Origin of the sequence: Streptosporangium longisporum (genome assembly GCF_039534895.1) — a bacterium.
In the GTDB taxonomy this organism is placed as follows: Bacteria; Actinomycetota; Actinomycetes; order Streptosporangiales; family Streptosporangiaceae; genus Streptosporangium; species Streptosporangium longisporum.
Genome location: NZ_BAAAWD010000014.1, coordinates 517,747 through 574,449, shown reverse-complemented (window position 1 = coordinate 574,449; position 56,703 = coordinate 517,747). Strand labels below are relative to the sequence as shown.

52 protein-coding genes and 1 pseudogene (2 of these 53 cut by a window edge) are annotated in these 56,703 nt (G+C 72.1%); 21 read left to right on the top strand and 32 right to left on the bottom strand.

Features of this window, described 5'->3' with window-relative positions; all coding sequences use genetic code 11:
- Positions 1–20, top strand: the end of a protein-coding gene (locus tag ABD832_RS25900) for an AraC family transcriptional regulator (protein ID WP_344899848.1). 970 nt of this gene lie to the left of the window's left edge; only the last 20 of its 990 coding nucleotides appear in the window; its start codon lies beyond the left edge, outside the window; the stop codon is at positions 18–20.
- Between the two features lie 192 nt (positions 21–212).
- Here the strand turns inward: ABD832_RS25900 and ABD832_RS25895 are convergent, their stop codons facing one another.
- Positions 213–914 (bottom strand): VC0807 family protein, encoded by a 702-nt coding sequence (locus ABD832_RS25895; protein WP_344899846.1) that lies wholly within the window; start codon positions 912–914, stop codon positions 213–215.
- 168 nt (positions 915–1,082) lie between these two features.
- Between ABD832_RS25895 and ABD832_RS25890 the strand changes: the two genes are divergently transcribed.
- The gene (locus ABD832_RS25890) at positions 1,083–1,694 is read left to right on the top strand and encodes a TetR/AcrR family transcriptional regulator (protein ID WP_344899844.1); all 612 of its coding nucleotides are present in this window, start codon (positions 1,083–1,085) and stop codon (positions 1,692–1,694) included.
- A 176-nt stretch (positions 1,695–1,870) separates the two neighbouring features.
- The gene (locus ABD832_RS25885) at positions 1,871–2,536 is read left to right on the top strand and encodes a TetR family transcriptional regulator (protein WP_344899842.1); all 666 of its coding nucleotides are present in this window, start codon (positions 1,871–1,873) and stop codon (positions 2,534–2,536) included.
- 171 nt (positions 2,537–2,707) lie between these two features.
- Here ABD832_RS25885 and ABD832_RS25880 read toward each other — a convergent pair whose 3' ends face one another.
- Positions 2,708–3,643, bottom strand: a complete 936-nt coding sequence (locus ABD832_RS25880; RefSeq protein ID WP_344899840.1) for a hypothetical protein — start codon at positions 3,641–3,643, stop codon at positions 2,708–2,710.
- A gap of 218 nt (positions 3,644–3,861) precedes the next feature.
- Between ABD832_RS25880 and ABD832_RS25875 the strand changes: the two genes are divergently transcribed.
- A complete protein-coding gene (locus tag ABD832_RS25875; RefSeq protein WP_344899838.1) occupies positions 3,862–5,775 on the top strand; it encodes a glycoside hydrolase family 15 protein in 1,914 nt (637 codons plus the stop codon).
- Positions 5,776–6,270: 495 nt separating this feature from the next.
- Here ABD832_RS25875 and ABD832_RS25870 read toward each other — a convergent pair whose 3' ends face one another.
- The 4 genes from ABD832_RS25870 to ABD832_RS25855 form a co-directional block, all read right to left on the bottom strand.
- On the bottom strand, positions 6,271–6,543 hold the full coding sequence (locus tag ABD832_RS25870; RefSeq protein ID WP_344899836.1) for a hypothetical protein: 273 nt from the start codon (positions 6,541–6,543) through the stop codon (positions 6,271–6,273).
- Positions 6,544–6,773: 230 nt separating this feature from the next.
- Positions 6,774–7,439, bottom strand: a complete 666-nt coding sequence (locus ABD832_RS25865; protein ID WP_344899834.1) for a phosphatase PAP2 family protein — start codon at positions 7,437–7,439, stop codon at positions 6,774–6,776.
- Positions 7,440–7,479: 40 nt separating this feature from the next.
- Positions 7,480–8,163: a phosphatase PAP2 family protein gene (locus tag ABD832_RS25860; RefSeq protein WP_344899832.1), complete on the bottom strand. Its 684-nt coding sequence runs from the start codon at positions 8,161–8,163 to the stop codon at positions 7,480–7,482.
- A 98-nt stretch (positions 8,164–8,261) separates the two neighbouring features.
- Entirely contained in the window at positions 8,262–8,756 is a 495-nt protein-coding gene (locus ABD832_RS25855; protein ID WP_344899830.1) for a hypothetical protein, read from the bottom strand.
- A gap of 86 nt (positions 8,757–8,842) precedes the next feature.
- On the opposite strand from ABD832_RS25855, the pseudogene ABD832_RS25850 reads away from it, so the two are divergent.
- A pseudogene (locus tag ABD832_RS25850) lies at positions 8,843–10,042 on the top strand (serine hydrolase domain-containing protein); the annotation flags it as partial.
- Between the two features lie 247 nt (positions 10,043–10,289).
- On the opposite strand, the gene ABD832_RS25845 reads toward ABD832_RS25850, so the two are convergent.
- Positions 10,290–11,555, bottom strand: coding sequence for an RNA polymerase sigma factor (locus ABD832_RS25845; RefSeq protein ID WP_344899828.1), 1,266 nt, complete (start codon positions 11,553–11,555; stop codon positions 10,290–10,292).
- Positions 11,552–11,875 (bottom strand): YciI family protein, encoded by a 324-nt coding sequence (locus ABD832_RS25840; protein ID WP_344899826.1) that lies wholly within the window; start codon positions 11,873–11,875, stop codon positions 11,552–11,554. Before ABD832_RS25840 ends, ABD832_RS25845 begins: the two co-directional genes overlap by 4 nt.
- 845 nt (positions 11,876–12,720) lie before the next feature.
- On the opposite strand from ABD832_RS25840, the gene ABD832_RS25835 reads away from it, so the two are divergent.
- From ABD832_RS25835 to ABD832_RS25820, 4 genes are all read left to right on the top strand, one after another.
- On the top strand, positions 12,721–13,332 hold the full coding sequence (locus tag ABD832_RS25835; protein ID WP_344899824.1) for a GAF and ANTAR domain-containing protein: 612 nt from the start codon (positions 12,721–12,723) through the stop codon (positions 13,330–13,332).
- Positions 13,329–13,700 (top strand): STAS domain-containing protein, encoded by a 372-nt coding sequence (locus ABD832_RS25830; protein ID WP_344899822.1) that lies wholly within the window; start codon positions 13,329–13,331, stop codon positions 13,698–13,700. Before ABD832_RS25835 ends, ABD832_RS25830 begins: the two co-directional genes overlap by 4 nt.
- A gap of 11 nt (positions 13,701–13,711) precedes the next feature.
- The gene (locus ABD832_RS25825; protein ID WP_344899820.1) at positions 13,712–14,809 is read left to right on the top strand and encodes a quinone-dependent dihydroorotate dehydrogenase; all 1,098 of its coding nucleotides are present in this window, start codon (positions 13,712–13,714) and stop codon (positions 14,807–14,809) included.
- A gap of 219 nt (positions 14,810–15,028) precedes the next feature.
- Positions 15,029–15,235 (top strand): heavy-metal-associated domain-containing protein, encoded by a 207-nt coding sequence (locus tag ABD832_RS25820; protein WP_344899818.1) that lies wholly within the window; start codon positions 15,029–15,031, stop codon positions 15,233–15,235.
- A gap of 55 nt (positions 15,236–15,290) precedes the next feature.
- On the opposite strand, the gene ABD832_RS25815 is transcribed toward ABD832_RS25820, so the two are convergent.
- The 4 genes from ABD832_RS25815 to ABD832_RS25800 all read right to left on the bottom strand — a co-directional run bounded on the left by ABD832_RS25815 (position 15,291) and on the right by ABD832_RS25800 (position 19,728).
- The gene (locus ABD832_RS25815; RefSeq protein ID WP_344899816.1) at positions 15,291–17,015 is read right to left on the bottom strand and encodes a beta-N-acetylhexosaminidase; all 1,725 of its coding nucleotides are present in this window, start codon (positions 17,013–17,015) and stop codon (positions 15,291–15,293) included.
- Between the two features lie 208 nt (positions 17,016–17,223).
- Complete coding sequence (locus ABD832_RS25810; RefSeq protein ID WP_344899814.1) at positions 17,224–18,180, bottom strand: N-acetylmuramoyl-L-alanine amidase; 957 nt, start codon at positions 18,178–18,180, stop codon at positions 17,224–17,226.
- Positions 18,181–18,267: 87 nt separating this feature from the next.
- On the bottom strand, positions 18,268–18,516 hold the full coding sequence (locus ABD832_RS25805; protein ID WP_344899812.1) for a hypothetical protein: 249 nt from the start codon (positions 18,514–18,516) through the stop codon (positions 18,268–18,270).
- Positions 18,517–18,639: 123 nt separating this feature from the next.
- Complete coding sequence (locus ABD832_RS25800) at positions 18,640–19,728, bottom strand: LacI family DNA-binding transcriptional regulator (protein WP_399189530.1); 1,089 nt, start codon at positions 19,726–19,728, stop codon at positions 18,640–18,642.
- 135 nt (positions 19,729–19,863) lie between these two features.
- Between ABD832_RS25800 and ABD832_RS25795 the strand changes: the two genes are divergently transcribed.
- Positions 19,864–20,562, top strand: a complete 699-nt coding sequence (locus ABD832_RS25795; RefSeq protein WP_344899808.1) for a TetR/AcrR family transcriptional regulator — start codon at positions 19,864–19,866, stop codon at positions 20,560–20,562.
- Between the two features lie 293 nt (positions 20,563–20,855).
- Here ABD832_RS25795 and bldC read toward each other — a convergent pair whose 3' ends face one another.
- Positions 20,856–21,059 (bottom strand): developmental transcriptional regulator BldC, encoded by a 204-nt coding sequence (gene bldC / locus ABD832_RS25790; RefSeq protein WP_013133571.1) that lies wholly within the window; start codon positions 21,057–21,059, stop codon positions 20,856–20,858.
- Between the two features lie 318 nt (positions 21,060–21,377).
- The gene (locus ABD832_RS25785; protein WP_344899806.1) at positions 21,378–22,244 is read right to left on the bottom strand and encodes a DUF8083 family protein; all 867 of its coding nucleotides are present in this window, start codon (positions 22,242–22,244) and stop codon (positions 21,378–21,380) included.
- A gap of 178 nt (positions 22,245–22,422) precedes the next feature.
- Between ABD832_RS25785 and ABD832_RS25780 the strand changes: the two genes are divergently transcribed.
- The gene (locus ABD832_RS25780) at positions 22,423–23,526 is read left to right on the top strand and encodes a Leu/Phe/Val dehydrogenase (RefSeq protein ID WP_344899805.1); all 1,104 of its coding nucleotides are present in this window, start codon (positions 22,423–22,425) and stop codon (positions 23,524–23,526) included.
- 148 nt (positions 23,527–23,674) lie between these two features.
- Positions 23,675–23,908, top strand: coding sequence for a DUF3073 domain-containing protein (locus ABD832_RS25775; protein WP_344899803.1), 234 nt, complete (start codon positions 23,675–23,677; stop codon positions 23,906–23,908).
- 190 nt (positions 23,909–24,098) lie between these two features.
- Here the strand turns inward: ABD832_RS25775 and purM are convergent, their stop codons facing one another.
- Together purM and purF are read right to left on the bottom strand one after the other, a co-directional pair.
- The gene (gene purM, locus ABD832_RS25770) at positions 24,099–25,124 is read right to left on the bottom strand and encodes a phosphoribosylformylglycinamidine cyclo-ligase (RefSeq protein WP_344899802.1); all 1,026 of its coding nucleotides are present in this window, start codon (positions 25,122–25,124) and stop codon (positions 24,099–24,101) included.
- A 52-nt stretch (positions 25,125–25,176) separates the two neighbouring features.
- A complete protein-coding gene (gene purF / locus ABD832_RS25765; RefSeq protein WP_344899800.1) occupies positions 25,177–26,622 on the bottom strand; it encodes an amidophosphoribosyltransferase in 1,446 nt (481 codons plus the stop codon).
- A 162-nt stretch (positions 26,623–26,784) separates the two neighbouring features.
- Here purF and ABD832_RS25760 point away from each other — a divergent pair, with 162 nt between their 5' ends.
- Entirely contained in the window at positions 26,785–28,143 is a 1,359-nt protein-coding gene (locus ABD832_RS25760) for a hypothetical protein (protein ID WP_344899799.1), read from the top strand.
- A 139-nt stretch (positions 28,144–28,282) separates the two neighbouring features.
- Here ABD832_RS25760 and ABD832_RS25755 read toward each other — a convergent pair whose 3' ends face one another.
- The gene (locus ABD832_RS25755; RefSeq protein ID WP_344899798.1) at positions 28,283–28,729 is read right to left on the bottom strand and encodes a sterol carrier family protein; all 447 of its coding nucleotides are present in this window, start codon (positions 28,727–28,729) and stop codon (positions 28,283–28,285) included.
- Between the two features lie 185 nt (positions 28,730–28,914).
- Here ABD832_RS25755 and ABD832_RS25750 point away from each other — a divergent pair, with 185 nt between their 5' ends.
- Positions 28,915–31,008, top strand: coding sequence for a PhoX family protein (locus ABD832_RS25750; RefSeq protein ID WP_413224783.1), 2,094 nt, complete (start codon positions 28,915–28,917; stop codon positions 31,006–31,008).
- Positions 31,009–31,134: 126 nt separating this feature from the next.
- On the opposite strand, the gene ABD832_RS25745 is transcribed toward ABD832_RS25750, so the two are convergent.
- Positions 31,135–31,764: a hypothetical protein gene (locus ABD832_RS25745; protein ID WP_344899795.1), complete on the bottom strand. Its 630-nt coding sequence runs from the start codon at positions 31,762–31,764 to the stop codon at positions 31,135–31,137.
- 216 nt (positions 31,765–31,980) lie between these two features.
- The gene (locus tag ABD832_RS25740) at positions 31,981–33,417 is read right to left on the bottom strand and encodes an MFS transporter (protein ID WP_344899793.1); all 1,437 of its coding nucleotides are present in this window, start codon (positions 33,415–33,417) and stop codon (positions 31,981–31,983) included.
- Positions 33,418–33,499: 82 nt separating this feature from the next.
- Here ABD832_RS25740 and ABD832_RS25735 point away from each other — a divergent pair, with 82 nt between their 5' ends.
- Positions 33,500–34,165 (top strand): TetR/AcrR family transcriptional regulator, encoded by a 666-nt coding sequence (locus tag ABD832_RS25735; protein WP_344900082.1) that lies wholly within the window; start codon positions 33,500–33,502, stop codon positions 34,163–34,165.
- Between the two features lie 38 nt (positions 34,166–34,203).
- On the opposite strand, the gene ABD832_RS25730 is transcribed toward ABD832_RS25735, so the two are convergent.
- From ABD832_RS25730 to ABD832_RS25720, 3 genes are all read right to left on the bottom strand, one after another.
- Positions 34,204–35,679: an MFS transporter gene (locus tag ABD832_RS25730; RefSeq protein ID WP_344899792.1), complete on the bottom strand. Its 1,476-nt coding sequence runs from the start codon at positions 35,677–35,679 to the stop codon at positions 34,204–34,206.
- A gap of 172 nt (positions 35,680–35,851) precedes the next feature.
- Positions 35,852–36,526 (bottom strand): Crp/Fnr family transcriptional regulator, encoded by a 675-nt coding sequence (locus ABD832_RS25725; protein WP_344899790.1) that lies wholly within the window; start codon positions 36,524–36,526, stop codon positions 35,852–35,854.
- A gap of 57 nt (positions 36,527–36,583) precedes the next feature.
- Positions 36,584–38,656 (bottom strand): adenylate/guanylate cyclase domain-containing protein, encoded by a 2,073-nt coding sequence (locus ABD832_RS25720; RefSeq protein WP_344899789.1) that lies wholly within the window; start codon positions 38,654–38,656, stop codon positions 36,584–36,586.
- Between the two features lie 266 nt (positions 38,657–38,922).
- On the opposite strand from ABD832_RS25720, the gene ABD832_RS25715 reads away from it, so the two are divergent.
- Entirely contained in the window at positions 38,923–39,930 is a 1,008-nt protein-coding gene (locus tag ABD832_RS25715) for a collagen-like domain-containing protein (RefSeq protein ID WP_344899788.1), read from the top strand.
- A 252-nt stretch (positions 39,931–40,182) separates the two neighbouring features.
- Here ABD832_RS25715 and purL read toward each other — a convergent pair whose 3' ends face one another.
- The 4 genes from purL to purS all read right to left on the bottom strand — a co-directional run bounded on the left by purL (position 40,183) and on the right by purS (position 44,255).
- The gene (gene purL / locus ABD832_RS25710) at positions 40,183–42,438 is read right to left on the bottom strand and encodes a phosphoribosylformylglycinamidine synthase subunit PurL (protein ID WP_344899786.1); all 2,256 of its coding nucleotides are present in this window, start codon (positions 42,436–42,438) and stop codon (positions 40,183–40,185) included.
- Entirely contained in the window at positions 42,435–43,118 is a 684-nt protein-coding gene (gene purQ, locus ABD832_RS25705) for a phosphoribosylformylglycinamidine synthase subunit PurQ (RefSeq protein WP_344899785.1), read from the bottom strand. Before purQ ends, purL begins: the two co-directional genes overlap by 4 nt.
- A gap of 280 nt (positions 43,119–43,398) precedes the next feature.
- Positions 43,399–43,821 (bottom strand): ATP-binding protein, encoded by a 423-nt coding sequence (locus tag ABD832_RS25700; RefSeq protein WP_344899783.1) that lies wholly within the window; start codon positions 43,819–43,821, stop codon positions 43,399–43,401.
- A 188-nt stretch (positions 43,822–44,009) separates the two neighbouring features.
- Positions 44,010–44,255 carry a phosphoribosylformylglycinamidine synthase subunit PurS gene (gene purS, locus ABD832_RS25695; RefSeq protein WP_344899782.1) on the bottom strand — a complete coding sequence of 82 codons (246 nt, stop codon included), beginning with the start codon at positions 44,253–44,255 and terminating at the stop codon, positions 44,010–44,012.
- A gap of 473 nt (positions 44,256–44,728) precedes the next feature.
- On the opposite strand from purS, the gene pdhA reads away from it, so the two are divergent.
- The 5 genes from pdhA to ABD832_RS25670 all read left to right on the top strand — a co-directional run bounded on the left by pdhA (position 44,729) and on the right by ABD832_RS25670 (position 51,359).
- Entirely contained in the window at positions 44,729–45,820 is a 1,092-nt protein-coding gene (gene pdhA, locus ABD832_RS25690) for a pyruvate dehydrogenase (acetyl-transferring) E1 component subunit alpha (RefSeq protein WP_344899780.1), read from the top strand.
- The gene (locus ABD832_RS25685) at positions 45,817–46,794 is read left to right on the top strand and encodes an alpha-ketoacid dehydrogenase subunit beta (RefSeq protein ID WP_344899779.1); all 978 of its coding nucleotides are present in this window, start codon (positions 45,817–45,819) and stop codon (positions 46,792–46,794) included. Before pdhA ends, ABD832_RS25685 begins: the two co-directional genes overlap by 4 nt.
- Positions 46,795–46,804: 10 nt before the next feature.
- Positions 46,805–48,385, top strand: a complete 1,581-nt coding sequence (locus ABD832_RS25680; RefSeq protein ID WP_344899777.1) for a dihydrolipoamide acetyltransferase family protein — start codon at positions 46,805–46,807, stop codon at positions 48,383–48,385.
- Positions 48,386–49,260: 875 nt separating this feature from the next.
- Positions 49,261–50,979, top strand: coding sequence for an ABC transporter ATP-binding protein (locus tag ABD832_RS25675; RefSeq protein ID WP_344899775.1), 1,719 nt, complete (start codon positions 49,261–49,263; stop codon positions 50,977–50,979).
- Between the two features lie 86 nt (positions 50,980–51,065).
- A complete protein-coding gene (locus tag ABD832_RS25670; RefSeq protein WP_344899772.1) occupies positions 51,066–51,359 on the top strand; it encodes a Dabb family protein in 294 nt (97 codons plus the stop codon).
- Between the two features lie 50 nt (positions 51,360–51,409).
- On the opposite strand, the gene ABD832_RS25665 is transcribed toward ABD832_RS25670, so the two are convergent.
- The 6 genes from ABD832_RS25665 to ABD832_RS25640 all read right to left on the bottom strand — a co-directional run.
- Positions 51,410–51,634, bottom strand: a complete 225-nt coding sequence (locus ABD832_RS25665) for a DUF6458 family protein (RefSeq protein ID WP_344899770.1) — start codon at positions 51,632–51,634, stop codon at positions 51,410–51,412.
- A 52-nt stretch (positions 51,635–51,686) separates the two neighbouring features.
- Positions 51,687–52,901 carry an adenylosuccinate synthetase gene (locus tag ABD832_RS25660; RefSeq protein WP_344899769.1) on the bottom strand — a complete coding sequence of 405 codons (1,215 nt, stop codon included), beginning with the start codon at positions 52,899–52,901 and terminating at the stop codon, positions 51,687–51,689.
- A gap of 242 nt (positions 52,902–53,143) precedes the next feature.
- Positions 53,144–54,100, bottom strand: a complete 957-nt coding sequence (locus tag ABD832_RS25655) for a hypothetical protein (protein WP_344899768.1) — start codon at positions 54,098–54,100, stop codon at positions 53,144–53,146.
- Positions 54,101–54,211: 111 nt separating this feature from the next.
- The gene (locus ABD832_RS25650; protein ID WP_344899766.1) at positions 54,212–55,168 is read right to left on the bottom strand and encodes a lipopolysaccharide kinase InaA family protein; all 957 of its coding nucleotides are present in this window, start codon (positions 55,166–55,168) and stop codon (positions 54,212–54,214) included.
- Complete coding sequence (locus tag ABD832_RS25645) at positions 55,165–55,899, bottom strand: NUDIX hydrolase (RefSeq protein ID WP_344899764.1); 735 nt, start codon at positions 55,897–55,899, stop codon at positions 55,165–55,167. The genes ABD832_RS25650 and ABD832_RS25645 overlap by 4 nt, the downstream gene beginning before the upstream one ends.
- A gap of 256 nt (positions 55,900–56,155) precedes the next feature.
- A protein-coding gene (locus ABD832_RS25640; protein WP_344899762.1) for an acyl-CoA dehydrogenase crosses the window boundary here: on the bottom strand, positions 56,156–56,703 show its 3' portion. The gene runs 1,303 nt beyond the window's last position; 548 of the gene's 1,851 nt are visible here — the last part of the coding sequence; the start codon falls outside the window, past its right edge — the gene reads right to left on this strand; the stop codon is at positions 56,156–56,158.

Genomic DNA, 56,703 nt, shown 5'->3' with positions numbered 1-56,703 from the left:
GACGGGCCCGGACGGGCTGAGCGAGGGGCCGTCCGCTCTCCCGGGCTTCCCCGGACCCGGCGGATCCCCCGGGCAGCGAGTGCCGCGGGGCCCTGCGCACCGCGGGTCCCTGCGCGCCGCGAGGGCCTTGAACGCGGCAGGTTTCCTGAACGCGTCGGGTGCTCGCGGCGTGCTCAGACGGAGTGCTCGGGCGGAATGCTCAGGCGGAGTGCTCAGACGGCGAGGGAGCGCGCGGCCCCGGCCGCCTGCTCGCCGCGCTTGCCGTACCAGGAGCTCCACAGGCCGAGCAGGGCGATCGTCGCGACCAGGATGACCGACGACAGCCCGGCCATGACGTCGGTCGGCAGCAGGTAGACCAGCGGGATCCGCGCGGCCGACTCGACCAGGAGCGCGACGCCCCAGACCAGCGTCATCACCAGGTAGACCCGGCGGAAGGCCGGCTCGGCCGCGTACAGCACGTCCCAGCGCCGTGCCGTCTCCGCGTTCTCGGCGCCGAAGCGTTTGGCCACCGAGAAGGCCGCCGGACGCCCGGCGGCGCAGGTCGCCAGGAAGACCAGGCCCGCCACCGCGGTGGTGACCGACTTGAGGGCGAGGACGAACCTCTCGTCGCCGGTCATCAGGGAGAGCGCGAACCCGACCCCGAACACCAGGCCCATGAAGGCGGCGAAACCGTCGAAGCGGCGGCGCCGGAGGGCGACGTAGGCCACCCGCAGCACGCCCGCGCCCGTCGCGGCCAGCATGGCCGCGTACTCGCTCACGCCCAGCGCGCGGCACCCGTAGTAGGTGGCGATCACGGGGGCGACGTCCCACAGCACCACCGAGACGATGCCTTCGCGGCCCTCGCGGCCCTCGCGGCCCGTGCCGTCCTCGTGGCCCGTGCCGCTCTCGCCGCTCTCGTTGGCCGAGTCCTTCATCGCCACACTCCCGAAACTCTCGTCCGGCCGGTCGCCGGGGCGGTTCGCCTCCTGCCGGACGTCCGGCAGGAGGCGATCCTTCGATGTCTTAACGCAAAATCTCTTGCTTTAGAGGAGCGTAGGGTCTGGGAGACCTTAAAGCAAGAAATTTTGCATTAGGGTGTGGGAATGGCAGTCCAGCAGCCCGCCCGTCGTCCCGGAGGCCGCACGGCCCGCGTCCGTGCCGCCGTCCATCAGGTCGTGCTCGACCTGCTCGCCGAGGAGGGGTGGAGCGATCTCAGCATCGCGCTGGTCGCCGAGCGGTCGGGCGTCCACCAGACGACGATCTACCGGCGCTGGGGCACGGTGCAGGCGTTGATCGACGACGTGATCACCGAACGGCTGACGCGGCTCTCACCGGTCCCCGACACCGGGACGCTCCGCGGGGACCTGGAGGAGTACGCCGTCCGGCTGGCCGAGGACGTGGCCGGGGCCAGGGGCGCCCTGTTCCTGCGCGCCGCCATGCTCGGCACCCACGCCGGAGCCGCCCCGGACGTCCCCCCGGGCGCCACGTCCGGGGCCGAGGGCCCCGCGCACGTCTACATGCTCGACCGGGGCGTCCAGCTGCAGGCGATGCTCGACCGCGCGGCGGGGCGCGGGGAGAGCCCGCCGACCCTGCTGGAGCTGCTCGAGGTGGTGCAGGCGCCGCTCTACTTCCACGCGGCCTTCTTCAACAGGCCGGTCGGCGCGGACCACGCGCGGGCGCTGGTGGACCGGCTCCTCTCGCTGCCACGAGCGTGATCCACAGGCCCGGCGGATCCACAGGCCCGGCGGATCCACAGGGCCTGTGGATCCGCACGGCCGATGATCCGCGTCGCCGGGTCGGCGCGGTCGTGATCCTCTCGCCGCGAGCGCGCACGGACGGGCTCCGGTGCCCCCTGTAGCATCGCCATCACCGAGAGAAGGGGAGCCGGCCGGTGGCGAGGAGAGCAGCCGGGACGGTCGCGCGTACGGTGCTGACCCGGGCGCGCGTGGTGCGTGCCGCGGTCGAGCTGATCGAGCGCGAGGGCGTGGACGGGTTGTCCATGCGGGCGGTCGCGGCCGAGCTGGGCGTCGCCGTCATGTCCCTGTACAACCACGTGCCGAACAAGACGGCCCTGCTGGAGGGCGTGGCCGAGTACGTGGTGGCCGGGATGGACCTGCCCGACGATCCCGGCGAGGACTGGAAGCTCAGGGCGCGGACGCTCATCCGGGCCTTCCGCAAGACCGCCCGCGACAACCCGCGGTCGATGACGGTGGTGCTGACCCACAAGATCGACACATCCATCGGCCTGCGGCCCGCCGAACGGGCCCTGGCGATCGCCGAGAGCGCGGGGTTCGACGGCGAGACGTCCGTCCGGATCATGCGGGCGATGCTGGCGTACGCGCTGGGCGCGCAGATGCGCGAGGTCGGCACCACGAAGATGCTCGACTACCTGCACCGGAACCCGGCCGACACCTTCGCCGGGCTCGACCCCGAGCAGTTCCCCCGGGTCATCGCGCTGGCCCCGGAGCTGGCCAGGCACGATCCGGAGACCGACTTCGAGTTCGGCCTCGACCTTCTCATCGCCGCGCTGGACGCGCTCCCGCGCACCTCGGCCTGAGCGCGCGGGCCGCACCGGCCGCGACACCCGGCCACGGACGCCCGGCCGGGCCGGAACGGCCGAGCCGGAACGAACAGCCGGGCCGGAACAAGTAGCCGGGCAGGAACAGCCGACCGAGCCGGAACGAGCCGTCGAGGTGAAACGGCCGTCGAGGTGAAACGGCCGGTCGGGTCAGAACAGCCAGTCGAGCAGGCCGCCCCTGCCGGAGTCGTCGTTGCCGCCACCGTCCTGCACCGGAGGCGCCGACGTCGGCTCCTCGCTCGGGGTGGGGCTCTCGGAGGGTAGCGACTCGGTCGGCGAGGCCCCGGGCTCGGAGGTGACCTCCGCCCTCGGGGGCGTGGAGTTCCGGGACTCCTCGTCGCGCTCGGGCCGCCGGGTGGGTTCCGGGTCGGCCTCCCGCGACGGGGTGGTCCGGGTGGGGGAGGGGCGGGAGGACGGCTGGTTCCGGGCGGTCCGGCTCGGAGCGGGCGTCGGCTCGGCGGTCGCGGACGGGTCCTCGCCGCGCTCCTCGGTCTCCTCGGGAGTGGGCTTCGCCGTTTTCGGCGGCTGTTCGGCGACGGAGCAGCGCGCACCGGGCGAGCACGCCTCGTCGGACGAGCCGGGCGTGGAGGTGGAGAACGCCAGGCCGCCGACGATGCCCGCGGCCACCATCCCGCCCACGACCGCCAGCAGGATCCTGGATCTGCCCCGGCCGCGGCGCTCCCGCTCGGAGTCGGTCTCCTCGCGCCACCCCGCGCCCAGGAAACCGCGCGCCCGCGTCGTCTCGTCGTCCTCGTACGGCGGCACGACCGTGCCTGCGACGTCCGTGGTCTCGCGGGGGTCGTCGGGATAGACCCTCTCCCTGGACCCGTCGTTCCGGATGATCTCCCTGGATCCGTCCACGTGAACGATCACCTGCGTGCCGTCGCCCCGCGCGTCCTCCTGCAGGCCGAGCTCGCTCCACCCGTCCGGCAACGCATCCAGCATGTCCGGTACGTCGCTCGCAGGGCGGTCGGACCCCGGCACCGCTCCCATGGGGCCGGTCCGCTCGCGAGGATCGTCCTCGTACGGTTCCTGGATGTCGTCGCGGCCCACGATGCCCCTCTCCGATGTGATCTGGTCGGGCATCCTATGGCAGATCCGACAGACAATTGTCCGAAAAACTCACAAACCACTGAGGATAACGTGACTTATGAGGTTTCAGTGACGATGATCCGGAAAGCCTGGGCTAGGCACGACGCACCCGGCGACCGGCGCGCTCCCGGCCCCGGAACAGGCCCCGCGATCCGGCACGACCTCCCGGACCTCGGACGTGCTCTTGGGCGAAGTCGGGGTAGAAAGGGCGCATGACAGCGGATCCACCGGCGGGGGCGCTCCCCGGTTCCTCCCCCTTCCCACCCATCGCCGACTACGCGTTCCTGTCCGACTGCGAGGTCACGGCCCTGGTCGCGCCGAGCGGGAACGTCGAGTGGCTCTGCCTTCCGCGGATGGACTCCCCGAGTGTCTTCGGTGCCCTCATGGACCGGGGAGCGGGTGGTTTCCGGCTCGGTCCCGCCGACCTGAGGGTCCCGGCCGCGCGCCGCTACCTTCCGGGCACCATGATCCTTGAGACCAGCTGGGGCACGCCCACCGGCTGGATCGTCGTGCGGGACCTGCTCCTCATGGGGCCCTGGCACCACGACAGCGAGCTCTCGCGCACGCACCGCAGGGCGCCGACCGACTACGACGCCTCCCACGTGCTGCTCCGCACGGTCCGCTGCGTCAGCGGGGAGGTGCAGATCACCCTGGACTGCGAGCCGATCTTCGACTACGGCCGCCGTCCCGCCGTCTGGTCGTACGGCGAGCGGGGCTACCACCAGGGCGTCGCGACCGCGGACGGGGAGGACCTGGAGCTGCGGCTCACCACCGACATGCGGCTGGGGTTCGAGGGCGGGAGGGCCACGGCGCGCACCCTGCTCAAGGAGGGGGACTCGCGCTTCTGCGCGCTGTCGTGGACCGCGCACGAACCCCCGTACACCTTCAAGGAGGCCTACGACGGGCTGGTGTGGACCGCCCACCACTGGCAGCACTGGCTGGCCAGGGGCGACTTCCCCGACCACCCCTGGCGCAGCTACCTGGAGCGCAGCGCTCTCACCCTCAAGGGGCTGACGTTCGCCCCGACCGGCGCGCTCATCGCGGCGGCGACCACCTCGCTGCCCGAGACCCCGCACGGCGACCGCAACTGGGACTACCGCTACACCTGGATCAGGGACTCCACCTTCGCCCTGTGGGGCCTGTACACGCTGGGCTTCGACTGGGAGGCCGACGACTTCTTCTGGTTCATCGCCGACGTCGCGGAACGGGACCAGGAACTCCAGGTGATGTACGGCATCGACGGCGAGTCCAAGCTGGACGAGCAGATCCTCGACCACCTCTACGGGTACGAGGGAGCCAAGCCCGTCCGGGTCGGCAACGCCGCCTACCTGCACCGCCAGAACGACGTCTGGGGCGCCGTCCTGGACTCCTTCTACATCCACACCCGTTCGCGAGACCGCCTGGACGAGCGGATCTGGCCCATCCTGAAGCGGCAGGTCGAGTCCGCCATCCGCAACTGGCGGGAGGCCGACCGGGGCATCTGGGAGGTACGCGGCGAACCTCAGCACTTCACCTCGTCGAAGGTCATGTGCTGGGTGGCGGTGGACAGGGGTGCGCGGCTCGCCCGCCTGCGGGAGGACCCGGAGCTGGCCGCCCGCTGGCAGGTGGTGGCCGACGAGATCCACGCCGACGTGTGCGAGTACGGCGTCAGCGAGCGCGGGGTGTTCCGCCAGCACTACGACACCGACGCCCTGGACGCGTCGCTGCTGCTCATCCCGCTGGTGCGCTTCCTGCCGCCCGACGACCCGAGGGTCCGCGCCACCGTCCTGGCCATCGCCGACGAGCTGACCCGCGACGAGCTGGTCCTGCGCTACGAGACCAAGGAGACCGACGACGGCCTGACCGGGGAGGAGGGGACCTTCACCATCTGCTCGTTCTGGCTCGTCTCGGCGCTGACCGAGATCGGCGAGCACGTCCGCGCCCGCAGGCTCTGCGAGAGGGTGCTCTCCTTCGCCAGCGCCCTCGGCCTGTACGCCGAGGAGATCGACCCGGTGACCGGGCGTCATCTGGGCAATTTCCCCCAGGCGTTCACCCACCTGGCGCTCATCAACGCGGTCATCCACATCATCCGCGCCGAGAGCGGACACCCCGCCCCGCCCGCGTGGCCGACGTCGGATACGTCATGACGTGTACGGGCGCCCCGAGCACCCGGGGCGCCTGGCTAGGCTTCCGGGTATGAATCGTCGGTTGATCGCCATCGTGGTGCTCGTCGGCCTGCTGGCCACCAGTGGCCTGTCGGTGGTCCTGGCCTGGGGCCTCAGCGGCTGACACCTGGTCCGCGCCTCAGAGCCTGGTCCGCGCCTCGGCACCTGATCCGGGCCTCGACGTCCGGGTCCGGACCTCGGCATCCGGTTCGAGGCTTGGCATTTGCTCTGTGCCTCGGCATCCGGTTCGAGGCCTTGATTGGCCGATGCCTGACTCGGCCTCACGGCGCCGCGGGCCCGCCGGGCGGACCTGACCTCCGCCGGGCGAACGCGGGGCCTGCCGGACGGCGCGGGTCCGGCGGGCGGCGCCCTACGGCCCGGCGAGCGCGGAGACCGTGTCTCGGTCCGCCGCCGGGTCCTGGGGAGGCCGGGCCGTCGGATGCCCCCGACGCCACGGGCCCTCCCCGAGAGAATCGCCTAGGCGATCACCATCGAGTTCTGCCCCGCGGGCTGCGCGTGCTGCTGCTGCTGGGCGACGGGCCGGTGCTGCTGCTGCCGGTGGGCCGCCTGGTCGGCGGGCTGGGGCTGCTGCTGGCGGTGGGCCTGCTCGGCGGGCGCCTGGGTCTCGGCCGGGCAGGTGCAGTAGCCGTTGGAGACGATCAGACGCCCCCGCTGCGCGGTGTAGGTGCGCGAGTCGGTGGCGAGAAGAACACCCGTGCATTTCTGGCAGACGACGGACTGGCGGTCCATGGGCCGGCTTCCTTCCTTGGGGTAGCCGTCGAACGTCTCTACGGTCCGGCCGGCTGGCTGCTCGTGCCCCGAAGGGGAGAGTTGAATCTCCCTATCGGGGTTTCTATCTTACTTCGTAGCACAGAGCGATCATTGAGCCACACGAAGTCACAGATGTAGGACTTGGTGTCGCTGCTTCACAACGGTCTCATGCGCAACGCCCCGGCGGGTGGGGAACCCCCCGTCCCGCGTCAGGTTCGCAGCAGGCTCCTCTTCCGCTCGGAGACGACCGGCTTGAGGAGCAGGGCGTTGGCGGCCACCGCGATGCAGACCAGGCCGAGCAGGAAGCCCCAGCTCACGTCGCTGAGGTGGTGCATGCCGCGGTACATGCGCGAGTAGGCGATGCCCACCGGGATCCCCAGGCCGACCAGTACCCACACCACGTTCAAAATCTTGAACCGGTGGGTGTGCAGGATCAGCACCAGGGCGATGCCGGCGTAGAAGGCGACCGCGGCGCTGGTGTGCCCGGAGGGAAAGCTGGAGGTGGGCGGCGCCGGGTCCAGATGCTGGACGGCGGGACGCTTGCGCTGGGCGAAGACGGTCGCCAGCAGGAAGATCGCCGACTGGGAGAAGACCGCCAGCGCGAGGAAGATCGACTCGTTCCAGCGCTTGAAGACCAGCCGGAAGACGACGACCAGGACCGCCGTGCCCGCGATGATCACCGGTGTGTCGGACAATCCCGACAGGGTGTCGGTGATCGAACTCCAGTACTCGGTGCGGTCACCGGCCAGCCGCTCGTTGACTCCCCGGTCGTTGGCGATGAGCGTCGTCGTCTGCAGGACCTTGGTGATGAGGAGGCCGACGGCGATCGTCAGGACGGCCATGGCGACCAGCGGCATCAGGATCAGGCGTGTCACGCCTTTGAAGTCCACCGACATTTTCGACATGGCGCGCCAGCTACCCCGAACCGTCCTCTCGGAACGCGTCGGGCTCGACACCTTCCATGTGCGGTTCGACGGGCCTGCGTCCCTCGCCCCGGCGCCAGGCCTCGAACCCGGCCGCCGTCCCCACCACGACCACCACGCCCAGCGCGACCCCGGCGATGACGTCGCTGGTCCAGTGCACGCCGAGCGCCACCCGGGTGTAGGCGACGAACACCATCACCGCCACCGCGGCGCCCCACAGGGCGAGCCGGGCGGCCAGGGTCCGCAGGAACGGCAGCGCGATGAGCACCAGGATGCAGGCGCCCAGTGCCGCGCCCATGGCGTGACCGGACGGGAACGAGGCACCCGGCGCCCAGGCCACCGGCTGGGGCAGGTCGGGACGGGCGCGGTCGACGATCCCCTTGATCGCCAGGTTCAGCAGGCCGCCGAAGGTGATCGTGGCGACCGCCCAGGCCGCCAGCCGGGGTGCCCCCCGGTACCAGAGCCAGCCCGCGGTCAGCACCACCAGCACGCGCCAGGTCCAGGGCCCGAACACCTCGGTCCCGATGGCGAGGAAGGTCGTGTATCCCGGATTCTCCAGGGCATGGGCGTGCAACGCCAGCGCCACGCCCTCATCGAGGTCCTTGAGCGGCGAGGACGAGGTCTGCACGAGCACGAGCAGGACCACGAACGGCACCGCGAGGATCGCCACGGACACCAGGGCCAGTGTCAGCCGTACACCCAGTCGCAGGTCAGCGGAGTGATCGTCTGCCCGGCGGGACGATGAGGGTCCACCTTCGATGAATCTGACCATCGTCAAGGGCTACCCGCTCCCCGGTGAATATTCACCCTGCGGGAGGTACCGGGCGGCTTCCGGCGCCGGGAACCGCGCCGGATCGCCTGATCGGACGCCTCGTGGTGGCGCCACTCGGCCTCGGCGAGCGCCGGGTGACCCGCGTACGCGTCGAGCACGGCCTCCAGGAGCGACGACGGCGCCGCGGTGTCGTCCAGGACCCGTCCGTCCCCGCCGGGACCGACCTTCGCGAGCCCTGTGAGCCCGGTGAGCCCGGTGAGCCCGGTGAGCCCAGCGCATTCGGCGAACTCGGCGAGCACGTCGAGCCGCGCGGCCCGGGCCGTCCACCACCGGCGGCTCAGCTCTGCCAGCAGGCCGCCCGTCCCGCCGAACTCCCGCTCGATCTCCTCGTCCCACCGGGCGGGGAGGGTGACGTCACCGGTACGGGCGAGGTCGCGCAGGACCAGGCGCGCCAGCTCCCGCCGCCGGACCAGGACTGAACGTGACAGAGTGCTCATACCGCTCACCCTGTCGGTCCCGGTTTGCCGAACGCTCAACGATGTGTTGACGGGGAGATCGGGCGGGCGGCGCCACGACGCTCCCGATGACGGGCGACCGGGAACGCGTCGATCACCTGGACCGTGCGGCCGGTGGCGTGCGGTGGGTGAAGCCCGCCTTACCGCCGGGTGAGCCCGCCTTACCGCGTGCCTACGGCAGTCGCGCCGCGGAGCAAGCCGGTCCCCCGAGCGGACGACGCAGGCTGGGCGCCATGACCATTCGTCGATTCGGTACGTTCGCCTCGCGGCTGGGAGCCGCGACCCTGGCCGCCGCGCTGCTCGCGGCGAGCCCCGAGGCCGCCGTCGCGGACGGCGACCTCGACCGGCAGCGGCTGCGCCGGACGCTGGACGCCGTGCACGAGGCCGGCATGTACGGCATCTACTCCAACGTCGTGGACGGCCGGCGGAGCTGGAAGGGCGCCGCAGGCGTCGCCGACATCGAGACCCGCCGCCCGATGCGTCCCCAGATGGCGCACCGGACCGGGAGCGTCACCAAGTCGTTCGTCGCGGTGGCCGTGTTGCAGCAGGTCGGCAGGGGCACGATCGAGCTCGACGCCCCCGTCGGCCGCTATCTGCCGGATCTGATCCCGGGTGAGCGCGGGCAGCGGATCACCGTGCGCATGCTGCTCGACCACACCAGCCACATCGCCAACCACACCGGGGTGATCTTCCCGACGGTCGAGAGCCTGGACGCCAACCGCTTCCGTACCTTCGCGCCGGAGGAGCTGGCGCGGGCGGGGCTCGGCGCCCCCGCGACCGGGCAGCCGGGCGTGACGCCCGGGATGTACTCGAACACGAACTTCGTCATCGCCGGCCTGCTGCTGGAGAAGGTGACGGGCACCAGTGCCGAGCGGTACATCACCGACCACGTCTTCCGGAAGGCCGGGCTGCGGCACACGTTCTTCCCGCGCACGCCCTACCTGCCCGGGCCGAGCTCCAAGGCGTACGAGGCGCTCTTCGGGTTCTTCGACCCGCCCAGGGACTACAGCGTCTACGACATGTCCTGGGGCTGGACCTCGGCCGCGGTCGTCTCGACGATGGAGGACCTCGGCCGCTTCTTCCGGCTGCTGCTGCGCGGCGAACTGCTCGACGCGGCCCTGCTCGCCGAGATGCGGAAGACCGTGCCCATCCGGTCGTTCTCGGGCGCCGTGTTCGACTACGGTCTCGGGATCTTCCCCCTGGACCTGCCGTGCGGCAGGTTCTGGGGACACGACGGGAGTATCCCCGGCATGCAGACCTTCGCGTTCTCCGATGCCGGCGGCGGCCGTCAGTTCGCCTTCGGCATCAACCTGAGGAATTACCAGCGGCTCGACGAGAACGGCGTTCCGGTCACGCACGCCATCGACTTCGCGATCGGGGACCACCTGCTGGAGGCGGCGTGCGGGCCCGGCGCGGGGGCGGCGGCCAAGACGGCGCGGCCGCTCTTCCCGATCGGCGTGGACGGGGGGCACGGCCGTACCGTGACGGCCCGGCGACCGGTTCGTCCGTGGCCGGTCATCGGCCGCCGCCGGACGGGGGCCGCCCCAGCTGGTCGCGGCGGCGCGTCAGGTAGGCGATCTCGGCGGTGTTGCCCGCCAGCTCGACGGCCCTGTCGTAGGCCGCGCGCGACCGCAGGCCGTGGCCCAGCCGGCGCAGCAGGTCGGCGCGCGTCACGTGGTAGGCGTGGTAGCCCGCCAGCCTGTCCCCGAGACGGTCGACGGCCGCCAGCGCCACCTGCGGGCCGTCGAGCTCGGCGACCGCGATGGCCCGGTTGAGCGCCACGATCGGCGAGGGGTCCAGGCGGACGAGCCGGTCGTAGAGGGCGACGATCTGCGACCAGTCGGTGTCGCGTACGTCACGGGCGGAGGTGTGCACGGCGTTGATCGCCGCGAGGATCTGGTACCGGCCCGGGACCGCCCCGGTGGCGGCGGCGGCCAGGCGCTCGCGTACCAGCCGGTGGCCCTCGGTGATCAGCGCCGCGTCCCAGGCCCCGCGGTCCTGCTCGGAGAGGGCGACCAGCTCGCCGCCGCCCGAGACCCGGGCCTCCCGGCGGGCCTCGGTGAGCAGCATCAGCGCCAGCAGCCCGGCCACCTCACCGTCGGCCGGCATGAGGGCACGGATCATGCGGGTGAGCCGGATCGCCTCGGTGGTCAGGTCGTGGCGCACCGGGTCGGTGCCGGGGCCGGTCGCCAGGTAGCCCTCGTTGAAGACCAGGTAGAGGACGGCCAGCACCCCGGACACGCGCGCGGGGAGGTCCTGCCCGGACGGCACCCGATAGGGGATGCGGGCCACCTTGATCTTGGTCTTGGCGCGGGTGATCCGCCGGCCCATGGCACTCTCCTGCACCAGGAAGGCGCGGGCGATCTCGGCCACGGTCAGACCGGCGACCATGCGCAGCGTCAGCGCCACCCGGGCCTCCGTCGCCAGCGCCGGGTGACAGCAGGTGAAGATCAGCCGGAGCCGCTCGTCGTCGATGACGCCGAGCGGCTCGGGCGGGGCGTCGTCGTACAGCATCCGGGCCTCCTCGTGCTTGCCGCCGCGCCTGCTCTCGCGCCGGACCCGGTCGATGGCCTTGCGGTTGGCGGTCATGGTCAGCCAGGCGCCGGGGTTGGGAGGAACGCCGTCGGCCGGCCACCGCTCGACGGCGGCCGAGAACGCCTCGGCCGCCGCCTCCTCGGCGATGTCGAGGTCACCGAAACGTCTGGTCAGGGCGGCGACCACCCGGGCCCACTCCTCGCGGTGGGCCCGGGTGATCGCGTCCCGGACGTCGGTCCCGCTCACAGGAACGGCCGCACCTCGATCTTCCGGTTGCAGGCCCTCGACCCCTCGGACGCCAGCCTGAGCGCCACGTCGAGGTCGGGGGCCTCGATGATCCAGAAGCCGACGAGGAACTCCTTCGACTCCACGAAGGGCCCGTCGCTGAACAACGCCTCCTCGCCGCGGTTGTCGATCACCGTGGCCGTGTCGGGCCCGCCGAGGCCACCGGCGAAGACCCAGTGGCCCTCGGCCCGGAGCCGGTCGTTGAACACGTCGATCGCGGCGTCCTCCTCCGGGGTGGCGAGGTCGGTCGAGTCGTTGATCACGGAAATCAGGTACTGCATCTCGCATCGTCTCCTGTACGTCGGGAACGCCCCCGGCGGGCGACCGCTCACCCGTACTACGAGCACCCCCGCCCCGATCGGACACCGCCGCCCGGACCTCTTCCCCGCTTTCCCCGCTTTCCCGATTCCCGGATCTCCCGATCTCCCGATCCTTCCGGTACGCGGGACGGTACGCCGGACGGCGGGCGGCCCGTCCCGGCGAGGCCGTCACCCGGCACCCGCGCGGGGTCCTTCGCCGACGGCGGTCACCCAAGGTGGGGAACGGCTTGGCCGGAATCATCGGGCAGCACTAGGCTCTGGTCGCAGATCATTCCGCCCTGCGTCCGCGGAGCTCCCTCGGCATGCAGGAAGCCCGCCCATGACTCAGGTCTCCGACCTCTTCGAGCCCGCCCGGCGCGCGTCGAGCGCCCTCGCGGGCCTTCGCGCCACGCCCTCGGCGACGTGCCGTGCCCTCGGTGTCGGTGTCGGTGTTCCGGATGTCCCCGGCGTCTCCGGGGGCTCCGGCGTCCTCGGTGTCCTCGGCGTCCTCGGTGTCTCCGGTGTGCCGAGGGGCGGGGGAGCGGCCGATCGGCGCTCCGGATATCCCTGATCGGATCGGCCGTGAGCGGCCTGTGGCGCCGGCGCGGATCGGCGGGCGACCCGACGGGCCCGACAGGGACCTTCCGGTCGCGATCCATGAAAGTCCCATTTTCGGGAAGTCGTAGTGTGCATGTCAAGTAACCGGCTCGACGCTGAAAGGCGCCCCGCAGATGACTCATATTGATCCGGAAGCGCTGGTCGCGAGCTTGAGGAGCCTTCAGGCGACCGCACCCGCCACAGGCATAGTCCATCAGCTGGAGCGGGCCGTGGACGTGGTGAACTCGCTGTTCGGATACGCGGGTGCCGGGCTGATGTTCGCCGAGGAGGGCAGGGCCCTGCGCTACCTGGTGGCCACCGACGACCGTGGCCGCAGTCTTGAGGGCGCGCAACTGCATCTCGGGCAGGGGCCCTGTGTTTCGGCGTACCAGGAGAACTGCGCGGTGACCTCCAGTGACGTGCACGTCGATCCGCGCTGGCCGAAGCTGGCCGACCGGCTGCACCCGGAGGTGCGGGCGGTGGCCGGGGTGCCGGTGCGGCTGGGCGGTGAGCCGGTGGGCACGCTGAACGTCTACCAGTCCACCTTCTACGAGTGGGACGAGTCGGACGTCCAGGCCCTCTACGGCTACGCCGACGTGATCGAGCAGCTGCTCACCGCCACGATGGCCGCGGAGGAGAAGAGCGCCCTGGCCGACCAGCTGCAGTACGCCCTCGACTACCGCGTGATCATCGAGCGGGCGATCGGTTACCTGATGGGAAAGCACGACCTGACCGCCACCCAGGCGTTCACCGGCCTGCGCAAGCAGGCCCGTGACAGCCGGCGCCGCGTCGCCGACCTCGCGGCCGAGGTGCTCGGAGAGGGAGCGGGCGAACTGCGGTGATCCTGCTCACGTCGCCCGACGTCCCCGGAGGCAGGGTGGAGATCACCGTCTACGGGGATCTCGACCGGGCCGCGGGCGCGGAGCTGCGGCGGATGCTCACCGGACCCGGCGGGTCCGGTGAGCCCGGCGGGATCGGCGCGGCGACCGTCGAGCTCGACCTGGCGCACGTGTCCTTCCTCGACTGCGCGGGCGCCAGGGCCCTGCTCGGCGCCGACGAGCACCTGCGCGGCCTGGGCCGGGAGCTGGTCGTCCTGCGCCCGTCGAGGCCGGTGCTGAGGCTGCTCGGACTGCTCGGCTTCGCGTCCCACCTGGTGATCAGGTACCCGGGAGAGGTGGCCGGCGCGACCTGCACCTCGCCGGGGCACTAACCTGATCGGTGATGTATCGATTCGTCTTCTCGCAGGTCCTCAGCCGCCTCGACCCGGAGGACGTGCACCGTCTGACGGTCCGCGCGCTCCGTCTCCTCTCCGTGACGCCCGTGGTCAGGCGGCTGGTCCACCGCCGCCTCGCGCCGCGCGACCCCGCGCTGCGCGTGCGGGCCTTCGGCGTGCACTTTCCCGGGCCGTTCGGCCTGGCCGCGGGCTTCGACAAGGACGCCGGCTGCGTGGAGGCCATGTCCGCGCTCGGGTTCGGCCACGTCGAGGTGGGCACGATCACCGCCCACGCCCAGCCCGGCAACGCCCGGCCCCGGCTGTTCCGCCTCGCCGGCAACCGGGCGATCATCAACCGGATGGGCTTCAACAACGACGGCGCGAGCGCCGCGGCCCGCCGGTTGCGCAGGTCCCGGGGCGTCCCGGCGATCGTCGGTGTCAACATCGGCAAGACCAAGGTCGTCCCCGAGTCCGGGGCCGTCGAGGACTACGTGGCCAGCGCCACGGCCCTGGCCCCGCTGGCCGACTACCTGGTCGTCAACGTCAGCTCGCCCAACACGCCGGGGCTGCGCGACCTGCAGGCCGTGGAGCTGCTGGAACCGCTCCTGCGGGCGGTGAAGAAGGTGGCCGACGCCACCCCCAAGCGCACCCCGCTGCTGGTCAAGATCGCCCCGGACCTGGCGGACGCCGACGTGGACGCGGTCGCCGACCTGGCGCTGGAGATCGGGCTCGACGGCATCATCGCCACCAACACCACGGTCGACCGGGAGGCGCTGACCGCCCCGGAGCGGCCCGCTGGCCGTGACGCCGTGCGGGAGAGCGGCGGTCTGTCCGGCCGCCCCCTGAAGGCGCGGTCCCTGGAGGTGCTGCGCAGGCTGCGCGCCCGGGTGGGCGACCGCCTGGTGCTCGTCTCCGTCGGCGGGGTCGAGGACGCGGACGACGTCTGGGAGCGCCTGCTCGCCGGGGCCACCCTGGTCCAGGGATACAGCGCCCTGGTCTACGAGGGGCCGCTGTGGGCGTACCGGATCCACCGCGGGCTCGCCCGCAGGCTCCGCCGCCAGGGCGTGAGCGACCTGCGCGAGATCATCGGCCGCACCGCGGCCTGACGTCCCCTTCCGCCACGGACGGCCCGCCCGAGGGCGGGCCGTCCCCGCCGTCCCTGCGCCTGACCGCCCTTTCCGGCCGGGCCGGCCCTTCTGCAACGTTCCGGTACGGCCCCGCGACCGTCCCGCTCCGTCCCTCCCGCCGATCGCCTCGATCCGCCCGAGCGCCGTCGCGGCCGGGCATATACCCTGGGAGGGTAATCTCAGGACATTGGAGGAACGATGAGCGTGACCACGTACACCGTCACCGGCATGACCTGCGGCCACTGCGTGAGCTCGGTCAAGGAGGAGGTCGGCGAGGTCGCCGGCGTCACCGGTGTCGAGGTCGATCTGGAGACCGGCCGGGTCGAGGTCTCGGGCGACGCGCCTGAGGACGCGGCCGTCCGCGCCGCCATCGAGGAGGCCGGCTACCAGGTGGCCTCCGCCTGACCCGTCCCGTCCGGGCGGAAGGGACAGGCGGGAGGGACGGGCGGCGGGCCGGGCCTCAGACGCTGGGACGGGTGGAGTCGGCCTCGTGGGTCATCTCCTCCAGGTGCCTCATGGCCTCGTCCACGCGGACGACCCCCGGGCGATGGCGCCGGGGGCCCGCCCCGCCGGTCTGCCAGGGACGCGGGCCGTCCTGCGGCCGGTACTCCACGCCGAGCGCGTCGAGGCGGCCCAGGTGGGCCCGGAGCCGGGAGTCGAAACCGTCCCCGGCACCCCCCGACCAGGCCACCTCGGCCAGCGCGCACCCCCGGGGCCAGGCCCGGTAGTCCACCGCGCGCGCGTCGGGCAGCCGCTCGCTCCAGAGCTGGAACTGCGCGCCGAGCACGCGCTCGCGCTCGGCCGGGGTCCACTCCCCGGGAGCGGGCCGGTAGGCCGCCACGTCCGCCACGGTGATCGCGTCGCCGATGGCGATCGGCTCGCGCTCGGAGGACTCCTCGGCGTAGTCGAAGTAGAGCGGGAACACCGGGGTCTGCACCACGTCGTGCCCGGCCGCGGCGGCACGCCTGGCCACGCCGGGCCCCCGCCAGGGCATCACGATCGTGTCGGGCCTGAGCATGCCGCTGACGAACGCCTCGTCCCACACCACCGCCCGGCTGCCGCGCTCGGCCAGCACGTCCGCCAGCCGCCGCAGGAACCAGGCGTGCAGCTCGGCCGGGCTCCCCAGCCCGAGCTCCGCCTGGTAGGCGACGATCTCGGGGGAGGCGGCCCAGTCGTCGAGCACGCACTCGTCCCCGCCGACGTGGACGTACGGGGTCTCGCCCAGCGCCCCGAGGATCTCGTCGAACACGTCGGTCAGGAAGGCGACGGTCTCCGGCAGGGGGGACAGGATCGCGGGGGAGATGCCCCAGCGCTCCAGCACCCGGTGGGGCTCGGGGCGGCGCCCGCCGGTGGCGCGGGCGTCCAGCTCGGGGTAGGCCGCGAGGATCGCCGAGGCGTGCCCCGGCACGTCGATCTCGGGAACCACCGTCACGGCCCGCGCCCGCGCGTAGGCGCCGATCTCGGCCAGGTCGTCCAGCGTGTAGAACCCGCCGTGCGGGACGTCGTCGAAGGCGGGCGCCTCCCGGTGGTGGCCCACGACCGTGCGCGGCCGGTGCGAGCCCACCTCGTGCAGCCGCGGGTGCGCCCGGCTTTCCACCCGCCAACCCTGGTCGTCGACCAGGTGCAGGTGCAGGCGGTTCAGCTTGTGCGCCGCCATCAGGTCGATCATCCTGAGCACCTCGCGCCGGGGCAGGAAGTGCCGCGCCACGTCCAGGTGCACCCCCCGCCAGGAGAACCGGGGCGCGTCCCGCACCCGGCACGCCGGCACGCTCCAGACCGCACCCCCAGGGCCTCCCGCGCCACCGGGACCACCGGGGCCGCCGGGACCACCGGGGCCGCCGGCCGCCGCGCGGAACGCCGCGTCGGGGAGCAGCTGCCGCAGCGTCTGGCCCGCGTAGAAGGCCCCCGCCCGGTCCCCGGCCGTGATCCGCACCCCGCCGGCCGCCACCTCCATCGTGTACGCCTCACGCCCGAGCGCCGGGTCCGTCTCCACCGTGATCGTCCCCGCCTCGCCGGAACGCGCCTCCCCGGAACGCGCCTCGCCGGGAACCGGGTCGAGCACCGCCAGCGCGAGCCGGAGCGCGGCGACCGGTTCGGCGGGGCCGGAGACCGTGAGCCCGAGGGGAAGGTCCACGCGGGCGTCGGCGGCCGTGACGGCCGAGGGGAGCGGCAGGAGATCGGTCATGGTCAGATCATGTCAAGTCACTCCACGCCCCGCCATTCCCGGCACGCCCCACCGGCCTCGGCGGCCCCACGGCCCGCGCGTCCGCACGTCCGCGACGCCCCGTCCCCCGGCGAGCCGTCCGGGCCGCTCCGGGTGAACCGGCCGGCGACCCGACGCGCGCGAGCCGTCCGGGCAGTCCGGGCCGCCCCGCGCGAGCGCCGGCGAGCCGCTACCTCAGGTACGCCTGGAGCCCGTCCGCCAGGGAGAGCGCGACCCTCTGCCGGAACGCCGCCCGCTGGAACTTGGCGGCCTCGGCGGGGTTCTTCATGTTGCCGCACTCGATGAAGATCTTGGGGACCGTGGAGAGGTTCAGGCCGCCGAGGTCGTTGCGGTAGTCCAGGGCCTGCCGGCCGATGTAGGTCGAGTACGCCAGGCCGGTGCCGCGCCGGAAGGCGTCCCGCACGCTCAGGCCGAGCCGCTTGGAGGCCCCGACCACCGGGTCCACCGGCCCGCCGATCTTCCTCGGCATGATCACGTGGAAGCCGTGGTTCGCGGTGCCCGACCCGTCGGCGTGGACCGAGATCGCCGCGTCCGCCCGGGCCCGGTTGCCGATCGCGGCCCGCTGGGTGATGCACGGGCCGACACCGGAGTTGTTCGCGCGGGTCAGCTTGACCGTCGCGCCGCGGCTCTTGAGGATCGCGGTCAGACGCTGGGAGACGTCCCAGGTGAAGGCCGCCTCGCTGTAGCCGTTCGCGGTGGCGGTGCCCGTGGTGTCGCACGCCTTCCACTGGGTCAGCACGTTGACCTTCTTGTTGATCTCCGCGGGGTGGCGGTAGTTCTGCCCGTTGTGCCCGGGGTCGACGACCACGACCTTGCCGGTGAGCGGCCTGGAGCCGGCGGTCCGGCTCGCCGGGCTCACCGCGGGATCGCTCGCCGTGCCGGTCGTGGGGTCGGCCGTGCCGTCCGCCGCGTCGTCGCCCGTCGGGGCGTCCGCACCGTCCGCATCGTCGGCGGGGGAGGTCCCGGTCGCCGGGCCGGAGCCCGCGTCGGCCGCCGGGACCGGTCCGCGTTCCCGCGCGAGGTCAGCGCCGCCGACGCCGCCGGTGTCGCCCGTGCCGCCGCAGGCGGCCGCGCCCAGGCCGCACAGGACAAGGGTCGTCGCGAGTGCTCTGCCGGTCACGCTCATCGCCCCCAAGGTAGGTCGTCGACCACCCAACTTACGTGGCTTGGCGGCGTGGCTCAGCCGTTGTCGCGATATGGACCCTTCCGTCCGTCACCAGGCGTGCTCGCCGACCTCCTGCTTCTGCAGGAGCGAGGCCAGCTCCCTGGCGTCCTCGGCGTCCAGGCCGAGGACCACGCGGGGACGCCCCCATGGGTGGTCGATCGAATGGGCCACGTAGCTGGCCACGGACTCGACCCCCGCGTCCCCGCCGCGGCCCCGGGTGGCCCGCCAGTGGGCCCACGCCCGTTCGAGCTCGGCGGCCGCCCGCTGGGCGCATGACACCAGTTCCGGATCACGCATTGTTACCCCCCTCGTCTCGCTCGGAGTCAACACCGGCGGCGCGCCGTGGTCCGGGATGTTGACCCGGATTTGAGGAGGTCATGGAGCCTGCCTGGGCGTCCTGTAACGCTCCAGGCAGGCCGTTTACCCCGGCGTGGGGCTCGTGCTGCGCCGTACGACCAGCTCGGGGGCGACCTGACGCAGGCGCGAGGCCTTGCCGGGGTCGCCGATCCGGTCGTGCAGCAGGGCGGCGGCGGAACGCCCCATGGCACGGCGTGGCTGGTCCACGGTGGTCAGCGCGACCGGCTGGGTCCCGGCGCGGCGGATGTTGTCGTACCCGACCACGGACAGGTCCTCGGGGACGCGCAGTCCCAGCTCGGCGGCGGCGGACAGGACGCCCATGGCCACCAGGTCGTTGGCGGCGAAGATCGCGGTGGGCCGGGGGTCGCGGGTGAGCAGGCTGTGGGCCGCGCGCGCGCCGCCCTCCTCGCTGGGCTCGCCCTCCTCGACCATGATGTACGGGGCCAGGGAGTGCCTGCGCATCGCGACCAGGTAGCCCTCGCAGCGAAAACGCCCGCAGGAGATGCCGGTCGCCTCGATGTGGGCGATCCTGCGGTGGCCGAGCTCCACCAGGTGGTCGACGGCCAGGCGGGCACCGAGCTGGTCGTCGTCGACGACGATGTCCACGCCGCCGAGGTCGATGTCGCGCTCGCCCACCACGACCGTGGGCGTGTAGCCGGTGGCCTCGACGAGCGTGCCGCTGGTGGGCGCGATGCCGAGCAGGACGAGCCCGTCGACGCGCAGTTCGAGGAAGGCCTCGACCGCCTCGTCCTCGAAGGCGGGGTCCCACTGGCTGTTGCCGATGAGGAGCCTCAGCCCGTCGCCGTGCAGGCTCTCCTGCAGGCCGTCCAGGAACTCGGCGTAGAAGGGGTTGTGCAGGTCGGCGACGAGGGCCCCGACCAGGTGGGTACGGCCCTCGACCAGGCTGCGCGCGACCGCGTTGGGCCGGTAGCCGAGGTCTCTGGCGGCCTGGAGCACGGCCTGGCGGCGGTGCTCGCTGACGTGCGGCGAGCCGCGCAGCACGAGCGAGACCAGTGATTTGGAGACACCGGCTCGTTCTGCCACGTTGCGGATCGTGGGTCTGGGGCGTGGTCCCCCGCCCCCGTCGGACAAGACGGGCGCGGTGAACTCGCGGGCTCGGGTGACGGTGGTGTTGACCGGCGGTCCTGACATGGCTCTCCCCCGGGATGGTGGATGGGCACCTGTCACTCAAAACGATCGAGTTCCGAATGGGGTACGGCCTCGGCGCGAGGGAACTCCGATCTTGACCTCACCGCCGCGCGTGTCGGCTCCGCTAGTGTGCACGGTGTGGGTTCGACATCCGGAGCCGCCGAGCAGGCGAGACCTGCGGCGGGCGGCGCGCGACCGGCACGGCGCAGGCTCAGCGTGGACCGGCGTCGTGAGGAACTCATGATGGCGGCCCTGGAGCTGTTCAGCCGGCATGACGCCGAGGACGTGTCGATCGACGACGTGGCCTTTGCGGCGGGCGCGTCACGGGCCCTGGTCTACCACTACTTCGGCGGCAAGCAGGAGCTGTACGTCGCCGCGCTGAAGAGCGCCGCGGCCCAGCTGGAGGCGCGGCTGCGGCCGCACCAGGACGGGCGCCCGCTGGAGGAGATGGCGGAGGGCCTGACCCGTTACTTCGACTTCGTCGAGGAGCACGCCGCGGGGTTCGCCGCGCTGCTGCGGGGCGGCCCCGCCAACCGCAGCGGTGAGATCGGCGAGATCGTCGACTCCGTCCGGCAGCGGCTGTTCCGTCTGATCATGAAGCAGATGCGGGTCGACGAGCCGGGGCCGGTGCTGCGCATCACGCTGCGCTCGTGGATCGCCTCGGTCGAGACCGCGGGCCTGGACTGGCTGGAGCACCGCGACGTCGGGCGGCCCGGGCTGGAGCGTCTGCTGATCGACCAGATGGTGGCGCTGCTCGGGGCGGCGGCACGGCACGACGCCCAGGTCGCCCGGCTGCTGGCCGATCTGGAGGCGGACCGGCCGGCCGGATCCGGCTGATCCCCGGCGCGCGCGATCGCCCTCCGGTCCCGTCCCGGACGCGTCCCGTCCGGTCTCGCCCCGCGGTTCCGCCCTGTGGCCTCGCCGCGGTCCCGTCCCGCTCGCGTCGGCCCGTCCCCCCTGGGACGGGTGCCCGTCACGGTGTGAGGACCGTCGGGCGTGAGCGCGTGTTCTTCGCGGAACGCGTGCCGGGGCGGCGCCGGGCGGGCGGCGCCGCTCCCCACGAATCTGTGGCCTGCGCGCTCACGTGGTGAGCGCGCACCAATCCCCCTAGGTCGGTAACGGCCCCCGTCTTACTCTGAGCGCTGTTGCGGAATCCCCGCCAGCAGCGCGCGAACCTCGGTCTCCCGGTACCGGCGGTGCCCACCCAGGGTGCGGATGGACGTCAACTTGCCCGCCTTCGCCCACCGGGTCACGGTCTTGGGATCGACCCGGAACATGGTTGCGACCTCCGCCGGGGTGAGCAGCGGCTCTGCCTCGGGTGTACGAGCTGACATTTGTGCGGCCTCTCCTCCATGTGGACCGGCGACAGCGATCCTGCGACTTGACGCTTGTCACGGATGTCCGCCTATGGCCCATGCGTGCGGCTGTTTGGGCCATATGCGGCATCACCCGATGTGACCATACAGCCACGTAGAGCGATTGGCGAGCCTTTGAGCGACTCATCTCTCTTGTACACCTGTTGTGGTCACGCTCGGTGATTCTAGCGACACGTTTCGTGGTATCGCAGTGAAAACGGCAAACTACTCAGTTCGTAGGTGCATCCCCGGTCATCGACGGATCTACTTACGCAGGTCGAAGGGTGGATTTGCGACTCAGTTTGCTGATTCGAGAAGTTGTATTGATCTCCAGCGGAGAATGACGCGCTGATACATGGCGAACGCCAGTTCTTCCTCGCCTTTTTCCAGACCCGTCAGCGCCGCGGCGAGCTCCGCCACCGACTCGTCGGCCTGGAGCGTCTCGTCGTCCATCAGGTTGACGATGCCCCCGTAGTCGAGCTCGACCAGCGAGTGGGGGTGGAACTCCTCCAGCCAGCGCGCCACGTCCTCCACCTCGCCGGTGACCGGGACCTCGCCCACCTGCCTCCTGATGATCTGCAGGGCGCGGGCGCTCCGGCGCCGGGCGTGGGCCATGGACGTGACGTAGATCAGGTTGCGCGTGGTGGTGGTGCCCTCCTGGCCCTGCTGGTCCCCGGGCCCGTCGATGACCAGCCAGCGCTCGTTGCCGTCGAAGGGGACGAACCACGAGGTCGGAACGTGCCAGGTGGAGCCGCGGATGTGGGTGCGCAGCGCGGCCGAGTCGGTGCGGCGCTTGAACCGGTCGAAGTCGTCGGCCGTCTGCGCGGCCACCGCGGCCGGGACGAACCGCTCCATCAGCTTGGGCGGGGTCGCGCCGCGGAAGCGCGAGAAGGCCAGCCAGGACCGCAGCCTGCTCTGCCAGGGGCAGACGTACAGGACGTCCTCCACGCGCCTCAGATAGGCGTTGGGGCTCTCCTGGGCGGGCGCCGGTGCCGGGGGCACCCCGAGGAGGCGGCGCACCGCCTCGCCGTGCTCGGCGTGCAGGGCGCCGGCCCGGCGCGGCCGGTCGGTCGCCTCGGCGTAGGCGGCCCAGGAGGCGCGCTCCGCCGGGGCGAACGCGGCCAGCGGTTCGTAGACGCGGAGGTAAGCGGCGTAGGGCAGCACGACCGCATCGTGTCACGAAGCGCGGGTCGTTGTCCGTAGCCGGAGGCCCCGGGCGGGTGCCGTCTCGGACACTGAGACGGGCCGGTGCGGGAATCGTCCCCAGGCCGGAGGGTGGTTACGCTGAGGGTGATCTCCGCCGCGACGGTGCGGTGGTAACGAACGACTGGGAGTCACCACAGTGACCGACGTCTTCGGGCTGTCCCACAAGGACGCGGGCTCGGTAACCGGCCAGACCAGACACGAGCAGGTCGTCTTCTGCTCCGATGAGCGCAGCGGCCTGCGCGCGATCATCGCCATCCACAACACCGCCCTCGGCCCGGCCCTGGGCGGCACCAGGTTCTACCCGTACGAGAGCGAGCAGGCCGCGCTGGCGGACGTGCTCAACCTCTCGCGGGCGATGGCCTACAAGAACGCCCTCGCCGGGCTCGACCTGGGCGGCGGCAAAGCCGTGATCATCGGGGACCCGGCGGCGGACAAGAGCGAGGCGCTGCTGCGGGCCTACGGCCGCTTCGTCCAGTCGCTGGGGGGCCGCTACTTCACCGCGTGCGACGTCGGCACCTACAGCGAGGACATGGACGTCGTGGCCCGCGAGAGCTCCTACGTGACCGGCCGCACGCTGGCCCACGGCGGCGCGGGCGACTCGTCGATCCTGACCGCCTACGGCGTGTTCCAGGGCATGCGCGCCGCGGCCGAGCACTCCTGGGGCAGCCCGTCGCTGCGCGGCCGCCGGGTCGGCGTGGAGGGGGTGGGCAAGGTGGGCCACCGCCTGGTCGACCACCTGGTCGAGGACGGGGCCGAGGTCGTGGTCTGCGACGTGAGCGAGCGGGCCGTGGAGCGGCTCGTCGGGCGCCACCCGCAGGTGCGGGTGGTCGCCGACCGGCTGGAGCTGACCGCGTCGGCCCTCGACGTCTACGCGCCGTGCGCTCTCGGCGGGGCGCTGGACGACGACACCGTGGCCCGGCTGAGCGCCACGGTCGTCTGCGGCGGGGCCAACAACCAGCTCGGTCACCCCGGCGTGGAGAAGCAGCTCGCCGACCGCGGGATCCTCTACGCGCCCGACTACGTGGTCAACGCCGGCGGGGTCATCCAGGTCGCCGACGAGATCGAGGGATTCAACATGGACCGGGCGCGGGCAAAGGCCACCCAGATCTACGACACGACTCTCAAGATCTTCTCCAGCGCGGCGGAGGATGGCGTACCTCCGGCCGTCGCAGCCGATAGGCTAGCCGAGCGCAGAATGTCGGAAGTCGGGCGAATCAGGGGCATTTGGCTAGGCCACTAGCCCCACACGCCCATACGGCGTACCGAGCCGGGCGTAAAACGGGTACGGTTGTAGGCGAACGAGAGCTGACGCTCAAGTCAGGTGCGTCAGCGCGTGGTGCGTTAGCGACGAGGGGTCGGGCACGACCCCACACGAGGGGGTCGAGCCAATGGGGCGCGGCCGAGCAAAGGCCAAGCAGGTCAAGGTTGCTCGCCAGCTGAAGTACAACAGCGGTGGCACTGATCTTGAGCGTCTTCGCGACGAGCTCGGAGTCAGAGACGACTCCAACCACGACGACGACTCCAACGACGCCTACGACGAGCTGGCGGAGCGGTACGCCGACTACGCCGAGGACTTCGGCGCCGGTGACGACCGCGACGACGGGCCCTCCGGCCGCCGCTAGGCGGCTTCCAGATCAGCGGTGATGCGGGACACCCGGCGGTGAACGGCCGCCGGGTGTTCTTCTCGTCCGGCGGTCCGTGATCGGTGACAGAAGGCGCTCCGGGTCACCCGGAGCGCCTTTCGCCGTCCCCGGGCACTCCCGGATCGCCGCTCCGGGAGCGCTCCGAGGCCGCTCGGGGACCGCTCCGGGATCAGCTGAAGCGCGCCCGGCCGGTGCCCGGCACGACCTCGCCCAGCACCCAGGCCGGCAGGTCCCGCCCGCCCAGCAGCGCCAGGGCCGCGTCCACGGCCTCCGCGGGGACGATCGCCGCCATGCCCACGCCCAGGTTGAACGTCCGGTCCATGTCGTCCCGGTCCACCCCGCCGTGCCCGGCGAGCACCTCGAAGACGGCCGGGGGCGTCCAGGACGAGCGGTCCAGGACCGCGTCCAGCCCGGACGGCAGCGAACGGGACAGGTTGCCCGCCAGGCCGCCGCCGGTGATGTGCGCGTACGCGTGCACCTCGACCGTGCGGGCCAGCTCCAGGCAGTCGAGCGAGTAGATCCTGGTCGGCTCCAGCAGCTCCTCGCCCAGCGTCCTGCCCAGCTCGGGCACCTCGGCCTCCAGCGAGAGGCCGGCGCTCGCGATGATGTGCCGGACCAGCGAGTAGCCGTTGGAGTGCACGCCCGAGGAGGCCAGGGCGAGGACCACGTCGCCCTCGCGGACCCTGTGCCCGCCGAGCATCGCGTCGGCCTCCACCACGCCGGTGGCGGCCCCCGCGAGGTCGTACTCGTCGGCGCCCATGGCACCGGGGTGCTCGGCCGTCTCGCCGCCGATCAGCGCGCAGCCGGCCAGCCGGCAGCCCTCGGCGACACCGCCGACGATCTCGGCGATCCGCTCGGGCACGACCTTGCCGCAGGCGATGTAGTCGGTCATGAAGAGCGGCTCGGCGCCGCAGACCACCAGGTCGTCGACGACCATGCCGACCAGGTCGATCCCGATCGTGTCGTGCTTGTCCAGCCGCTGGGCCAGCATGACCTTGGTGCCGACGCCGTCGGTGGAGCTGGTCAGCAGCGGGCGCCGGTACGACAGCAGGGCCGAGGCGTCGAAGAGACCGGCGAAGCCGCTGGGGTCGTCCACCACCTCGGGCCGGCGCGACCGCGCGACCTTCTCCTTCATCAGCTCGACGGCGCGCTCGCCCGCCTCGATGTCCACCCCGGCGGTCGCGTAACTGGTCATCGGGCGTCTCTCCTCGGGCGGGCGGCCCGGCCCTTCCGGGCCCGGGCGCGGCTCACAGCTTGGCCTCCAGCACGAACTTGCCCACGTTGTCCTGGTCGATGGGGATCGGGTAGTTCCCGTCGAAGCAGGCGCGGCAGAGCCGGTCGGCCGGGATCGTGGTGGCCGCGGTCAGGCCCTCCAGGGAGATGTAGCCCAGCGAGTCGGCGCCCAGCGAGGCGCGGATCTCCTCCACGCCGAGCGAGCCGGCGATCAGCTCGGCCCGGGTGGCGAAGTCGATGCCGTAGAAGCAGGGCCAGCTGACCGGCGGGGAGGAGATCCGGACGTGGACCTCGACGGCACCCGCCTCGCGGAGCATCTTGACGATCGCCCGCTGCGTGTTGCCCCGCACGATGGAGTCGTCCACGACCACCAGGCGCTTGCCCGCGACGACCTCCCTCAGCGGGTTGAGCTTCAGGCGGATGCCCAGCTGGCGGATCGTCTGGGACGGCTGGATGAAGGTCCGGCCCACGTAGGAGTTCTTGACGAGCCCCTGACCGTACGGGATCCCGCTCGCCTCGGCGTAGCCGACGGCGGCGGGGGTGCCCGACTCGGGCGTGGGGATGACCAGGTCGGCCTCGACCGGGTGCTCGCGGGCCAGCACCCGGCCGACCTCGACGCGGGTGCTCTGCACGCCGCGCCCGGCGATCGTGGTGTCCGGACGGGCCAGGTAGACGTACTCGAACAGGCAGCCCTTGGGCTCGGACAGGGCGAACCTGCGCGAACGCACCCCGCGCTCGTCGATGGTGATCAGCTCGCCCGGCTCGATCTCGCGGACGAACGTGGCGCCCACGATGTCCAGGGCCGCGGTCTCCGAGGCGACCGCCCAGCCGCGCTCCAGGCGTCCGAGGACCAGCGGGCGCACGCCCTGCGGGTCACGGGCCGCGTACAGCGTCTTCTCGTCCATGAAGACGAGCGAGTAGGCGCCCCTGACCTGCGGGAGGAGCTGCGCGGCCGCGTCGTCGACGGACCGGCCGCGGTCCTGGGCCAGCAGCGCCGCCAGCACCTCGGTGTCGGTGGTCGCCCGGGTGGAGCCCGGTGCCAGGCGCCGGGCCAGCTCCGGGGTGTTGATCAGGTTGCCGTTGTGGGCGAGCGCGAGCCCGCCGCCGTCGGTCGAGCTCAGCGTGGGCTGCGCGTTCTCCCAGACACTGGACCCGGTGGTCGAGTAGCGGCAGTGGCCGATCGCCAGGTGGCCGCGGAGGGTTCCGAGCACGGACTCGTCGAAGACCTGGGCCACCAGGCCCATGTCCTTGTAGACGAGGATTCTGCTGCCTTCACTGACCGCGATGCCCGCGGACTCCTGGCCGCGGTGCTGCAACGCGTACAGCCCGTAGTAGGTGAGTTTGGAGACTTCTTCCCCAGGGGCCCAGACCCCGAAGACGCCACATGCGTCCTTCGGAGGCAGGTCGTGGGGGTCAAGGTCATGGCTCAGATGGCCGTCGCCCTTCAGCACATGCTTCATTCTAGGTCGGCTTCCTCCCTGCTCGCACCCCCGGGTCCGTTCCGCGACATGCCGCACCCTGACCGAAGGGTCATCGGCGTTTTGCCGTGTCAGCCTGTTTCGCGGGGAAGGAGAGGGGGATTCTGGGGTATCCGGCCATGTCCGAGCGTCGGGAGAAGAGACGTGACAACACCTGTGGACCCGAACCAGCCCGATCCGCGGCGCGAGCCCCGTGAGCGGCGTCCCGAGCAGGAAGGGTCCGGTGCGGAGGAGCCCTCCGGCGGAGCCGCTTCCGGTCCCGGGAACGCCGGAGACGTCGGAGGTCCCGGAAGCGCCGGAGACCCCAGAGATGCCGGGGACCCGAGAGGTGCAGGGGACCCGAGAGGTGCAGGGGACGCCGTCCGCGGGAGTTCCGCTCCCGGCGGGTCGAGCGCCTTCGACCCCGACGACCCGCCCACCTCGCCGCTCCCCTCCCAGGACGATCCCTACGGGGAGTCCTCCCGTCCGGTCCCGGGCGGCACGCCGTCCGCCTACCCGGGCTGGGAGAGCACCTCGCAGACCCCGGGCGCGACCGGCCCTTCGGGGTCACCCGTCGCTCCCACCACGCCCTCGCGGTACGACCCGCCGACGTCGACCGGCCCGTCCGGTCCGTCCGGTTCGTCCCAGCGGCCCGAGCAGCCCGGGTACGGCGGGCAGCAGGGACAGGAGCAGCAGGGGTGGCAGGGGCGGGCGTCCTCGCCGCAGGAGCCCGCGGGTGGCTTCCAGGCGGCCTCGGGCTCCGGCTCCGGACGGCCCGAGCAGCCCGAGCAGTCCGGCCGGTGGGAGCAGCCGGGGCAGGCGGACCGGCCCGGTTACGGCGGGCAGCCGGAGTACCAGGGACAGGGGGAACAGACCGGACCCGGCGGACAGCCCGGCTACGGCGGGCAGCCGGGTCAGGGCGACCGGCAGGGATACGGCGAGCAACCGGGACACGAAGGCCGGCAGGGATATGCGGGACAGCCCGGCTACGGCGGGCAGCCAGGACAGGAGGGTCAGGGATACACGGGGCAGCCCGGCTACGGCGGGCAGCCGGGATACGAGGGACAGCAGGCCGGGCAGTCCTACGCCCAGCCCGGCGCGCAGGCGCCCTCGGGGGCCGGCCCCTACCCGCAGGCCCAGGGCGGCGCGGCCTACCCGTCGGCACCCGGCTACCCGGGCCAGCCCTATCCGGAGCATCCCGGGGATAGGCGCAGACCGGGCGGGGGGCTCGGCACCGCCGCTCTCGTCCTGGGGATCGTGTCCCTGCTGCTGCTGGTCGTCTGCGGCCTGGGCGTGCTGGTGGCGATCGTCGGCCTGATCCTGGGCATCGTCGCGCTGGTCAAGCGGTCCAACCCCGGCCGGGCCTGGGTGGGCATCGTGCTGAGCATCCTCACCCTGGTGCTCGCCGCGGTCCTGGTGAGCTGGCTCTACAACAAGGTCGGCGACTGCGTGAACCTGCCCCAGGAGCTCCAGCAGCGCTGCATCGAGGAGAAGTTCGGCGTCCAGGTACGACCCGCGCCGTGACCCCGCAGGGGCCCGCCCGTCCAGGGCGGGCCCGGTGCGGTCCTGTCCGTCCGATCCGGTGGGTCCGTACCCTACGGCCCGCGCCGGTCCACCCGCGCGGGCACGCCCGCAGGGGCACGGCCCCGCCGGGGCGGAACGGTCAGCGCAGCGGCAGGTGGTCCGACAGGTCGGCCCGGGCCCCGCTGGCCGCCACCCTGCCGGCCGCCATCGCCTCCGCCCAGGTCATGCGGCCGGTGGCGAGGTCCAGCCAGGTGCGCGCGTCGGTCTCCACCACGTTGGGCGGGGTGCCGCGGGTGTGCCGGGGCCCCTCCACGCACTGCACCGCCGCGTAGGGCGGGACCCGGACCTCGACGGTCCGGCCGGGGGCGGCCGTCGCCAGCTCGTCCAGCAGGTGGCGTACGGCGAAGCGGGTGATCTCCCGTTCGGGCCGGACCTGCCGCTCGAAGGCCCGCGACACCACGCTCACGCAGGCTCCCAGCAGGGCGGCGAGCCCTCCGGGACCGTCGTAGGGCGGCTCGTCGAGAGCGCTCAGCTGGGCGTCGAGGGCGGCGCGTACCTTGGCGGCGTCGGGCTTGTGAGGTGGCACGTCCACCATGATGCCCGCGGGGAGCGGCCGGTACGGACCGGAGGGCCCGCAGGGCGGGTGCACGATCCCTTCTGAGCAGCCGTTTCCGTGAACGGTTCATCGTCCGGGTGAACGTCGTTCACCCCGGGTTCGGCCGGCCCGCGTAGCGTCCCGGCCGAAAGACCTCGCCCCCTTTGGAGGACCCTGTGGCGAACACGGCGCCGCGCAGACTGCTCCCCTTGCTCATGAGCCCGCACAAGGGTGGGCGTAGCGCGCTCACCTGCCGGTTCCGCTGCGGTGACCAGTGCGCCCATGACGTGGTGAACACCAGTGACAACACCTACTTCGGCGACGTGGTCGCCGAGGCCGTGAGCCGCCGGGGCATGCTGCGCGCCGGTGCCCTGGGCGCGCTGGTCGCCGGGGTGGGGGCCGGCATGTCCGCTCCCGCCGTCGCCGACCCGGACGTGGACGCCCTGGAGCGCGGTCGCGGCCACGGCCACGGGCAGGGACACGGCGGCCGGAACGGCCTGCGCTTCACCGCCGTCCCACCCAACACCGAGGACAGGGTGACCGTCCCGCCGGGGTACCTGTCGGCGCCCGTGGTGCGCTGGGGGGACCCGGTGCTGCCCGGTGCCCCCGCGTTCGACTTCGAGAACCAGACGGCCGAGGCCCAGGCCGCCCAGTTCGGCTACAACTGCGACTACGTGACGCTCTTCCCGCTGGGACAGCGGCGCGGCCTGCTCTGGGTCAACCACGAGTACACCGACGAGAACCTGATGTTCCGCGGCTACACCGACGGCACCGCCGCGACCGAGGAGCAGATCAGGATCGGGATGGCCGCCCACGGCGGCTCGGTGGTCGAGATCGAGCGGGTGGGCTCCTCCGGCCAGTGGAAGCTGGTCACCCGGGGGTCCCGCCGCTACAACCGCCGCATCACCGTGCACACCCCCATGAGGTTCACCGGCCCGGCGGCGGGCAGCGACCTGCTCAAGACCGCCGCCGACCCGGCGGGCACCAGGCCGGTCGGCATGCTGAACAACTGCGCGGGCGGCACCACGCCGTGGGGCACGGTGCTCAGCGGCGAGGAGAACTTCAACCAGTACTTCGTCAACGGCACCGCCGTGCCCGAGGCCCAGAAGCCCTTCCTGGCCCGGTACGCGGTGAACACCACCAGCGCGATCCCGAGCGGGAACCGCCGTTTCGACCGGGTCGAGGAGCGCTTCGACCTGGCCAAGCACCCCAACGAGATCAACCGCACCGGCTGGATCGTGGAGATCGACCCGTTCGACCCCGACTCCACCCCGATCAAGCGCACCGCCCTGGGCCGGATGTGCCACGAGGGCGCCACCACCTCCCTGGCCGCCGACGGCCGGGTGGTGGCCTACATGGGCGACGACTCGCGGTTCGAGTACGTCTACAAGTTCGTCTCCAGGAAGCGCTACATCCCGGGCTTCGACCGGCACAACCGGACGCTGCTGGACGACGGCACGCTGTACGTGGCCCGCTTCACCGGCGACAGCCCGGCCACGGAGATCGACGGCACCGGGAAGCTCCCCGCCGACGGGCGGTTCGACGGCTCCGGGACGTGGATCCCGCTGGTCACCGGCAACGTCTCGCACGTGCCCGGCATGACGGCCGCCGAGGTGCTCGTCTACACGCGGTCGGCGGCCGACAAGGTCGGGGCGACCAAGATGGACCGTCCCGAGGACGTGGAGCGCAACCCCGTCACCGGCGGCGTCTACGTGGCCCTGACCAACAACTCCAACCGGACCCCGGCCCAGGTGGACGAGGCCAACCCGCGCCCGGCCAACAAGCACGGCCACGTCCTGGAGATCGTCGAGCGGCGCAACGACGCCGGGGCCACGACCTTCGCCTGGTGGCTGCCGCTGGTCTGCGGTGACCCGGACGACCCCGCGACCTACTTCTCCGGGTTCGACAAGAGCCAGGTCTCGCCAATCTCCTGTCCGGACAACGTCGCCTTCGACCCCGAGGGCAACCTGTGGGTCTCCACCGACGGCAACCAGCTCGGCGCCCACGACGGCCTGTTCGCCATGCCGGTCCAGGGTCCCGAGCGCGGCCACCTGAAGCAGTTCCTGAGCATGCCGGTCGGTGCGGAGACCTGCGGCCCGCTGGTCACCGCGGACCGGCGCAGCGTCTTCGTCGCCGTCCAGCACCCGGGCGAGACCAACGGCGCCACCGTCGAGAACCCCAGCAGCCACTGGCCCGACGGCGGGACATCCCAGCCCCGCCCGTCCGTGGTGGTCGCCTGGCACGCCCGGGGCGGCCGGATCGGTTCCTGACCGGGGCCGGGAGGACCGGCTCACAGGAACGGCCCCGTCCCCGCCACTCCGCCATGGGTGGTGAGGACGGGGCCGTTCCCTTCCCGGAGGGTCCCGGGAGTCCGGTCTTCCCACAGGGCTCCGGGATCACCCGCCGAAGAACTGCCGGACGCTGAACCTCCGCACCCGCAGGGGTGCGGAGTCCCGGCCGATCACCTGGATCCGCCGGACGCGGGTCCGCCGGTCCACCGTGACCTTCACGCACCTCAGGCAGGCCCCGTGGCGGCCCGGCAGGGCGGAGTAGGAGACGGACACGGCGCGGTGCGCCAGGCCCCGGCCGGACAGGCCGAGCCCCACCTCCCGGTAGAGGCGTCTCGATCCCTTCAGGGTGAACGCGGTGGAGCCGATGATCGCGTGGTCCGATCCGGGAGGGCAGTGCACGAACACCCGGACGTGGCTCGCCTGGCGCGGCCACCGGGGAAGGACGCGCAGCGACGCGACGTCCCGCCACGCCGGTGGGATCCCGTCGCCGTCGCCTCCTGAGGGTCCCGCGGAGGCCGTCCCGGTCGTGACGCCCTTCGCGGTGCTCGCCGTAGCCGTAGCCGTAGCCGTGGCCGTGGCCGTGGCCGTGGCCGTAGCCGGGGTCGGGACCTCGGCCGGAGCGGCCGGGGAGGTCGTGGCGCGCGGTGCGGGGGTGAGGGCGGTGTCATGCCCGGCCGGGACGCCCGGCCCCATCAGGAGGACGGCGGCCGTCACCACCGGTGTCACCGAACGCATGTGCTCCTCCTGCCGGGCACCCGGGTGGTGGCGTGCCCGCCGGGTGCGGACACGGGTTCGGAGGGAGCGAGATGGGCGAGGCCCGGAGCGCGGGCCCGGCCGGTCGTTCCGATTATGCCGGTCATGTCGGCACGGGCAGCGGAGCCGCGCGGGAACGCGCACGTCACGGCCTCCCGACGGGACCGTGGACGCGCGCGTTCCTCTGCCGGAGGTCCGCTACCCCACCGGGACGGCGGGTCGCCCGGCGGACGCGGCCGGTCGCCGCGGGGAGCGGCCGATCCGCAGCGACAGCAGGCTGACCGGCACGCCCACCGCGATGATGACCGCGGCGACGACCAGCGTGTCGCGGTAGGCGTCCAGGAAGGCCGCCGCCTGCCCGGCCCCCTCGGCCAGCGACGCCGACTGCCGGGCACTCAGTATCGCTCCCAGGAGCGTGATCCCGAGCAGGCCGAAGACCTCGCGCGAGACGTTCAGCACGCCCGAGGCGATCCCCGTCCGGCCGGCGGGGAGGGTGCCCAGGATCGCGGTGGTGAGCGGCACCAGCATGCCGCCGCCCAGCCCGTAGACCAGGAACCACGGCAGCAGGTCGCCGTACGACCCGCCCTGCCCGACGAACGAGATCGCGAAGACCGCCACGGCCATCAGCGCGAGCCCGGCCGCCACGACCGACGCGGTCCCGGCGGCCCGTTCCAGCCTCGGCGCGACGGCCGCGCTGACGGCCATCAGCAGCGCCATCGGCACGAACGCCGCACCGGCCTCGATCGGTGAGAAGCCCAGCGCGTTCTGCAGATACAGCGCGGTGAAGAAGTAGATCCCGAACACGCCGAAGGACCACAGGCCCATCGAGAGCGTGCCCCCGCTGAACACCCTCGACCGGAACAGCGACAGGTCGATCATCGGCTCCCGGCTCCTGATCTCGATCGTCGTGAACGCCAGCGCGGAGACGGCCGCGATCCCGAACGCACCCAGGATGGCCGGCGAGGTCCACCCGGCCCCCGCGCCCTCGATGAGCGCGTACGTCAGCGCGAACAGGGCCAGGCTGGAGGTCACCAGCCCGGGGACGTCGAGGCCGCGCCGTACCCGCTCCGGCGGGCCGGTCCTGATGGCCCACAGGCCGAGGCCGAACGTCACCACCCCGATCGGCACGTTGATCAGGTAGATCCAGCCCCAGTGCCAGCGCTCGCTGATGAGCCCGCCGGTCAGCGGCCCGAGGGCCAGCGCCAGCGCGCCCACCGCGCTCCACAGGCCGACCGCGGTCGCGCGCTCCCGCGGGCCCGGGAAGACCGAGGTGAGCAGTGCCAGCGCGGTGGGGGTCAGGAACGCCGCGCCCACCCCCTGCACGGCCCTGGTGGCGATCAGCATGCCGCCTCCGGTGGACAGCCCGGCCGCCAGCGACGCGGCGGTGAACACCACCAGGCCGATCAGGAAGATCCGCCGCCTTCCGAAGACGTCGGCCAGGCGCCCGCCCACGAGCATCAGCCCGGCGAACACCAGGATGTAGCCGCTCACGATCCATTCCAGGCCCGAGACGCTCAACCCGAGATCGCGCTGGATCGTCGGCAGCGCCACGTTGACCACGTTGTTGTCGAGATAGGTCATGAAGGTGGCCAGGGAGATCGCTCCCAGTGCCCACCACCTGCGGGTGTCGGTCATCCCATTTCCTCTACGTCGTACTTATACGCTGTACATGTACGGTGCACAGTGGAACCCGTACGGCGTATAGTTGTCAAGCGTGATGGGAAAACTGACCCGCGAGGCGGTCGTCGAGCGGGCGCTGGAGATCGGTGACGCCGAAGGGCTGAACGCGGTGACCATCCGGCGCCTGGCCCAGGAGCTGGGCGTCACGCCGATGGCGCTCTACTGGCACTTCAAGAACAAGGAGCAGCTCACCGTCGCGATGGCCGACCACCTGGTCGAGGGGTTCGTGATCGGCCAGGAGCACGCCGGCCCGTGGCAGGAGCGGCTCCGCGAGCTCGTCACCGGCCTGGTGCGGATCCTGCGGCGGCACCCGTGCGCGGCGTCCGTGCTCGGCGAGGTGGAGTACCTGGAGGTGCCCGCCTTCCTGCGGGTGTGGGACACCAGCCTCGGCCTGGCCAAGCGCGGAGGGTTCTCCCCCGACGAGATCTGCATGATCTCCCAGTACCTGCTCCAGGGCACGATCGCGCTGGCGGCCGGCCCCACCAGACACTGCGTTCCCGGCCTGTCCGGGCCGGAGATGGCCGAGCGGACGCGCCTGAAGAGGGTCAGGCTGCAGTCACTGCCGCCGGACGTCTACCCGCACATCGTGGAGATGGCCGCCCCGCTGTCCGAGGACGGCCCCCCTGACCTCTACGACACCTTCGGCGTCGACCTCCTGATCACCGGCATCGAGGCGCTGGCCACCCGTACCTCCGGCCGGTGACCCCGCGTGGCCCCCGGCGGCGCCGACCAGGACGCCGATCAGGGTGCCGGGTCCGCAGGGTGGCGGGAGCGGGCGAGGGCGGCCATCAGCGCTCCGGCCAGGGCGACGGCGAACAGGACGGCGTAGGTCGTCCTGAAGCCGGTCATCAGCTGCTCGACGGCCACGGGGGAGACGCGCGACAGGGTGCCCGCGTACACCTGCGCGCGCAGCTCGGGGGTGACCGAGCCGGTCAGGACGCTGAGCGTCAGGGCGACGCTCAGCACGATCCCGACGTTCATGATCATGAGCCGGAAGCCGTTCACCACGCCCAGGCTCCCGGCGGGCAGGGCGGACATGACCTGCGTGGTGTTCCCGGTCAGGAAGGTGCCGCTGCCGCAGCCGCACAGGAACAGCCCCACCCCGATGATCCAGTACGGCGTGGCGGGGTCGACGTTCAGCAGCAGGACGCCCAGCCCGGCCGCGCTCAGCAGGGCGCCCCCCACCGAGAGCGCGTACGGCCGGATCCGGCGGCCGAGGGCGCCCGTCACCGGGGAGGCGAGGGCCATGCCCACGGGGACCGGCAGCACGCCCAGGGCCGCGGTGACCGCGTCGACCCCCCGGGCGGCCTGGAAGTACAGGGCGACGAGCAGGATCAGCGCCGAGCGGGCCAGCGCGTTGCAGAAGGAGGCCAGGTTGGCGAAGGCCAGCATGCGCTCGCCGAACAGCCGCACGTCCAGGACGGGGTGCGCCGCACGTCGCTCCACCACGACCAGCAGCGGGACCAGCACCACCGTGATCACCGCACCGGCGATCACCACCGGGCTGGACAGCCCCCGTGACCCCGCCTCCGACAGCGCGATCAGGGCGGCGGACAGGGCGGCGAACACGATCAGGTTGCCGGTCGCGTCCACCGAACGGCGTGGCCCCCGGGCGACCCGGCGCAGCGTGAACGCGCCCCAGGTGAGCGCGATCAGCCCGGCCGGCACGTTCATCCAGAAGATCCACTGCCAGCCCGCGGTCTCGGCGATCAGGCCGCCCAGGGTGGGGCCGGCGAGCTGGGCGACCGACAGGGTGCCGATGTAGACGCCCATGCCCTGGCTGAGCCGGTCCGGGGGGAAGGCGTCGGTGATGATCACGGTTCCGTTGGCCAGGATCATCGCCGCCCCGACCGCCTGCACCGCGCGCATCGCGATCAGGAACCAGATGCCGGGCGACAGACCGGCCAGCAGCGACCCCGTGGTGAACAGCACGAACCCCGCCAGATAGACCTCCCGCCGGCCCATCAGGTCGGCCACCCGGCCGAAGAACACCAGCGTCGCGGTGTTGACGAGCAGGAAGGCCAGCAGCACCCAGCCGGCCGCGAACGCGTCCGCGTGGAAGTGCCTGACCACGGTGGGAAGGGCGACGTTCAGCGTGCTGCCGGATATGCCGATCATGACCAGGCCGAGGCTGGTGACCGAGCAGACCCGCCACGCGTAGCGAAGCCTGGAGAGGTATTCGGGTGATCCGGGCAGGTCTTGGGGGATTGCGACCATGAACCTCAGTCTGACGTACGTTGTACGTCGATCTTGGTCCGGCCCGCCCGGAAGCCCTCGCACGTCCTGTCGGCCCGGCTCGTCCGGGGGCTCCCGCGCGTCGGCCCGGTCCGCGCGGAAGTCCCGCCCTCCTCGCCGGCCCGGTCCCGCCCGGAAGCCACCGTGCGCCGTCTCAGCGGGCCCGCTTGCGCAATCCCTCCATGTCGTGCACGATCACGCGGCGCCGGCCCGTCTCGATCAGCCCGCGGTCGCGCAGGGAGCGCAGCGCCTTGCTGACCGCCTCCCGCGAGGCCCCGGTCCAGCCCGCCAGCTCGTCCTGGGAGAGCGGCAGCGCGACCCGTACCCCGCCGTTGGACGGCTCGCCGTAGCGCTCGGCCAGCTCGATCAGCCGGGTGGCCACGCGGCCGGTGGTGTCGAACGCGCCGTACTCGATCCGCTTGCGGTCGGAGTCGCGCATCTTGCCGATCAGCATCTTCATCAGCAGCACCGCGACCCTGCCGTGCTCCTGCAGGTAGGCGGGGAAGTCGCGGATCGTGATCCCCTCGACGGGTTCGAGGGCGGTGACCGTGGAGGAGCGGGGCAGCCCGTCGATGGCCGCGAACTCGCCGATCAGCGCGCCGGGCCCGCGGATCGCGAGCACCACCTCGCCACCGGCCGCGGTGTGCGAGGACACCTTGACGCGGCCCGACGTCAGGAGCAGCACCCAGTCGGAGACGTCACCCTCGGTGAACATCGTCGCGCCCCTGTCCCAGTGTCTGGGCCGCCCCGCGGCGTACAGGTCCGCGACCTCCTCACTCGTGAGCTTCGTGATGAACTCGCCCGGCTCGGGGGAAGGGGAAGACGTCATGACCACCTCCTGGCGATCTCGATTGTGTCCTCACGCCTCGGACGGCGAAAGGTATTTCTACGACAGTTCAGAGAGCACATAGGCATGGACGGGCTGCTCCCTCCCCTTGAGGTTGAGCCAGCCCAGCGATCGGGTCTTGGCCCCGGGGCCGATCAGGTCCAGGGTGGTCTGGCCGATCACGACGCTTCCCGGCTCGGCGATGCCCTCCAGCCGGGCCGCCACGTTGACGCAGTCGCCCATCGCGTTGAACCCGCGCAGCTCGGGGCTGCCGATGTTGCCGACGAGCGCCTCGCCGGTGTTGATGCCGATCCTGAAGCGGGGGTACCCGGGCGTCCCCGCGGCGATCTCCTCGGCCGCCTCCTGCATGGCCAGGCCCGCCCGTACCGCGGCGAGGGCGTGGTCGGCCTGCCGGGCCGGGGCGTTGAACAGCGCGAGCAGCGCGTCGCCCACGAACTGCACGATCGTGCCGCCGTTGCCGAGCACGATGGGCACGGCCGCGGTGTGGTACCGGTTGAGCATCTCGACGATCTCCCCGGGTTTCACCCGCTCGGAGAAGCTCGTGAACCCCTTCAGGTCGGCGAAGAGCGCGGTCAGCTCGACCAGCTCGCCGCCGAGCGCGGCGGTCTGCGGGTCGGCCAGCAGCGACTGGGCCACGTCCGGCGACATGTACTGCCGGAAGAGGGTCTCCAGCTCGCTGTAGAGCCGGGCGTTCTCCAGGGAGAGCGAGAGCTGTCCTGCCAGCGTGGCGGCGAGCGCCTCGTCCTGCGCCGTCCTGCCGAGCGGCACCTCCAGCGCACCGGCGAGCCTGCCCTTCACCGTCAGCGGGTGGACGATCTTCCCCTCCAGCCGGATCGGCCGGTCACCGGGGAAGTCCGCCTGGCCGTACTCCCTGGAGCTGACCGTGACCCGCCCGTTGTCGACCAGCTTGATCCGGACGTCCCCGTACGCCTGCCGGATGCGGTCGAGGCTCTGGGAGAGCATCTCGCCCTCCGGCAGGCCCACGCGGGCCTGCCGCCCGCTCTCCACCAGCGCGGTGAGCCGGTCGGTCAGCTCCCGCTCGTTGGCCAGCGCCTCGCCCGCCCGGTCGAGCACCGCGACCTGCGCCTCGGTGAGGCCGAACTTGCCCGCCAGCCTGTCCGCGACGGGGACCCCGCCCCCGTCGCGCTCCTCCCTGCGCCGCAGGTGGCCGACGAGCTCCTCCAGGGCGGCCTCGTAGTCGGCCCTGATCCTGCGGACCGTGGCCGACAGCGCCACCGAGTCGAACAGCCCGGCGCTGCTGCCCTCCCGGCGGAACTTCAGGTAGGCGCTGTAGGCCACGAAGACGAACGCCGTGGTCAGCAGCACGTGCCAGAGCCACCACGACAGGTGCCAGTTGCGGTGCGACAGCCCCGCGACCAGCGCCTCGGCCAGCAGCGCGTACGCGGTGACCAGGCTGATCAGCACGGCCGCGGGACGCCTGCGGTGCAGCTGGAACATCATCGTGGCCGCGGCGACGAACAGGGCCACCCCGATCCACTCGGCCCCGCCCAGGCCGATGCCTCCGGGTGCGGGAGGCGGCTTGTCGCTCAGCGGGGTCAGGCCCGGCACCAGGCAGGCGACACCCCACGCGGCGATCAGGACGGCGAGCCCGCCGCGCAGCCACATCTGGTGCCGGATCACGGCCGAGGCCGCCCGCTCGCCCAGCGGCAGCGCCGAGGCGGACGCGAACACCGAGGCCACGATCAGCCCCACCGGATGGGAGAGGTCGAAGCCGTACCTGGCCCCGTCCGGAGGCAGGATGACCCCCGGCGTGGTCAGCCCGTGCACCAGGAACGACCCGGCACCGCTGAGGAAGACCAGGGAGACGAGCAGCAGCCGGGCGTCCGCCCGCCTGGCCGACGCCTGGCCGACCATGAGGCCCAGGACGAGGTTGATCCCGGCCACCGCGATGATCAGCCAGAAGTGGGTGGGGTTGTCGTGCAGCACGATGTTCAGGTCCGGCTCGGCCAGCAACAGCCAGAGCCCGAGCATCGGTAACGCCAGGTGCAGGATCCATACCACGGTGCGGACCGGCTGTGTCGCCGGTGGCAGGTACGGTTCCCGTCCGGCACGGTCGTCGATGACCACGCCTGTCGGATCGATGGTCGGCACGGTGGCCTCCGCGTCTGGAGAACCCGGTCGGTTCCCTGTGGTGTCCGTCCCGCCCAGCGGGCGGGATTCCCCCGAACGGACCGATTATCCCGTACGCGGCCCGTACCGGAGGGCGTCCTTGGACACGCTCGCGATCGGGCGGACGCGCCGCGGTGCCTCCGAGGCCGAAGCGTGATGTACGCGTCGCCAACCGTTGGAACGGTTGAAACGTGTATTACGTGTCTCTCCCATCACACCAGGCTCTGGTGTCGCAGAAAGGAAGCCCTGTGGCTGTCAAGTTACCGGGCGGACGCACGCTCGCCGTCGTGACCGTCGGCGTGCTCGCCGGAACCCTGTTCACCGCGAGCGGTAGCGCCGTCGCCTCATCGGCGGGCGCCGAGGTTCACGCGTGCGTCCACAAGCAGACGAGGTACGCCCGGATCGTCAACGCCACGGCCAAGTGCCGGCCGACCGAGATCCGGATCAGGTGGGGTCAGACGACCCAGACCCAGGAGGGCATCGCCTCGGCCGGGCCGCAGGGTCCGAGGGGCCCGCAGGGATTGAAGGGCGACACCGGATCGCAGGGCCCGCAGGGTCCGCGCGGCTTCCAGGGCAAGACCGGCCCGCAGGGGCCGAAGGGCGTCGACGGCAAGGACGGCGCGCAGGGTCCCAAGGGCGTCGACGGCAAGGACGGCGCGCAGGGCCCGAAGGGCGACACCGGTCCGCAGGGACCGAAGGGTGACGACGGCAAGCCGGGTGTCCAGGGTCCCAAGGGTGACGACGGCAAGCCGGGTGTCCAGGGACCGAAGGGTGACGACGGCAAGCCGGGCGTCCAGGGACCGAAGGGTGACGACGGCAAGACCGGCCCGCAGGGGCCCAAGGGCGCCGACGGCAAGGACGGTGGCGCGCTGACCACCTACATCAAGACCGGCGTCATCAACCTGAGCAACGACGGCACCCCGTCGGTCAGCTGTAACAGCGGTGACGTCGCGACCGGTGGCGGTTACCACCTCACCACCATGAAGTACTTCGTGGTCACCGGCTCCTACCCGTCCTCGGCGTCCACCTGGACGGTGGCCCTGAAGCGGGACCTCCCGATCTTCGACTCCCAGAGCGCCGACAAGACCGCGGACCCGGACGCCAAGGGCACCGACAAGGGCACCACCCCGAACACGACCAGGAGCGCCGACCCCGACACCGCCAAGAACGCCCCCGCGGCGGGCGGCAGCGCCCAGTCACAGACCTTCTCCGCCTCGGCCAAGGGCACCGTCTACGTGGTCTGCGTCAAGAAGTGACCCCCGGGCGCGAGCCGCGCGAGCCGGGCACCCCCGGCCGATCCGCGCTCGCCCGATCGCACGGCCCGTTCGCGGTGACGCGCCGGCCACACGGCGGGGCGGGGACATCGACATCTCGTCATCTCGTCCCCGCCCCGCCGGCCGGCGCGTCACCGCGTGATCCACATATACGAGACCGGCCGGGTCCCGGGGCTGCCGCCCCGGGACCCGGCCGGTACACGTCCGTTCCGCGCGAGACCCGCGCGGGCGGCCTCAGCCGAAGATGGCGGGCAGGGTGCCCGTGTGGACCTCGCGGAGCTCGGTGACCGGGACCTCCAGGAGGCCCTCCACCCGCAGGGCGTCGCCGCCGGTGACGCCCAGGCCGTAGCAGGGCACCTCGCGGGCCGCGCACAGCTCCGCGAAGGCGTCGAACGACTCGGGCCTGACGGTGACCAGCGCGCGGGCCGACGACTCGCTGAACAGGTCGACGAACGCGTCCTGCCCGGTGAGCGCGACCGTGCAGCCGACGCCCTGGGCCAGGCACGCCTCGGCGAGCGCGATGGCCAGCCCGCCGTCGGACAGGTCGTGGGAACCGGTCAGCAGCCCCTGCGAGGCCGCCTCGGCCAGGACGAGCGCCAGGTCGCGCTCGGACTCCAGGCGCGCCACAGGAGGCAGCCCGCCCAGGTGGCCGTGGGCCACGTGCGCCCACTCCGACCCGCCGAACTCCTCCTCGGTCTCGCCGAGGAGCACGATCCGGTCGCCCTCCCCGGTGAAGCCCGACCGCACCCGGCCGGCCACGTCCTCGATGACGCCGAGCACGCCGACGACCGGCGTCGGGTGAATCGGCACGGAGCCGGTCTGGTTGTAGAACGAGACGTTTCCGCCGGTCACCGGGACGCCGAGGGTCCTGCAGGCGTCGGCCAGGCCGCGCACGGCCTCGGAGAACTGCCACATGACCTCGGGGTCCTCGGGAGAGCCGAAGTTCAGGCAGTTGGTCACCGCCAGCGGGGTCGCCCCGGTCACGGCGACGTTCCGGTACGCCTCGGCCAGGGCGAGCTGCGCCCCGGCGTACGGGTCGAGGCGGGCGTAGCGGCCGTTGCCGTCGGTGGCCAGCGCGATGCCTCGGGTCGTCTCCTCGGCGCCGGGCATGACCTCGCCGATGCGCAGCACGCCCGCGTCGGCGGGCTGGGCCAGCACGGTGTTGCCGCGCACGTAGCGGTCGTACTGGGAGGTGACCCACTCCTTGGACGCCAGGTTCGGCGAGCCCAGCAGCTGCAGCAGCGTCGCGCGCAGGTCGTCCGGGCGGGGCAGGCGGGCCGGGTCGTCGCCGTTCAGCGCGACCTGACCGGCGGGCTCGTGGAACGGCCGCTCGTAGACCGGGCCCTCGTCGGCCGCGGTGCCCGGGGGGATGTCGACGATGGTCTCGCCGTGCCAGGTCATCACCAGTCGGCCGGAGTCGGTGACCTCGCCGATCACGGTCGCGGGGATGTCCCACCTGGCGCAGATCGCCATGAAGGCGTCGATGTCGTCGGGGGTGACGACCGCCATCATCCGTTCCTGCGACTCGCTCATCAGGATCTCCTCGGGCCGCAGCGAGGGATCGCGCAGCGGCACCAGGTCGAGCCTGACGTCCATGCCCCCGGTGCCCTTGGCGGCCAGCTCGGTGGTCGCGCAGGAGACACCGGCGGCGCCGAGGTCCTGGATGCCGACGACCACGTCCGCCTGGTAGAGCTCCAGGCAGCACTCGATCAGCAGCTTCTCCATGAAGGGGTCGCCGACCTGGACGCTGGGGCGCTTGGCCTGGGACTCGTCCTCGAACGTGGCCGAGGCCAGCACCGAGGCACCGCCGATGCCGTCGGGGCCGGTCAGCGCGCCGAACAGGACGACCTTGTTGCCCGGCCCGGGGGCCACGGCGAGCTTGATCTGGTCCTTGCGGAGCAGACCCACGCAGAGCGCGTTGACCAGCGGGTTGCCGATGTAGCAGGGGTCGAAGACGACCTCGCCGCCGATGTTGGGCAGCCCGAGGCAGTTGCCGTAGTGGCTGATGCCCTCGACCACGCCGGGCAGCACGCGCCGGGTGTCGGGGGCGTCCGCGGCGCCGAAGCGCAGCGCGTCCATCACCGCGATCGGCCGGGCGCCCATGGACATGATGTCGCGGACGATGCCGCCCACACCGGTCGCCGCGCCCTGGTGGGGCTCGACGTAGGACGGGTGGTTGTGGGACTCGATCTTGAAGGTGGCGGCCCAGCCGTCGCCGACGTCCACCACACCGGCGTTCTCGCCCATGCCGACGAGCAGCGCCGCCGACTCCGGCGCCTTGGTGCCGAACTGGCGCAGGTGCACCTTGGAGGACTTGTAGGAGCAGTGCTCGCTCCACATGACGCTGTAGATGGCCAGCTCTGACCCGGTGGGCCTGCGGCCGAGGATCTCGCGGACCCGCTCGTACTCGTCGGTCTTCATGCCGAGCTCGGCGTACGGCTGGGGCTCGCCAGGGGTGTCCTCGGCCCGCTTGACGGTGTCGAGGGTCATGCGTTCACCATCGTCTTCAGGATCGAGGAGAAGAAGGCGCGCCCGTCGGTGCTCGGGGCCCCGGTGAGGTCCTCGACGGCGTGCTCGGGGTGCGGCATGAGCCCGACGATGTTGCCGGCCTCGTTGCGGATGCCCGCGATGTCGTTCAGGGAGCCGTTGGGGTTGCCGCCGGAGTAGCGGAAGACGACCTGGCCCGCGGCCTCCAGCGCGGCCAGCGTGGCCGGGTCGGCGACGTAGCGGCCCTCGCCGTGCTTGACGGGCAGCACGATCTCCTGACCCTCGGTGAAGTCGGACGTCCAGGGGGTGGCGGTGTTCTCCACCCGGATGTCCTGGTCGCGGCAGATGTAGTGCAGCCCGGCGTTGCGCATCAGCGCCCCGGGCAGCAGGTGGGCCTCGCACAGGATCTGGAAGCCGTTGCAGGTGCCCAGCACCGGCAGCCCCGCCCTGGCGGCCGGGATCAGCTCCTCCATCAGCGGCGCGAACCTGGAGATGGCGCCGCAGCGCAGGTAGTCCCCGTAGGAGAACCCGCCCGGCAGGAAGACCGCGTCCACCCCCTTCAGGTCGGGGTCCGCGTGCCAGAGCGGGACGGCTTCGCCACCCGCATGGCGCACGGCGCGGGCCGCGTCCTGATCGTCAAGCGTCCCGGGAAAAGTGACGACGCCCACGCGGGCAGCACTCATGGCAGCGTTCCCCTCCACAAACGGGCGCCGCGCCGGCGTCCTCACACATCGGACGTCGGTCTGCGGCGGTGCGTCCAGGCTATCCGCTCCGGGTGAGAGCTCACGCGCGGAGTGGCGGATCCCACCCCGGACGGGCCGGGCCCCGCCCGGCGTGGCACCACGTCTCCCGTACGACATCCGGGACGGGCCCGCACGGCGGGGCACCTGGACCGGTCTACGGCGACAGGCACCCGGGACGGGCCTGCACGGCGGCGAGCACGCGGGACGGGTCTGTACGGCTCTATACGGCGGCGAGCACGCGGTCGTCCGAGAAGACGGCGTCGTCGTCCCAGTCGAGGTGCTTGCGCAGGTGCACGACCGTGCCCCTGCCGGGGGCGATGTCGAAGGAGATCTCGTCCACCACCGCCTGCATGATGAGCAGGCCCCTGCCGTTCTCGGCGTCCGACGACGGGTAGTGCTCGGGCACCCGGACGATCCCCTGGCCCCGGTCGATGATGCGGACGTCGCAGCGGCCCTCGCCGATGGAGGTCTCCACCTCGTAGCGGTTGGCCGGACCCCCGTGCCGCACGGCGTTGGCGCACGCCTCGGTGACCGCGAGCAGGATGTCGGAGATGCACTCCTCGGTGACTCCGAGCGAGCACAGGGAGTCACCGAGCGCCCTGCGGACCATCGGAATACCGACGGCCTGTCGTGGCAGAGCCAACGAGAACTCCATGTCCACCGGTTTCCTCCCGGGGTCAGACGTCACCACCGTGAAGGCTTCCCTGCAGAATCCGGGCTAACCGCAAAATAACCGTAATGTTATTGACTGGTGGTCAAGCCGTGGGATTGCTCTGTCCATATGGATGGATATGGCCAGATGTGGGCGTTTGGTCAACCGTCTGTGACGGTCTATGACTCCACGGTGACGACGTAGTCCTCGATCACCGTGTTGGCGAGAAGCGTTTCGGCCATTTTTCGGACGTCCGAAAGGGCCGTCTCGTCGGCGGGGCCGTCGATCTCGACCTCGAACCGCTTGCCCTGGCGTACCGCCGAGACCCCCGAGAAGCCGAGCCGCGGCAGTGCGCGGGCGATCGCCTGCCCCTGCGCGTCGAGAATCTCCGGCTTCAGCATGACGTCGACGATGACGCGCGCCACGGCGTTCCTCCTGGTTGCGACGGGGACGGTGCGGAGCTCAAGAGTAACGGGCCCCGGGCGTCCCGCGGAGCCGGGGCCGTGTCACGGCTCGCCCCACTGCTGCGCCGTCGCCGTGCCACCGCCGTGCCACCGCCGTGCCACCGCCGTGCCACCGCCGCGCCGTCGCCGCGCCGTCGCCGCGCCGTCGCCGTGCCACCGCCGTGCCACCGCCGTGCCACCGCCGCGCCGTTGCCGCGCCGTCGCCGTGCCACCGCCGTGCCGTCGACGGGCCCGGAAACGGCGGGTGAAAGCAGACGCCAGGGGAACGGGGAGCATATGGACGCCCCGGTAGGTCTTGCGCAGATGCATGTGACCTCTGCCACGATGGCCACAGACGCGGATGAACTACCACCAGATAGGGCGAACGCGTCGCGAATCGGCCGGACGACGGTGGCGAACCCATCCAGACGGCCCCGAGCACACAGGAGCGGCACGTGACAGTCGACGCCTCTCGTGGTGCGGAAGCACCTCCGGAGCTCATCCAGCTGCTGACCCCCGAAGGAGAACGGGTCGAGCATCCCGACTACGACATCGACCTCACGCCCGAGGAGATCCGCGGACTCTACCGGGACCTGGTCCTGGTCCGCCGGGTCGACCTGGAGGCCGTCGCCCTGCAGCGCCAGGGCGAGCTGGGCATCTGGGCCTCGCTGCTCGGGCAGGAGGCCGCCCAGATCGGCTCCGGGCGGGCACTGACCGAGGCCGACATGGCCTTCCCCACCTACCGCGAACACGGTGTCGCCTGGTGCCGGGGGGTGGACCCGCTGAACCTGCTGGGCCTGTTCCGCGGGGTCAACCACGGCGGCTGGGACCCGGCCGAGCACAACTTCCACCTCTACACCATCGTGATCGGCAGCCAGACCCTGCACGCGGTCGGCTATGCCATGGGCATCCAGCGTGACGGCGCCGAGGCCGCCTCGATCGTCTACTTCGGTGACGGCGCCACCTCCCAGGGGGACGTGAACGAGGCGTTCATCTGGGCGTCGGTGTTCAACGCGCCGGTGGTGTTCTTCTGCCAGAACAACCAGTGGGCCATCTCCGAGCCGCTGGAGAAGCAGTCGCGCATCCCGCTGTACCGCAGGGCCAGCGGGTTCGGGTTCCCGGGCGTCCGGGTCGACGGCAACGACGTCTTCGCCTGCCTGGCCGTCACCCGCAAGGCGCTGGCCGACGCCAGGTCCGGCCAGGGCCCCACGCTGATCGAGGCGTTCACCTACCGGATGGGCGCCCACACCACCTCCGACGACCCGACCCGCTACCGGGTGGCCGCCGAGCTGGAGGCGTGGAAGCTCAAGGACCCGATCGAGCGGCTGCGGGCCTACATGTTCAAGAGCCAGATCGCCGACCAGGAGTTCTTCGACACGATCGACGCCGAGGCCGCCGAGCTCGGTCGCGACGTGCGCAAGCGCTGCCTGGAGATGCCCGAACCCGAGCCGCTGGCCATCTTCGACCACGTCTACACCGAGAGGCACCCGCTCGTGGACGCCGAGCGTGCCGAGTTCGCCACCTACCTGGAGGGGTTCGAGGCATGACGGTTCTGACGCTGGCCAAGGCGCTCAACGAGGGAATGCGCAAGGCCATGGAGGACGACGCCAAGGTGCTCGTCATGGGCGAGGACGTGGGCAAGCTCGGCGGCGTGTTCCGGGTGACCGACGGCCTGCAGAAGGACTTCGGCGAGGAGCGGGTCATCGACACCCCGCTGGCCGAGTCCGGCATCATCGGCACGGCCATCGGCCTGGCGCTGCGCGGCTACCGCCCGGTCTGCGAGATCCAGTTCGACGGGTTCGTCTTCCCGGCGGCGGACCAGATCATCACCCAGCTCGCCAAGATGCCGCTGCGCTCGCTGGGCAAGCTGAGGCTCCCGGTCGTGGTCCGGATCCCGTGCGGCGGCGGCATCGGCGCGGTGGAGCACCACAGCGAGTCGCCCGAGGCGTACTTCACCCACACCGCGGGCCTGCGCGTGGTGGCCTGCTCCAACCCCGCCGACGCCTACACCATGATCCAGCAGGCGATCCGCTGCGACGACCCGGTCGTGTTCTTCGAACCCAAGCGGCGCTACTGGGAGAAGGCCGACGTGGACGTCGCCTCCACCGACTGGACCCCCTTCGACGAGGCCCGGGTGGTGCGGCCGGGCACCGACCTGACCCTGCTGGCGTACGGGCCGATGGTGAAGACCTGCCTGGAGGTGGCCAAGGCCGCCGAGGACGACGGCCGTTCCCTGGAGGTGCTGGACCTGCGCTCGCTCAACCCCCTCGACCTCCCCAAGGTCACCGAGTCGGTACGCCGGACCGGCCGTTGCGTCGTGGTGCACGAGGCGCCCGTCTACAACGGCTTCGGCGCCGAGCTCGCCGCCCGGGTGACCGAGGAGTGCTTCTACGTCCTGGAGGCCCCGGTGCTGCGGGTCGGCGGCCCCTCCACCCCCTATCCGCCCTCGAAGCTGGAGGAGCACTACCTGCCGGATCTGGACAGGGTCCTGTACGCCGTCGACCGCGCGTTCACGTTCTGAGGAGGGGCCGATGAAGGAGTTCAAGCTCCCCGACGTGGGCGAGGGACTGACCGAGGCGGAGATCGTCCGCTGGCACGTGAAGGTCGGGGACCCGGTCACGGTCAACCAGACCATCGTGGAGATCGAGACCGCCAAGGCCGTGGTCGAGCTGCCCTGCCCGTTCGAGGGCGTGGTGGCGGCCCTGATGGCGGACGAGGGCGAGACCGTGGACGTGGGCAGGCCGATCATCGCGGTGGACGACGGCTCGGGTCCCGCCCCCGGCGCCTCGGGCCCCGCCCCGGGCGCCGCCGCTTCGCCGGTCGCCGGGGAGAGCCGGGAGAACGCGCTGGCCGAGGACATGGTCCCGGAGCCGCCGGCCGGCGCGCGGCAGCCGGTCCTGGTCGGTTACGGCGTCAGGACCGGCACGGCCAAGCGCCGCCCCCGCAAGCAGGCGTCGCCCGACGGTGGTGCCGAGGCCGCTCCGCAGGCCGCGTCCCCCGTCCCGGCCTCTCCCGCGACCCCGTCTCCCGCGCCCCCGTCCCCCGCCTCCACGTCTCCCGCGTCCGTGTCTCCCGCGGTCGTGTCTCCCGTGCCCGCGGCGGTGACGGTGGCCTCGGTGGCGCCCCCGGTGGCCTCCGCGCCCGCCTCCGCGGTGGAGGGGGCCGGTGCGGCGTCCTCGGGCAGGGTCGCGGTCCTGGCCAAGCCCCCGGTGCGCAAGCTGGCCAGGGACCTCGGGGTCGACCTGGCCACCGTCACCGGGACCGGCCCGCACGGCTCGGTCACCAGGCAGGACGTCCAGGCCGCGCTCGACGCCCGTACCGGCGTCGGCGCGAACGGCCACGACGGCGCCCGGCCGCAGCAGGCCGGGACCGCCGGGGTCGTGGGATCCGCCGGGTCCGTCGGGGCCGTCGGTGACGAGGAGCGGATCCCGATCAAGGGCGTGCGCAAGGCGACCGCCCAGGCCATGGTGGCCTCGGCGTTCACCGCGCCGCACGTGACGGAGTTCCTCCAGGTGGACGTGACGGCGACCATGGAGGCGGTCCGCCGGCTGCGTGGCCTTCCCGACTTCGCGGAGGTCAAGGTCTCGCCGCTGCTGCTGGTCGCCAAGGCGGTCCTGGTCGCGATCCGCCGCCATCCGATGATCAACTCCGCCTGGGACGAGGCGAACCAGGAGATCGTGGTCAAGCACCGCGTCAACCTGGGGATCGCCGCGGCCACCCCGCGCGGCCTGCTCGTCCCCAACGTCAAGGACGCCCACCTGCTCTCCCTGCCGGCCCTGGCGGGTGCCCTCGGCGTCCTGACCGAGACCGCCAGGGCGGGCCGTACCCAGCCCGCCGACATGGCCGGGGGCACCCTCACGATCACCAACGTGGGCGTCTTCGGGGTGGACGCCGGAACGCCCATCCTCAACCCGGGCGAGTCGGCGATCCTGGCCGTCGGGCAGATCAGGGAGATGCCCTGGGTGGTGGACGGGCAGATCGTGCCGCGCCGGGTCTGCACCCTGGCCCTGTCCTTCGACCACCGGGTGGTGGACGGGGAACTCGGCTCGCTCTTCCTGCGGGACATCGGCGCCATGCTGGAGGATCCGCTCCGCATGCTCGCCTGGGGCTGAGACCCCCGGACGCGACGGGCGCGCCTCCTCCACCGGAGGGGGCGCGCCCGTTCCGTCTCCCGCCTCACCACGACGGAGGAAGGGCCGGTCCCGGTCGGTATGAGAGCCCGGGAAGGGCCGGTCCCCCTCGGTGCGGGAGAGCCGGAAAGGCCGGTTCCCATTGGTGTGAGACCCCCGGAAGGGCCGGTCGTCATCGGCACGGAAGGGCCGCAAGGCCCGTGACGCATATCCGGCGTTCCCTCTTCTGACAATTCCTGACCGGCCATGTCAATTGGCGTCACGAGTCCTTCCGTGAGCGCGGTGAGCCGTGCGGCGAGCCGTTCGCCGGGGACGGGCGCCGTTCCGGGCGACGGACCGGAGGCCGCTTGCTGAGTAATTCGGAAACCTCCTTTTCCGTCCTGTGGATCAAGCTTTAAGCTGCGGCTTCCTGGACCGGCGGGGCCTGCCGGAGAAGCCGGGGATCTTTTGCCGGACTTTACGAATAGCGTGTTTCGCGGCTTTGTCGGGTCATTTGTTAAAACCTGGATAATGCGTCTCGGATTTAGTGATTTGTCTCGCTATAGGTGCTAGCGTCGTTGATGGAAAGTGCGACAACCTAGCACGAAAGGGGAAGCACATGAGTTTCATGCAGCTCTTCCCGACCAACCGGTCTCTGCACTGGGGCGGCTGTTGCTGCCGTCGCCGTCGTCGTTGCGGATGTGGCTGCGGCGGTGGCGGGGGCGGCGGCTGGTGGTGGTAGCCGGAAACGGTGCTAGCAGGATTCGGTGCTAGCTGAAACACATGAGAGCCGACGGGTGAACCGTCGGTTCTCATTCTCTGAGTCGCCCTCGCCCGCCGGGGCGAGGGCCGTCGTCCGCCGGCCTCCCGAGACGCCGGTGGTCTCCATCCGCAGGACCTTCCGTGAGTTCTGGCCGCAGACCCACGGCATCCGCCGGTTCCTCGTGGCCGGCTGCGTGCTCGCGATCGTCGCGGCCGTGTGCGAGGTCGTCACGATCGGCCTGTTCGGATTCATCGTCGACGAGGTGCTGAGCAGGCAGGACCTGGGGGCGTTCTGGATGCCCGCCCTCGGCTGGCTCGGCCTGGCGGCGGTGTCGGGACTGGTGTCGTTCGCGGGCGCCTACCTCACGTCCGTGGGCGGCGAGCGCTTCCTGCTGCGGCTGCGCGACAGGGTGTTCCGGCACGTCCAGACCCTCACCCCCGACTTCTTCGACAACCGCCGGCTCGGCGACCTGATGGCCAGGCTCACCGACGACATCGAGGCCATCGAGGAACTGGTCGGCACCGGGCTGGTCAAGCTCTTCACCACGCTCGCGAGCGTCGTCTTCTTCTCCGCGGCCGCCTTCTACGTCCGCTGGGACCTGGCGCTGCTGACGTTCCTGCTGGTCCCGGCGTTCCTGGTGGTCTCGAAGGTCTTCGCGAGCAGGTTCAGGACGGCCGCCGCCCGCGAGCGGCTCAGCAACGGGGCCATGAACAGCGTCATCGAGGAGAGCCTGTCCAACCAGTCGCTGGTCCAGTCCTACAACCGCCAGGACGCCGAGGCGGAGCGGCTGCACTCCGAGGGCCGCACCTGGCTGCGGGCCAACGTGGCGCAGGCGTGGCTGTCCTCGCTGTACGGACCCGTCGTGCAGGTCATCGAGACCGTCTGCCTGATCGCCATCCTCGGGTTCGGCGCCTGGGAGATCGCCTCGGGCCGCCTCACCATCGGCGGGCTGCTCGCCTTCGCGGCCTACCTCGCCTACCTCTACCCGGCCGTGCAGAGCCTGGGGCAGATCGCCCTCACCGTCTCCGAGGCGGCGGCGGGCTCGGACCGGGTCATCGAGATCCTGCGGACCCGGCCGGCTGTCACCGACCGCGAGGGCGCCGTCCACCTGACCCGGCGCAGCGAGGGCAGGATCGAGTTCCAGGGGGTCGGCTTCACCTACCCGAACCGGACGAGGCCCACGCTGCGGGACCTGTCGTTCGCCGTCGAACCCGGGGAACTGGTCGTGTGCACCGGGCCCAGCGGCGTGGGCAAGTCCACGCTCGCCAAGCTCCTGCTCCGCTTCTACGACCCCACCGCCGGGCGCATCCTGCTCGACGGGACCGACATCCGGGACCTGACCCGGGAGTCGCTCCGCGACAACGTCACGATCCTGCAGCAGGAGAACCTGCTCTTCTCCGGGACCGTACGCGAGAACATCGCCTACGGCAGCCCCGGCGCCGAGCTGGACGACATCGTCCGGGCCGCCGTCCTGGCCGACGTGCACGACTTCGTCGGCACGCTCCCGCTGGGGTACGAGACGCCGATCGGGCAGCGGGGCCGGCTGATGTCCGGCGGGCAGCGCCAGCGGATCGCCATCGCCAGGGCGATCCTGCGCGACGCTCCCGTGCTCGTCCTCGACGAGCCGATGACGGGGCTCGACACGCTCACCGCGGCACGGATCATGGAACCGCTCAACAGGCTCATGAGCGGGCGCACGACGATCCTGATCACCCATGACCTCAGGTCCGTCCCGGAGGGCGCCCGGCAGGTCGTGCTCGAACCCGTCCCGCGCCGTTCCGGCCGGATAAGGATCAGGTCCGCGGCGCGCCGGTCGATGGCCCGCCCGGGCTGAGGGGACCGCCCGCTCACCCCGTCCCGCCGCCGGATCCGGGTACGCGTGGCCGTACGCTGGCCGGGCACCCAACCGAAGGGAAGATCATGTTCCGGCATGTCGTGCTGTTCACCTGGGCCGAGGAGTCCACCGGCGAGCAGAGGGCCAGGGTCGCGGAGGAACTGGGGAAACTGCCCGCGGCCATCCCGGAGATCCGTGCCTACACCCTCGGTGCCGACGCGGGCGTGAGCCCCGGCAACCACCAGTTCGCGATCGTCGCGGACTTCGACGGCGTCGACGAGTTCGTCACCTACCGCGACCACCCGCTGCACCAGGCCGTGATCGCCGAGCACATCAAGCCGATCATGGACACCCGTGCGGCGGTCCAGTTCGAGGTGTAGTGACAGCCGGTGACGGCCGGCCGCGTCACCGGCCCGCCGGGACGGCCCGTCTAGGCCTCCGGGGGGTTGTTCTCCCGGTGCATCAGGCGGTTGTCGGACGTCTGGCCGCGCCTGGGAGCCATCACGACGCTCAGCACGACCCCGACGGCGCCGACGATCATGAAGATCAGGCCGATCACGTCGATGTGCACCGACCGGCCGAGGACGTCGGGTTCGATGGCGAAGCGGAGGATGGCGCCGAGAGTGAGAAAGAAGATGCTGATCCCGACACCCATGAATTCCTCCGGATAAAGCTGTCCGCCAGGCAAAGGGAGCGTACGGAAATGGTCATACCCTTCCGCGCGCGATGACACCACTCAGAACGACCTTGTCCGCGGCGGTGGGCCCGGCCGATCCCAGCCACACCGGGACTCCCAGGGCCTCCGTCACGGCCGAGGGCCAGTCGTCGATCCCGTCGGTGTAGCGCGGCCGGGCCCCGAAGAGCCGGGCGGTCAGCCGGGCCTGCCGGTCCAGATCACCGGGCGTGCTGACCGGCAGCTCGCCGATGTCGTACGAGACGCACATCCGCGTCACCGGCGCGTCCAGGTGGGTGAGGGCCAGGACGTCGGCGCCACCGGCGGCGGCGAGCGCGTAGCGGTGGGCCACCGCGTCGAAGTGACCGGTCCTGAAGGCGCCCTGCCAGGGGCCGGTGCCGTTGTGGGCCTCGGGGAGCGCCAGGGCGGGATCCTCGGTCACCAGCGGTCCCGGGCCGTGCCGGGGGGTGTAGGTCCGCAGCACGCCCAGCCGCAGCGCGGGCGCCCCGTCGAGCAGCTTCAGCGCGCCCGCGAAGGTCGTCGTGCTCCAGGTGGTGTACGGGTGGAAGCCGTGCCACTCGTCGAGCAGCACGCCCTGCGCGCCCTCGAAGACCACCGGCCGCCTGCGCAGCAGGGCGGTCACGAAGGAGGAGCCGACCAGGATCACCCGTTCGGCGAACGCCCGGAAGGCCGCGACGCAGTCCTCCACGTCCGGCCCGGTCACCCCCAGCGCCTCGCGCAGGGCGTGCAGCTTGCGGGTCAGCCGGGCCGGTTCCTCGCAGTCGCCCGCGGTCGGCGCCAGATCAGGGTGCGCCAGGGCGTAGGCCATGGTCTCGCCGACGCCCATGCCGCACGACCCGTGCCGGTCCTCGCCGCGCGCCAGCTCCCTGGCCCGCCCGGCCTCCACGTGGTACGGGGTGGCGAGCAGGGCGTCGCGGTCCACGGTGAGCAGGGTGAGCGGGTCGGGGACGCCCAGGCCGGCCAGGTGGGCGGCCTCCCGGGCCAGCGCCAGGGGGTCCACGACCGTCAGACGGGACAGGTGGGTCGGCACCCCCCTGAACGTGCCCGAACCGAACTGCGCGAACGTGTGGTGCCGCCCGTCGGGCAGGACCACGTTGTGCCCGGCCTGCGCGCCCCCGTTGAACCTGACCACGGCCTGGACGGGCCCGCGCTCGCAGAGCCAGTCGACGACGGTCCCCTTGCCCGCGTCGCCGTAACCGAGGTCGGTCACGATCACATGCTCGTCCATGCCATCACCCGTTCGTCGCCATCGTCGCCACCGGCGGTCCGTCCCGGCCGGGTCGTCTCCCGGCCGATCCGGCTCCGGTGGCCTCGTCCTCTCGGCCGGTCCGTCCCGGCCGGTCCCTCCCCACCCGGCCGAAGACGGCCGGGCCGGGTCCCGCGGGCGTTCCCCGCGGGACCCTCTCCCTTCGTGGTGGCGCTCCCCGCCGCGGTGCTCGCGGTGGCCGCCGCGCGGCGGGGGGGCACCTCTCAGAGCCGCAGTACGCCGCTGTCGCCTCCCAGGTCGAGCCCGTCGGCGACCACGAGCGTGCCGCGGTCGAGCCTGGCCAGGGCCTTGCCCACGGCGGTCCCGGCGGTCGAGCCGATCTCCTCCAGGTCGTCCAGCCCCTCCCGCAGGTCGATGGCGTCCTCGCCGAGACCGACGGTGAGCGCGATGGTCTCGGAGACGGCGTCCAGGTCGTCCAGTTCCAGCACGTTCTGGCCGAGCAGGTCACGCCAGGCGGCCAGCACCCCGCCGTTCCCGGCGTGGCTCGCCCCGGCGGGGACGATGTAGTACACGTCGTAGGTCCTGGTCAGCTCGGCGATCATCTCCTTGATCGGGATGTCCCGCTCGATCCGCTCGCCGACCACCTTCTCGACCTCGCGCCGCTTGACGTACGTGTACGGCATCTCGTCGCCGATGATGAACAGGTAGCCGCGGCGGCCCCGCTTCTCGAAGCAGTCGATCGAGGTGTGCCTGGCCATGAAGTACATCGCCAGCTCGTACGACTCGCGCATCTGGCCGCCGCCCCCGCCCTCCAGCAGGATCTTCCCCAGGTGCTCGTCCATCCTGTTGTCGGACTCGAACTGGCCGACCTGGAGCGGTGCCCGGTCGCAGGTGGCGTCGCCGATCGCGCCGAAGAGGATCTGCGGGTCGGTCGCGTAGCCCTTGCGGAGCAGCAACCCGAGCAGGTCGGGCAGCCTGGTCTGCAGGCGGCGGGGCACCCCGCCCATCGAGCCGGTCACGTCGAACAGCACGGCCACGGCCAGGGAGGCCGGGTGCTCGGCGGAGTCGCGGCTCTCGCGGGCCGTCACCCCGTGCGGGTCGAGGTCGGGGTGCGTCGAGCGGGCACCGCTGTCGGTGTGCGCGAAGGCGCTCGCGCCCTTGGTGGCGCGGTAGCTCGCCGCGGCGGAGTAGACGTCGGTGGACCAGATTCCGCTTCCCACGGGGATCTCCTTGCATCGGGGGTGGAACGTTCTGAGGGCCCGGCGATCACGGGCGCGACCGGGACGGCGGGGGAGTCGTCCGGGCCGGGAAGGCCGGGTCGGACGGGACGGTCACAGGCGCAGTGGCCGGTACGTCCGCGGTCCGTAGAGGTCGTCGAGCAGGTCGTCCAGCTCGGCCAGGAGCCGCCAGGCGTCGTCCGGCGGGGCGAGCAGGCTCCCCCGGACGAAGCGCCGGATCGGGACGGGGGCGCGGTCGCCCATGAGGGCGGCCACGCACCGGGTGGCGAGCTGGATGTCGAGCGCCGGGGTCGCGGGCCTTCTGGCCATGACCTCGGGCGGGTAGTCGTCCCGGTGCCGGGCCACCAGGGCGGTGACCGGCGTGCCGGTCGGGACCGACTGGCTCCAGTCGACGAGCACCAGGCCGTGGTCGACGGGGTGGACGAGCACGTGGTGCCCGAACACCGCGCCGTGCACCACCCCAGCCCGGTGGGCCGCGCCGACGGCGACCAGCAGCCGCCGCCAGATCCAGGCCACGTCCCGCGCGTCGAGCACCGGTCGCCGCCGTGCGATCTCGTCCAGGCCCACGAAACCGTCCGGCACCCGGCTGATCACGTTGGCCTGCCGTTCGACCCCGCCCGAGCGGTGCCGGAACGACTCCACCAGCCGGGGCACGTACGGCAGGAGCAGCGGGTCGCCGTCCCGGCCGATCGTCTCCAGGGCGTCGGCCTCGCGGCGCATGAGGTCGTTGTCGGTGTGACTGCGCGGGATCTTGAGCAGCGTGTCGGGCCCGCTCCGGTAGAGCACGGCCGTGGCGCCGTGCCGCAGGACGCCGCCGAGGCGGTAGGACCCCCGCCCGGTCGTGATCACCGTTTCGGGCGCCCCGCCCCGGGCCGCCCAGAGCTCCGCCAGCCGGGTGAACGCCTCGGCGGCCTCGGCCCCGGGAGCCAGGTCGGGGTGGAGCAGCCGTGCCAGGGCGCGGTAGACCCGGTGCGGGGACGGCCCGTCGAACAGGTCGCCGGGCGTGCGGGCGGCGGTCACCAGCGCGATCGCCTCGGCCGTGGTGGTCATCTGATCGTCTCCTCCCTGGCGGGCCGCAGCAGCGCGGGGTGCAGGAGCCGGGCGTCTCCGGCCCGGTAGAGCTTGGCCCGGGGGCCGCCCCTGGCCCCGCCGCTCTCGGTGGTCTCGCCGGTGCTCTCCACGAAGCCGGGCACCGACAGGATCTTGCGGTGGAAGTTGCCCGCGTGCAGCGGCACGCCCCAGACCGTCTCGTAGACGCCGCGCAGCTCGGAGATGGTGAACGTGTCACCGGCGAAGGCGGTGGCCAGCGGGGTGTACTCCAGCTTCCCGCGGGCCCGCTCCAGGCCGTGGTCCAGGATCCGGCCGTGGTCGAAGGCGAGCTCGGGCACCTTGTCGACGGGGTGCCAGGCGGCGTCGGAGGCGTCCGTACCGGCCCGGGGGTCGGGCAGGTCCGGCGCGAAGGCGAGGTAGGAGATCGACACGACCCTCATCCGCGGGTCCCGGCCGGGTGCGCCGTAGCTGGCGAGCTGCTCGATGTGGACCCGGTCGGACAGCCCGGTCTCCTCGGCCAGCTCCCGCGCCGCGGCCTGGGGCAGGTCCTCGTCCGGCCGGATGAAACCCCCGGGCAGCGACCACCGTCCCGCGTGGGGCTGCTCGCCCCGCCGGACCAGCAGGACGCGCAGCCCGCCCCCGCGGATGGTGAGCGCCACCACGTCGACCGTCACGGCCACCGCGGGGTAGTCCCGCGGGTCGTAACCGGCCAGGAACTCGGATTCGTTCATCGCACGTCCTTCTCAGGTTGAGACAATCTCAGTATGAGAACAACTAGGGGCGATGTCAACGCCCGAGCCATGTCGGGTTCCCGGGAGAACGCTCCGGGGGTGTACGGGTGAGGAGAAGAACGAGGGGCCGGTCCCGTCGGAACGGGACCGGCCCCTCGTCACGCACGCCACCGGCCGGCCCTGGGCGGGCCCGCGCCGTCAGGCGGTCAAAAGGCCACCGGTCGGAGTGGTCGGCGCCTGCCGGTGCCGGCCGGGGTCAGAAGGCCTCTTCGGGCAGCTCCATCAGGCTCTGGTCGGTGGCCTCCAGCGTGCGGCGCTCGGCCGTGATGCGGGGCAGGACGCTCTGGGCGAAGAAGGAGGCCGCGGCGACCTTGCCCGTGTAGAAGGCGACGTCACCCCGCCCACCGGCCGAACCCGGTGCCTCGGTGGAGGACCCCAGCGCGGCCAGCGCCACCTCGGCCTGGCGCAGCAGCAGCCAGGCGATCACCACGTCGCCCAGGGCGAGCAGGAACCGGGTGGTGTTGAGCCCGACCTTGTAGACCTCGGCCGGCACCTCCAGCGAGCCCAGTGCCCAGCCGGCCATGGTGTCGGCCATCGCCTTGACCTCGTTCGCGGCCTCGGCCAGCAGCGCGCGCTCGGCCTTGAGGCGCCCGTTGCCCGCCTCGGAGGCGGCGAAGGCCGTGATGTCCGCGTGCAGCGAGCCGAGGGCGGCCCCCTGGTTGCGCAGGACCTTGCGGAAGAACAGGTCCAGGCCCTGGATCGCGGTGGTGCCCTCGTACAGGGAGTCGATCTTGGCGTCCCTGA

Excerpts from the sequence above, each read along its gene's own strand:
- ABD832_RS25895 (WP_344899846.1), bottom strand. The coding sequence starts at position 914 with ATGAAGGACTCGGCCAACGAGAGCGGCGAGAGCGGCACGGGCCACGAG.
- purQ (WP_344899785.1), bottom strand. The coding sequence starts at position 43,118 with ATGAGTGCTGCCCGCGTGGGCGTCGTCACTTTTCCCGGGACGCTTGAC.
- ABD832_RS25745 (WP_344899795.1), bottom strand. The coding sequence starts at position 31,764 with ATGCGTTCGGTGACACCGGTGGTGACGGCCGCCGTCCTCCTGATGGGG.
- ABD832_RS25840 (WP_344899826.1), bottom strand. The coding sequence starts at position 11,875 with ATGCAGTACCTGATTTCCGTGATCAACGACTCGACCGACCTCGCCACC.
- purL (WP_344899786.1), bottom strand. The coding sequence starts at position 42,438 with ATGACCCTCGACACCGTCAAGCGGGCCGAGGACACCCCTGGCGAGCCC.
- ABD832_RS25685 (WP_344899779.1), top strand. The coding sequence starts at position 45,817 with ATGACGGTTCTGACGCTGGCCAAGGCGCTCAACGAGGGAATGCGCAAG.
- ABD832_RS25645 (WP_344899764.1), bottom strand. The coding sequence starts at position 55,899 with ATGAACGAATCCGAGTTCCTGGCCGGTTACGACCCGCGGGACTACCCC.
- ABD832_RS25805 (WP_344899812.1), bottom strand. The coding sequence starts at position 18,516 with ATGCGTGATCCGGAACTGGTGTCATGCGCCCAGCGGGCGGCCGCCGAG.
- bldC (WP_013133571.1), bottom strand. The coding sequence starts at position 21,059 with ATGTCAGCTCGTACACCCGAGGCAGAGCCGCTGCTCACCCCGGCGGAG.
- ABD832_RS25815 (WP_344899816.1), bottom strand. The coding sequence starts at position 17,015 with ATGACCGATCTCCTGCCGCTCCCCTCGGCCGTCACGGCCGCCGACGCC.
- ABD832_RS25680 (WP_344899777.1), top strand. The coding sequence starts at position 46,805 with ATGAAGGAGTTCAAGCTCCCCGACGTGGGCGAGGGACTGACCGAGGCG.
- ABD832_RS25735 (WP_344900082.1), top strand. The coding sequence starts at position 33,500 with ATGGGAAAACTGACCCGCGAGGCGGTCGTCGAGCGGGCGCTGGAGATC.
- ABD832_RS25880 (WP_344899840.1), bottom strand. The coding sequence starts at position 3,643 with ATGCCCGACCAGATCACATCGGAGAGGGGCATCGTGGGCCGCGACGAC.
- ABD832_RS25775 (WP_344899803.1), top strand. The coding sequence starts at position 23,675 with ATGGGGCGCGGCCGAGCAAAGGCCAAGCAGGTCAAGGTTGCTCGCCAG.
- ABD832_RS25810 (WP_344899814.1), bottom strand. The coding sequence starts at position 18,180 with ATGAGCGTGACCGGCAGAGCACTCGCGACGACCCTTGTCCTGTGCGGC.
- ABD832_RS25730 (WP_344899792.1), bottom strand. The coding sequence starts at position 35,679 with ATGGTCGCAATCCCCCAAGACCTGCCCGGATCACCCGAATACCTCTCC.
- ABD832_RS25670 (WP_344899772.1), top strand. The coding sequence starts at position 51,066 with ATGTTCCGGCATGTCGTGCTGTTCACCTGGGCCGAGGAGTCCACCGGC.
- ABD832_RS25740 (WP_344899793.1), bottom strand. The coding sequence starts at position 33,417 with ATGACCGACACCCGCAGGTGGTGGGCACTGGGAGCGATCTCCCTGGCC.
- purF (WP_344899800.1), bottom strand. The coding sequence starts at position 26,622 with ATGAAGCATGTGCTGAAGGGCGACGGCCATCTGAGCCATGACCTTGAC.
- ABD832_RS25800 (WP_399189530.1), bottom strand. The coding sequence starts at position 19,728 with ATGTCAGGACCGCCGGTCAACACCACCGTCACCCGAGCCCGCGAGTTC.
- ABD832_RS25825 (WP_344899820.1), top strand. The coding sequence starts at position 13,712 with ATGTATCGATTCGTCTTCTCGCAGGTCCTCAGCCGCCTCGACCCGGAG.
- ABD832_RS25855 (WP_344899830.1), bottom strand. The coding sequence starts at position 8,756 with ATGAGCACTCTGTCACGTTCAGTCCTGGTCCGGCGGCGGGAGCTGGCG.
- ABD832_RS25660 (WP_344899769.1), bottom strand. The coding sequence starts at position 52,901 with ATGGACGAGCATGTGATCGTGACCGACCTCGGTTACGGCGACGCGGGC.
- ABD832_RS25665 (WP_344899770.1), bottom strand. The coding sequence starts at position 51,634 with ATGGGTGTCGGGATCAGCATCTTCTTTCTCACTCTCGGCGCCATCCTC.
- ABD832_RS25890 (WP_344899844.1), top strand. The coding sequence starts at position 1,083 with ATGGCAGTCCAGCAGCCCGCCCGTCGTCCCGGAGGCCGCACGGCCCGC.
- ABD832_RS25820 (WP_344899818.1), top strand. The coding sequence starts at position 15,029 with ATGAGCGTGACCACGTACACCGTCACCGGCATGACCTGCGGCCACTGC.
- ABD832_RS25870 (WP_344899836.1), bottom strand. The coding sequence starts at position 6,543 with ATGGACCGCCAGTCCGTCGTCTGCCAGAAATGCACGGGTGTTCTTCTC.
- ABD832_RS25725 (WP_344899790.1), bottom strand. The coding sequence starts at position 36,526 with ATGACGTCTTCCCCTTCCCCCGAGCCGGGCGAGTTCATCACGAAGCTC.
- ABD832_RS25650 (WP_344899766.1), bottom strand. The coding sequence starts at position 55,168 with ATGACCACCACGGCCGAGGCGATCGCGCTGGTGACCGCCGCCCGCACG.
- purM (WP_344899802.1), bottom strand. The coding sequence starts at position 25,124 with ATGACCAGTTACGCGACCGCCGGGGTGGACATCGAGGCGGGCGAGCGC.
- ABD832_RS25875 (WP_344899838.1), top strand. The coding sequence starts at position 3,862 with ATGACAGCGGATCCACCGGCGGGGGCGCTCCCCGGTTCCTCCCCCTTC.